Origin of the sequence: Aliiglaciecola lipolytica E3 (assembly GCF_000314975.1) — a bacterium.
Classification (GTDB): Bacteria; Pseudomonadota; Gammaproteobacteria; order Enterobacterales; family Alteromonadaceae; genus Aliiglaciecola; species Aliiglaciecola lipolytica.
In genome coordinates this window covers 1-56,702 of sequence record NZ_BAEN01000035.1, presented here as the reverse complement: position 1 = coordinate 56,702, position 56,702 = coordinate 1, and the positions used below count along the sequence as shown (strand labels likewise).

The following is a 56,702-nucleotide window of genomic DNA, read 5'->3' as shown; positions in this document are numbered from 1 at the left end:
GCTAGCGTTCCAGAAAAATCTAACTAACGGTTTTTATACTCTACTTAGTCTACCCGCAAGTGCCATGGGGTTTGCCTTATCAGTGCAAATTGCTGCCCTCAGTTGGTTATTGACCACACAATACGGATTAGATTTACATGATGTTGGCTTCGTATGGGCTGCGGGACCTATTGCAGGCATATTAGGTCAAGTCATTATTGGTGCGATTAGCGATAACATTTGGTTTTGGGGGGGGCGCAGGAGACCATTTATAATTATCGGTGGTGTGTTAGCTGCTCTAAGTCTACTGGCATTGCCGAACATTGGTATTATTTCTTCAGCGCTAAATGTAGAAGCTATTTTAGGAATTGCCGTTCTCATTGCGTTGACTTTAGACCTTTCAATTAACATTAGTTTTAATCCCACTCGTTCAGTTATAGCAGATGTCACCCCCAAAGGTCATGAACGCACGAAGGGCTACACTTGGATGCAGACGGTCTCTGGTTCGTTCGGCGTTCTGGCCTATGTAATAGGAACCTTCTGGAACAACTATGCGCTGATATACATTGGTGTCGGGCTAGTGTTGGTTATGTCGATTATCCCACCTCTATTTATCACTGAATCACCGACATTGGAACATTCAGATCCCTCAACTCCCAATCAAAAATTAGGCTTTTGGAATGGTTGTAAAATAATTGAACCCCTTTGGGGATTTATTCTGTATTCGGTATACGCCTTTATCATTAAAATGGCAGGAATTGATGTTGAGCACTATTGGGTTGAAGCAATTTGTTTGATCGTTACCCTTGGATTAATTATCAAAACATTAATCGTCAAAGAGCATCAAAATCCCGATGGTACGAGTGAGCAAGGCTTTAAAAAAGTGTTAGCGGCGCACGCTTTTACTTGGCTGGGTGTGCAATCAATGTTTATTTATATAATAGGTTTTATTAAGCAAAATCTTCCTGAATTAAGCGACAACCAAACAGGACAAGTGATCAGCGCGGGCTTTTTGATATTAAGCGTCGTTTCGGCGATTTTACCTGCTTTATTACTTGAACCGCTGGCTAAAAAGTTAGGGCGGGTGAAAGTCCATACCTATTGCATTGCGTCCATGGCATTAGCGTATTTTGTATTGTCTCAAATGGGTGATAACAAGTTCAGCATTTATGTCATGATGGCATTTTTAGGTATTGGTTGGGCATCTACAATCAGTTTGCCTTTTGCGATTATGTCGCAAAAAGTGAATGCCGCTAAAATGGGCTTATTTATGGGCTTATTTAATCTATCGGTGGTACTGCCACAACTTGTCTCAAGTTTAGGCATTGGTAAGTATATTAATCAGGTAGATAACAAAGATATGTTGTTTGTGGTTTGCGGGGTTTGCCTGTTAATCTCTGCCGTTGCTTGGTGTTTCATTAAAGAGGATTTGCATCAAACCCTTGACTTAAAATAACCCTAGCCCTCTTTTACTCAAGTAAAATCGGAGATTGAGGCGGCATTGGAAAGTTGCTTTTAGAGTGCTCTAACTGTTTTTCGTAGAGAGATTGAAACGGAATATCACGACTGTTTAAGTTATTAATAATCATGAAATCGTCCGCCCTATCCTCTGAACTACTGTTAATTTTTAATTGCAGATTATTTTTGCCATAAACTCCCACGACAAATGAAGAGGGGTAGTATTTATACATGTTACTTCTGCTAGTGGCTGCGGTGTTAAATAGTTCATTCGAAGCATAAGGAAAGCGATCAATGACTTCTGGTGATTCGATATTCCAAAGAGTATTTCTTACTCCAGAATGCGGCATTACATCAGAATCCCCACCTGAATGAACATAAAACCCTCGCATTTTTTCAAATAAATTTTCGTATGGAAAAAGGCCATGAAAATCAATAAATGGACCGGTGCGATCGAAGTCATTAAATGCGCTGTCTACGATGTTTAAATCACTAAAAACACAACCGGATGTCCAAGCTCTAATAGAAACAGGGTGAGCATAACGCCCTTCAAACTTAATGTCCGTAGTCAAAATATTATAAGCACTAGAATAAGTTAACCCCGCATGTCCTCCACTTCCCTTAAGTTGCAAGTTCTGAACATCAATGAAAGCGCTATTGGAGACTATTATATTTTGCGTGAAATTATCCAAAACAACATTATTAATCCAACTATCCGCAATCCAAATACCCCAAATAGCTACCCACCCATAATCCTGCTCTGTAACAGTGCGAATAATAGAGGATTCGTCTACGGCATCGATTGGAAAAGGTTGATGGTGAACATATTGACCTTGCCAAGCACTTTCAAATGTCAGATTTTCTACACCAACATTTGATATGCCCTCAAACTTTAAGATTGTTGGCGAGTATCGGCTTAAATGATCAAAACGCAGCGGTTGATACAGTTCAATATTACTGTCATCAATTACCCTTCTAACCTTAGTTATATACTCAACATTCTTTCCATACTGCCCAAAGGTTTTAATTTCTTCATCTGAATAATCAAACGGATGGGTCAATAACTTAACAAGATCGATATTGTCTTTGCTGGGGTTTTCTGTATCAATTAACGGATCGGTTAATCGAATTCTAATATTTTGGTTTGGACGTATATTTGATGTATCGTTTACGGATATTATTCTACTCCCTCGAGGATAATCCAAATTATCGAAAGTAGTTAAAACAAAATCGTTAGCTTCCCCTTCAATAGCCAGTGCAGCAATACTTCGCAAATCCGTTGTACTTTCCCCTAATAATCCTAACTCTTGGCCATTGCTTGGATTTTTTAGATAAATAACTGAAGCATTCTTTCCATCCTTTATTTCACCTTTTAAAATAATATTGGATGAACTAATTTTGATTGTGCCTTCTTTCGCCCCCCCACTAATTTGGTACTTTCCTTCTGGAATGAAAACTATGCCTCCACCATTATTGCTAGCACTATCTATAGCTTGTTGAATTGCATGATGATCATCTTCATTATCATCTGGAATAGCACCAAATTCGAGAATATTATAAACGTCCCACTCAGCACTATCATTTTGATTATCCCTTAAGAAAAATCCAGCATGAGAAAAGTCAGGTAAATTACTATTAATTGCACCTTCGCTTTTATATTGCTCCCAAAGTTCATCTGCAGAATTTGCATAGACATAACATGATTGAAAAATACCTAAGAAAACACAGAATATTAAATGACAATTCCTGAGTATAAACATTTATCAAAACTCTCTACGAATTACATTTGATAAAGTACTTTCTAATCCCTGATCATCATAAGTTGTTATTGCAAAATAGTAGATACCTTTCGTAAGGTCGATAACCTTAAAATCTAGGGTGTAAGGGTCAGATATAGTTGCTTTAAGTTTAAGGTCGTCTTTTGATGAACCAACATAAATTTTATAGCCAGCTATTTCATTTGATGAGAGCGGTTCACCACCAATTCTATTTGTTGGAGCAACCCATTTTAAGGTGGTTGTAAACTTTTGAGTTTCGGGCTTCAGGTCAGAGCTATCCCCGCTGCTGCTGCCACCACAACTGACTAGGCAAAAAGTCAAAAAAATTATAGCGACGTTTACTTTTGGACGTTCCATACCGACTAAATATCCTTATAAACTATTCATTTATTAACAATTTACTTATGTAATTCACTCAATACTATTCAGACGAGTTTTCCACTGCTCTTTCGCTTCATGTATGTGAAGGTCAACGTCACCTGATTCACCCGCTAACGCTTCAGCTAATTGTTGAATTTGATCATCTCTTAGTTCAATTAATTTATCCGAGCGTTCAAACAAATCATAGGCTTCTGGGTAGTCTAGTTTTAATTGCTCAATATCTTTAAATGATAGGTAATGTTGCTGAAATTTTTCCACAAACAACTGACGACTAGCTAAAAACCCCATAAATCTTAGGCCGTTTTCACCTGATAACAAATTAATCTCTGATTCGGGCAAATTAGCTGCGTGGGCAATCTCTAACGCTTTTTGTTGAAGTTCTTTGGCCAATTCAACATCATTGTTTTCTACCGCCTGTTGCATTCCCAGTTTAAATTCATCGTTATTGAGAATATCGGTATAAGAATATTGGGGGATAGAATCTGGCTGGCCTTGAATTGAACCGTCGGTACCGGACAATTCATAAGAAGGTTGATTAAACACAAATAATGCTGCAATCACGCCAATAATTAATGCTACGACTAATAAAGTTTTGTTGCTCATAAAAGTTTGCGCTAAACCTGAAGTTTGAATGCTAACAAGCAGCAATCCGACCTATTGCTAGATCGGGCCGGCGTCAATGCAAAAACACACATCCTAATTTAAGGATGTGTGACATTAACATTAGGAGTTTGTCGGTTCTGTATTCTCGACGCGACTTTTGAGCTTTTGACCTGGTCTAAAGGTCACTACTCTGCGCGCTTTAATCGGAATATCCTCTCCAGTTTTAGGGTTTCGCCCAGGACGCTCATTTTTTTCGCGTAAATCGAAGTTTCCGAAACCGGACAACTTAACTTGCTCACCGGCTTCCAATGCTTCTCTTACTTCTTCAAAAAATGACTCTACAAGATCTTTAGCATCCCGTTTATTAATTCCCAATTTTTCAAATAAATGTTCTGCCATTTCGGCTTTAGTTAACGCCATACAGTCAATCCCTCAATGATGCCCCGAACTTTTCTGCTAACTGGGACAGAATGTCTTCAACTACCGCTTGAATCTCGTTTTCTTCAAGCGTTCTTGTTTGGTCCTGTAAAGTAAGAGAGATTGCCAAGCTTTTATAACCGGCCTCTATTCCCTTTCCTCTATATACATCGAATAAGTTTAGGCCAACTAATTGATTTCCGCCAAATTTTTCAATGTAAGATAATATTTCGCCTACAACTTTATCTTCCTCTACAACGATAGCAATGTCACGTCTATTAGCAGGAAATTTTGAAATTTCTTGAGCAATAGGCAATTTTTTGCGACCAATAGCATTAAAATCTAGTTCAAAAACGAATGTTTTGCCGTTTAACCCTAACACTTTTGCAAATTTAGGATGAACAGCACCCACAAAACCAACCAATTCTTGACCACGATAAATTTGTGCACATTGTCCAGGATGAAGTGCTGAATGTTGCGCCGCCTTGAAACTAAATTCCGAGTAGTTGGACGTCGTTTGTAATAACGCCTCTACATCAGCTTTTATATCATAGAAGTCAACGCTTCGATCTTCCATCGTCCAATGTTCATTATTGCGATTTCCACAAATAACCCCGCCGATAACCATTTCTTGGCGAACGCCGGTTTTTTCAGCCGAGTCAGGTACAAAGCGCAATCCAGTTTCGAATAATCTAACACGACTTTGTTGGCGCTTTTGATTATAAGATACTGATTGCAAAAGCCCGGTCCACAAACTCACACGCATAACAGACATATCAGCAGATATAGGATGCGGCAATTGCATACCTAACATGTCCGGGAACAATGCACTTTGTGCTTTAGGATCCACAAACGAGTAAGTTATCGCTTCTTGGTAATCACGTTCTACCATTGTTTGTTTTAGTCTGTCTAAAGTCAGGTTTTGTTCCTGATGAACAGACATTTTTAGTTTAGCGGTTGGCGCTATGGTTGGAATACTGTTGTATCCGTAGACTCTTGCAACTTCTTCAATTAAATCTTCTTCAATACTGATATCAAAACGGTAGGCCGGAACGTCCACCGTCCAAGCATTGCCTGAAAAACTTACTTTCAACCCCAATCGCGTAAGGATATCGGTCACTTTCGCTTCGTCTACATGGATACCGAGTAATCGAGTTAAGCGCGTTGCTCTAAGTTCGATACTCTTTTCTTTCGGTAAGTGTTCCTGACTAACAGACTCGGTAATTGGTCCTGCCTCGCCGCCCACGATATCCAATAAAAGCTGTGTTGCACGTTCCATAGCAACGCGTTGCAATTGAGGGTCAACGCCACGTTCATAGCGATGTGATGCATCAGTATGCAGGCCATATTGACGTGCTTTACCCATAATCGCATCAGGAGCAAAAAATGCGCTTTCTAAGAAGATATTCTTAGACGACGCCGTCACTCCAGATTCTAACCCACCAAAAATTCCTGCCATAGCCAATGCCCTACGCTGATCTGCAATAACTAAGGTATTAGATTTCAGCGCGATTTCATTACCGTCTAATAAGGTAAGTGGCTCTTCCGCATTTGCAAATCTTACGACAATGTCACCATCGAGCTTATCGTTGTCAAAAGCATGCATTGGATGGCCAAGCTCAAGTAAAACATAGTTAGTGACATCAACAACAGGGTCAATGCTTCTAATACCGCTTCGTCTTAACTTTTCTTGCATCCACAATGGCGATTCAGCATCAATATTGATGTTTTTTAATACCCGCCCTAGATAGCGTGGGCACCCCTCAGGAGCAACCAACTGAATATCGCGGATATCTTCAATTTCTGTGTTCACGCTCTCAATTTGAGGTGCTGTAACTTCAACTTGATTTAACACGCCAACTTCACGAGCTAAACCTCGAATACCCAGGCAATCCGCACGGTTTGGCGTCAGATCGACTTCAATGCTGACGTCATCCAAAGTGAGATATTCTCGGATATCCACCCCAACAGGCGCATCCAACGGAAGTTCAATAATACCGTCGTGATCTTCACTAATTCCTAACTCAGAAAAACTACATAGCATGCCAAAAGAAGGCTCACCACGTAATTTCGCTTTTTTAATTTTAAAGTCACCAGGTAATACAGCGCCTACCGTTGCGACGGCAACTTTAATACCTTTTCGACAATTAGGTGCTCCACAAACAATATCAATTAGTTCATCTTGGCCGATATTAATTTTGGTGACTCTTAACTTATCTGCATTTGGATGCTGACCACATTCAACAACTTCACCTACGACAACGCCAGAAAATTCACCAGCCACTGGGTCGAGGCCATCAACTTCAAGACCTGCCATACTAAGTTGTTCGGATAATTGTTGCGTAGAAATGTCTGGATTAACCCACTCTCTCAACCACTTTTCACTGAATTTCATCTTTTCGAGTACCCTTATTTAAACTGCTTGAGGAAACGAAGATCGTTTTCGAAAAAAGCACGGAGATCGTTTACGCCATAGCGCAACATGGTAAGTCTTTCTACCCCCATACCAAACGCGAAACCAGTATATTCTTCTGGATCAATATTAACCGCTCTAAGTACATTTGGATGCACCATTCCACAACCTAACACTTCCAACCATTTACCATTTTGTCCCATAACATCAACTTCTGCTGAGGGTTCTGTAAACGGAAAATATGAAGGACGAAAACGGACCTGTAAATCAGCTTCGAAAAAGTTATTTAAGAAATCATGTAACACGCCTTTGAGTTCCGCAAAGCTAACATTCTTGTCGACCATTAAGCCTTCTACTTGATGGAACATAGGTGTGTGAGTCTGGTCGTAATCGTTACGATATACACGTCCAGGGGAGATGATACGTAGTGGCGGCTTTTCAACTTCCATGGTGCGAATTTGTACACCTGAAGTTTGCGTACGTAACATCACATCAGGATTAAAATAGAAAGTATCATGATCGGCACGCGCAGGGTGATTCGCAGGAATGTTCAATGCATCAAAATTATGAAACCCATCCTCTACTTCCGGGCCGGATTTAACGGTAAATCCTAATTCACCAAAGAAGCTTTCAATACGACGAATCGTGCGACTTACAGGATGTAATCCACCTAGATTCTCGGTACGTCCGGGCAAAGTTACATCGATGGTTTCACCGGCTAATTTGGCATTTAGTTCGGCATCTCGCAAATGTTCGCCACGAGCGGAAATAAGACCTTGAATTTTTTGCTTAGCCAAGTTTATTTTTTGTCCCGCAATTGGGCGTTCTTCGGCGGATAATTTGCCAAGTCCTTTGAGCAAATCGGTCATGTGGCCTTTTTTACCCATAAACTCAACGCGCACAGCATCCAGCGTGGTTGCATCTTGTGCTTCGTTTATTTTAAGTTGTGCCTGTTCAATTATGGCGTCGAGATCCATAGCTTCCTCGAATTGGAATATTACTTAATTAAATTTACGGTTTCATTTTGCAAACCGACAAATCCACTATAAAAAAAGAACCGGCAATTCTACACGAAATCAGCCCCTTATAGCTAGAGCCTGACCAATATTGCTGACTAATTTTTGATAAAAAACTGAAATTATAGGTTGTTAACCTAATCGAGGATTGGAATAAATAATCATGGGCTGTTTACATTAAAGACACTTGGGGTAAAAGAACTAGGTTTGTATTCCTTTACCCCATAATAAGAGGAAAATTATGAAAGGACGTTATACACCAAAAATGCCATTAGATAAGCTAACGCGCCATATCCTGCAACTAAGCCCCACGCTATCTTGTGACTGCCAGTTTCGGCCCTGATAGTCGCTACAGTTGCTACACATTGTAAGGCTATAACGTAAAACACCAACAACCCCATACCTGCACCAAAAGCTAAACCATCATGTTGAATATTTTCAGCCAATCCAGCAATGTTTTCATCCGCTCCTTGAATGCCAAATAGCGTACCTAGTGTACCCACAAACACTTCACGTGCTAAGAAAGACATAAGAATTGCAACACCATAACGCCAATCAATCCCAAGTGGAGCAAATACGGGTTCGATATAATGGCCAATGAATCCCAAGTATGAATTCTCCAAGCCACCTTCGTGTACTGGGAAATAACCTAAAAACCAGATCACCACAGCGACCATAAAAATAACTGGAGCAGCGCGTTTTATAAAATATTTAGCACTATTTAACACCCGATACATTAAGGGTTTCCAGTGTGGTAAACGATAACTAGGCAATTCTAATATAAAAGGCATCTCGCTTTTATCATTCTGGGCAAACTGGGTTTTATTCATAACCAAACTTACGATCAGTGCCGTGACAATCCCCATCATGTACAAACAGAAAAAGACCATCCCTTGCAGATTAACCAAACCACCAAGGTATTGCTGATGAGGAATAAATACCGCAATCAACAACGCGTAAACCGGCAAACGTGCTGAGCACGACATTAACGGAATAGTCATCATAGTAATCAAGCGTTTACGTGGTGACTCAATGGTACGTGCTGCCATAATGGCAGGAATAGCACAGGCGTGGCCTGATAAATATGGAATAAAGCTTCTACCTGATAAGCCAAAAAAACTGAGCGGCTTGTGACAAATTAGTGCCGCGCGGGCCAAATATCCACTATCTTCTAACAGCCCAATAATAAAAGTGAGTACCATGATTTGCGGTACGAACACTAAAAAAGAGCCTACGCCACCAAAAATGGCATCATTTAAAAAGTCGTTAAATATGCCTTCTGGCAAAATACTCGTGACCGCTCCTGCCATCAATCCTATGCCACTTTCTACGGCATCCATCAGTGGTGCAGCCCAGGTGAAGATACTTTGAAACAATAGGAACATTATGGTCATGAAAGCAAGGCCACCTAACCAATTATGTAATAAGAATTGGTCGATGCGATTTTGTTGCTTTAACACCACATTGGCATTCATGCCAAAGTGGTTCGCTAGTTGACGACTGCGATTGATTACATCGTCATGACTCTCGGAAACCCGGGAAGGAATACAATCCTGATTATTTTTAACTAAATCAGGTAGGGCTTGTTGGAACTCAGAGATTCCAATCAAGGTTTTTGCCGATAATGCAAAAACCGGTGACCCCAACTCTTCAGATAAACCTTTTACATCAATTTCATGACCAAAACGCAACGCGTCGTCGATCATATTAATTGCAAACACAAAACCTTTATTATGTTTTTTCGCTAGCGCTTGAACTTGCAATCCAAACACTAAGCTTCGCTCGAGTCTTGATGCATCGAGCACACAAACAATTAATCCCGTTTCATCGCTATCTAGCGCTTGGTAAATTGCATCAATAGCAACTTGCTCATCTTGAGAAAAACTATGCAGTGAATACGTGCCGGGGAAATCAACAATGGTTAACTCTTTCATACTTCCAGATTTGAGTTCTACTGTAACTCCCGGAAAATTTGCAACTTTTTGTTGAAGACCAGTCAATTGATTAAACAATAAGCTTTTGCCACTGTTCGGTCTTCCGATTAAAACGACTTTCTGCTGAGCACGACTACTATTAACTGAAACAGTTGATGACACTACGCTTACCTGTTTATTGAAAAATTAGAAGAGAATTCAAAATAAATATCTGATTTTGAGAAAAATATAATTTACATTTTTATTTTTATGTTCTGGGCGATTTCTTTATCAATCGACAAGATTGCACCGCCCAATTCAACGACTTTTGGACCATTGAAGGGACATTGTTTTATACATCTGATTGATTCGCCCCCACAAAATCCCATTTCTTTTAGTCGATTGCTCATCGCATCGGAAAGCCCACTTTGTAATCCGACTATTTCAGCGACTTTTTTAGTAGGAAGTTCCCACACTGTATCGTGTAACATTGATCATCAACCATAAATGAGAATTGTTTTCATTTATTATCTATAAGTCGATGACAAAAGGCAAGGTTTGAATACCGCTGATTAGCATTTTTCATCGATATTTGCTTTACATGCATTGGCAACCAATCTACACACTTGTTAACAGGCTTAAACGAAAAAAGGCGAACCATCCTGGTTCGCCTTTTCCCGAAAGAACTTAAACTTAATTGTTAAAAATTAAGCCAATGCGCCTTTTGCTGCATCAACCAATGCAGTAAACGCGCTTTTGTCATGCACAGCGATGTCAGCAAGGATCTTACGATCGATTTCGACAGACGCTTTCTTCAAACCGTTAATGAAACGGCTGTAAGACATGCCATTTTGACGTGCCGCAGCATTAATACGTGCAATCCATAATTGACGGAATTGACGCTTGCGCTGACGACGGTCACGGTATGCATATTGACCTGCTTTTGTTACTGCTTGAACAGCAACGCGATAAACTCGACTACGAGCTCCGTAATAACCTTTGGCTTGTTTTAGTACCTTCTTGTGACGGGCACGGGCAACTACACCACGTTTTACTCTTGCCATTTTTTAGTCTCCTGTGCTTTAAACGTAAGGTAACATGCGTTGAATCAACGCAGTGTCAGCTGTATGGGCTAATTTCTTGCCACGCAAGTGACGTTTACGCTTAGAGCTCTTCTTGGTCAAAATGTGACGCAAGTGAGACTGCTTGCTCTTGAAACGGCCTGAAGCGGTTTTTCTAAAACGCTTGGCAGCTCCACGGTTGGTTTTCATTTTAGGCATTGCTAAAACTCCGCATTGTTAAGACCACATTAGAGGACACGATATTCATGACTACTCTAGGGTCATTGTTTCAACTTAGCAGCAAGGTGAACTTAGGTGCAGATCCGATTTTACGGTCCTTAGTTACTTGTAGACCTTAACTACTTCTTAATTGGGGCGAGCACCATGATCATTTGACGACCTTCAACCCGATTAGGGAAAGATTCGCAATTAGCAATGTCTTCTAAATCCGCGCGCACGCGTTTTAGTTGTTCAATGCCGATCTCTTGGTGGGCCATTTCACGTCCGCGAAAACGAATCGTTACCTTAGCCTTATCACCACCTTCTAGAAAGCGACGCAGGTTGCGCAGTTTTACCTGGTAGTCGCCTTCATCAGTGCCAGGGCGAAATTTAATCTCCTTGACCTGAATTTGCTTTTGTTTTTTCTTCTGCTCTTTTTGAGCTTTACTCTTTTCGAAAAGGAACTTTCCGTAATCCATTACTTTACATACAGGCGGCTCAGCGTTCGGACTAATCTCTACTAAATCCAAACTAGCTTGGTCGGCAAGAGTTTGAGCCTCGCTTAGAGACACTATCCCTAACTGTTCACCTTCTTTACCAATTAAGCGAACTTCCGTCGCCGTGATTTCTTCATTGATGTTGGCTTTGTCGCCTTGAGCCTTATTATTAGCGCCTTTAATATGTCGTTCCTCCACGAAATTAATCTAATTGCTTAGATGTGACCTGTTGATTAATTAAATCTATAAACCCGTCTATTGAGAATTTACCTAGGTCATCACCCTTGCGAGAGCGCACTGCTACTTCATTTGCTTCCATTTCTTTGTCACCTACGACAAGTAAAAATGGAACACGCCTAAGAGTGTGCTCGCGGATTTTAAAGCCTATCTTCTCATTTCTCAAGTCCGACTTTGATCTAAATCCATTTTGTTGTAATTTTTTTGCTACATTTGCAGCATATTCACCTTGTTTATCGGTAATATTCATCACGACAACTTGAATGGGTGCTAACCAAGTTGGATATAAACCAGCATATTCTTCAGTCAATATACCAATGAAACGTTCAAGTGACCCTAAAGTCGCTCGGTGAATCATGGCAGGCACTTTACGCTCACCATCTTCAGCCACATAAGTTGCACCTAAACGACCCGGCATTGAGAAGTCAAGTTGCACAGTACCACATTGCCAAGCGCGATCTAAACAATCATGTAAAGTAAATTCAATTTTAGGACCGTAAAACGCCCCCTCACCCGGCAAATATTGAAAATCAATATTTTTTGAATTTAATGCATCCGCAAGTTTTTGCTCAGCTTTATCCCACACTTCGTCAGAACCAACACGTTTTTCAGGACGTGTAGACAACTTCACTACAATTTTTTCAAATCCAAAGACTTGATAAACTTCGTATATCATTTCGATACAACTTGCGACTTCGTCTTGTATTTGCTCGTCAGTACAAAAAATGTGTGCGTCGTCTTGGGTAAATCCTCTCACTCGCATTAATCCATGTAACGCACCTGAGGGTTCATTACGATGGCAACAACCAAATTCCGCCATACGCAGTGGCAAATCACGATATGATTTTAGGCCTTGATTGAATATTTGAACATGACCAGGGCAGTTCATCGGCTTGATAGCGTATTCACGCTTTTCTGATTCAGTGGTAAACATGTTTTCAGCATATTTTTCCCAATGACCCGATTTTTCCCACAAACTGCGATCCATCATTAACGGACCTTTCACCTCACCAAACCCATACTCGCGTTGTTTAATGCGAATATATTTTTCCAACTCAGTGTAGATACTCCAGCCATCATTATGCCAAAACACCATGCCAGGCGCTTCTTCTTGCCAATGAAATAAATCTAACGCTTTACCGATTTTACGGTGATCACGTTTTTCAGCTTCTTCTAAACGGTTTAAATAAGCTTTAAGTTGCTTTTTATCTGCCCACGCGGTGCCATAAATTCGCTGCAACATTTTGTTGTCGCTATTGCCGCGCCAGTACGCGCCGGCGACTTTCATAATTTTAAAGTGTTGGCAGAAACGCATGTTAGGCACGTGAGGCCCACGACACATATCTACATATTCTTCATGGTGGTATAAGCCTGGTTTATCGTCTTTACTGATATTTTCATCAAGAATTTCAATTTTGTAGGTCTCACCACGTTCAGCAAATGCATCTCGAGCTTCTTGCCAACTGACTTTTTTCTTGATTACGTCATAATTGGTCTTAGCCAATTCCAACATTCTTTTTTCCAGTTTCAGCAGATCATCTTCATTTAATGAATGCTCCATGTCGATGTCATAATAAAAACCATTGTCTATTGTTGGACCGATGGCCATTTTCACATCTGGATATAACTGTTTAATAGCGTGACCGATTAAATGTGCACAAGAATGACGGATAATTTCTAACCCTTCTTCATCTCTGGCAGTGATAATTTGCAGTTTCGCATCTTCAGTAATCAGATCGACTGCATCAACCAATTCACCGTTTATTTTCCCAGCGATGGTCGCTTTTGCTAAACCAGGGCCAATATCATTGGCGACATCGAGTACCGAAACGGCGTTTTCAAATTGGCGTTGACTGCCATCAGGAAGAGTAATTGTTAGCATTGGATAATCCTTAACACAGTGGTGACACCTACCAAGCGCCACGTGTGAATTATAATGTTGTATTTCGGTAGCAAATTTGCACACAATAAAAAACACCCATATTGGGTGTTCGTGCAACCTATACCAAAATATGTATAAGTTTTAGATAATTTTTAATCAGCCCTGTTACGATCAGGGAGAAGTCCACATGATACCTAATATATTACCGCTGATGCAATCAATACAGTCTCTTAATCTGTGGTTAAGGTCTTTATTTTGTTGCTTATTCATATTTTGTACGTTTACCGTAAATAGCCAACCAACAGAAGATGAATGGCAATTGGTTAAGCACAAAGAAAATATATCGATTTATAGCCAACCAAGTGATTCCGGCTACATTTGGATTAGAGCTTCAATGGAAGTTAACGGCACTCCTACAGATATGGTTGATTTGTTAAACAACACGGCAATCGCCAGCCATTGGATTGATAATTGTAAGAAAGTTGAAGTGCTCGACATGCCCTCTGAGGATCAACGTGTTGTAAGAACAACGTTTAACGCTCCATGGCCTATCGAAAATAGAGATATGGTGACAATTTCTACTACAAATATTCACCACGACGCTCAAACTATCATTATCCTCATTCGCGACTATTCTAGCTTCTATCCACCCCAAAAAGGTATTGTGAGAATGCAAAATGTTAAGGGTAAATGGCACATCAAGGCAATTTCGAAGGAGGCTATGTCGATAGAATATTCAGGTTATGGTGAGCCTTCCGGTAATTTACCAATTTGGTTAGCAAATAAACTAATTACTTCTTCTATATTTAAAACGTTTCATAATTTGCGTGAGACCTTGGGCTCATCCAGTTCCTAAAATTACTTTAAGTTATAAAATTTGTTTTTTAATAATGAAAAATACCTTCAATTATTGAGCTGTGTTCCATACTCAGTTTTTACCCCAAAAATGACTCAGACTATGTGGCATTCAATTAGTGATCAAATCAGTCAACAAATCAATCAGGAGTTTATATGTGACGATATCCGTGAAATCACAACCGGAGATTCGCACAGTGCCTATCGAATTACCGACGGGCACAAACGCTTTTTTGTAAAACTAAACAACGATGACAAGCTTGCTAACTTCAACGCAGAGGCCGAGGGTTTGATGCATTTGGCTCAGGTAAATATATTCAAAATTCCAAAAGTTATTTGTTGTGGCGTTCAAGAAAATAAAAGTTATTTAGTTCTTGAGTACCTTAGGTTAACCCCGGGTGACGAATCGACATGGTTTGATTTCGGTAAAAAGTTGGCAACAATGCACAAAGATCACACGCAGAACATGTACGGTTGGCAAGAAGATAATTTTATTGGATTGACACCACAGTACAACAAATGGTCAAAAAAGTGGTCTCAGTTTTTCGCGGAACAACGTATCGGGTTTATGCTGCAACTTTTAGCCGATCAAGGTAATAAACTCGCAGATATTGACAAGGTAGTAATGACAGTAGAAAAATTATTGCACGGATACTCCCCTACGCCTTCAATGCTGCACGGTGATCTCTGGATTGGCAACACAGGGTTTCATCAAGGTTCTGCCGCTATATTTGATCCTGCATTTTACTATGGAGATAGAGAAACAGATATCGCTATGACTGAACTATTCAATAAGTTTCCTGGAACATTTTACCAGGGCTACGACTCTATTTGGCCTTTAGATGAGCACTTTAGCTACCGTAAAACCGTTTATCAGCTGTACCATATTCTAAATCATGCTTTGTTATTTAAAGGGAATTATCTGCAAACCGCAAAATCAATACTTAACAATATGCAAAATTGAATATCCAACCGCGCTTGTACCTAAAATATTTCCCAGTTAGTCTTTAGGGTTATGTAAATAATTAATTTGAATACCATGAAAAATGAAGTTGTTTTTATTACTGGCAGCGCTAAACGCATAGGGGCTTACACCGCCCGACATTTACATAGCTTAGGCTATAGAATTGTGTTGCACTGCCATCATTCAGTAGACCAAGTCACGACTCTCGCCGAACAATTAAATGCAATCAGAAAAAACTCGGTAAAATGGGTGCAAGGTGATCTGTGCAATCCTGAACAGCTAAAAAACCTTGCCGAGTCAGCCATTAATGCATTCGATCGCATTGACGTGCTTATCAATAATGCCTCTGCATTTTACGCTACACCTGTGAGTAATTTTAATCAACAGGATTGGCAGGCACTTATGGGAAGTAATGCTCAAGCCCCTTTGTATTTAATTCAATTGTTGCAAAAACAACTTAAGGAAAATCAGGGTGTTGTTATCAATATGGTAGATATTCATGCACAACGTCCGTTGTCAGGCCATACTATATATTGCATGGCAAAAGCCGCGCTAGTGACGCTAACCCAGTCTATGGCACAAGAGTTAGCCCCCCTAGTTCGCGTAAATGGAGTCGCTCCAGGTGCCATTTTGTGGCCTGACAATGCCCTGCCTGAAAACGAGAAAAATGCGATACTCAAACAAATTCCGCTAGGTCGATTGGGTTGTGAAAAAGATATTTCAGAAGCGATCGCATTTTTAATATCGGCTCCTTATATTACGGGGCAAATACTTGCTGTTGATGGAGGTCGCAGTATCGCAAATCCAAGTGTCGCATAGGAGAAACTATGAGTGATAGAATAAATGAAACTAATCAAACCATTGAATGCCCAGAATGCGGTCATCATTTACACGTATCTCTAGATTGTAGCAACGGAGATCAAGACTTTTTTGAAGAATGCCCCAACTGTTGTCATGAGTTTCATATTAATCTGCATCTAGATGAGGAACATCGTAAGCTGGTTATTAAAGTGAACTCCGATAATGAGCAATATTATTAGTGTCAAAAAGCCAATAAATTTTTAGTTCGTAATGAAAATAGCGTTCAAGTCCAAGGGGGCAATTACTTGTCAGTAAATCAGATGATGCTGTTGTTCGGCAGCCTCGTATTCATTTGCAGTTGTAGCCAAACAGCCTTACAGGAAAATTTTCTCGCATACCAGCAACAATTAACTAATGAACTCGATTTTGCCATTGAGTTAAGCTCGGAAAACATCCATTTAACCTACCCTGCGGCAAAAGTTTTGAAGCTCGAATTATCCGAGACTACCATCAACCTTCGTGAGTTATTTGCTTTGCAGGATTGCTATGTCGCTACGCTAATAGCGCAAAGAAACACGGCTTTAGGTAAAGTACAACTCCCGTCAGTTAGATTTGCTTATGAAGTAAAGTTAATAGGTGGATTACAAGAATGTCTGCAAAACGTTGATATTGAGCAACAGCAATTGATTTCACAATGGCTACAGCAAAAACAAAACAACTTACCTTTGGTGTGGGCTGACATGTTGCAAAACAGCCAAGAAATAAAACGCACCTTTAGTGGAAATACCCAATTATTTAATCACGTTAGTGATGAAAAGTTACAGGTCTATCAGCAACATTTAGATTATTTTATTCAACTGAATTCATCCGATGTTATTAATGTAAGTTCAAAACTGGGTGATCTGGAAGCGAATCTCAATGCGCTGCGCAAAATGCCGTTATCTTCTCAATTGTGGCGGACCCAAAACCAAATAGAAATATGGCTAACAAATATCAACACGCAATTAAACACTGTATTTAATGAACTAGAATGTAATACCGAGCAATCACGTCAACAAATAAACCGCCTTAAAGCCATTTATCAGCTTCATTTTATCAATGGCATTAAACCGATTACAGAAGATGTAAACGATGCAATTGAACACTTAATGCCAAGTTTCAAAACGCTCCAAGAAACCCACGTGCTAGCAAATGCATTTCGACATTTTTTATTACAACGAGAAACAGAACACTTAAACTATAAAAAAGCAGTCAAACGTCATGATTTCTTATGGCAAACTTTATTCAAAAAGTGTGAATTAAACTCGCCATAAAGCAATTACTGTATATAATAACAGTAATGTATACACCTAAAATTCGATACTCAAAACGCACTTGTTTTGTGTACAAAAACACCACCTTAATCGGCAAAATGCAATTTCAAAAAGATCCCAAAGTGAATATTTGGCGAATTGTTTATTTGAGTGCAGATTTGCCTATCAATAGTTCTGACCGTCCTTGCGATATTCATGAAAAGCTTTGTGATAATGGATTAACTTGGCGATGGGGAAAAATTTACCACTGTTATAGTTATTTACCTCATGTTCACTATTAATAGGTGCTAGTTAGTACTTAACGTTTGTGTAAAATCTTCAAATGCAATTGAAAAAAAGACGAAATGAAACAGCTAACGTCACATCAAAAAACAAAATTCAACTTATATTTCAAGTAGATAGAAAATGGCACTAAAATCGCTATGGGTTATATTAGTAGTAAACACCAGATATTTTACGAGCACTAATCGTAAATGCAAATCACACTGTAGCGAGGCTAAATTATGACTTTACAATCTAAACTAAAAGTACTTTTGACCATGATGATGACATTAATCATGCTATCAGGATGTGCAACAATTGAAGGCGCGGGAGAAGACATAGAAAGTGCTGGAGATGCAATACAAGATGCAGCGAACGACGCTGAAAACTAAAAAATAAAGGCTCAACATTTAAATAATGTTGAGCCTTTATATCGATACCTAACTAACCTTTAGAAATAGGTTTCGTTTATCTTGTTGTAAACGTTGATTAAGCCCAACTGCATTTCATCAATAAACTCATGAAGTTTATCCTGAATAAGCAGCTGCGGATTGGCTTCCATTAATTGCTTTTCGACCGTTGCAATCATTTCCACACAGCCTTCATAATTAGGCAATTCACGTAAACAATAATCAACTTGTTTTAGGGTGTGCAGAAACGCTCGTGGAAATCGCTCTTCCAGAAGTAGAAACTTCAACACGTCTGGACGTCGGATTTTTAATCTAACTTCACGTCGGTACATTTGATAGGCAGTCAGAGATTTTAATACACTCATCCATTGCAAATTTTCTAACGCTGATTGCTCTGTTTCCATATCCTGAACCAGCGAAGCTGAGCGCACATCTATTATCCGCGTAGTCATGTCAGCTCGCTCTAAATTGCGTCCGATGCGCAAAAACTGATACGCTTCATCGCGGGTCATCGTGCACTCTAATATACCCGTAATCTTTTGATTAGACTCAATAATTTCACTTAAGTACTCATAACGAGAACGTCGAGATAACGCTTTTTGACGATTGCTGTGAGCGAAAAGATATAATTCATTGATCTGTTCCCAAGCTTCTCTAGGGATGATTTCACGAATCGTTCTTGCGTTTTCACGAGCGGCACTAAGCGAACTGACAATAGAGCCTAAGTTTTTGCTGTCTGCCACCATGAAACTAAGCACATTTCTTTCATTGGCTTCTTGATATTTTGCGTAATACTCTTCTCGATTAGACACGATATCCACAATAGGCTCCCAACCAAGCACAATGCTTTTGGGCAAATCCAAGAGTAGATTGAAATTGACGTTGAGCAACCTTGCCGTATTTTCTGCCCGTTCAAGATAACGCCCCATCCAACATAAATTACTGGCTACACGTGACAACATATTAATTGCCCTCCATATCAACAATCCATGTATCTTTACTACCACCACCTTGTGATGAATTAACCACCGTAGACCCTTTAACCATGGCAACGCGGGTTAATCCCCCCATAGTGACTTTAATATCTTGTCCGCTCAATATAAACGGCCGCAGATCTAGATGTCGTCCTTCTGCCTTGTTGTCAATCAAAGTCGGCGCGGTAGACAATAATAACATGGGTTGCGCTACGTAATTTCGCGGGTCTTTTTTGATTAATTGGCGAAATTTTTGGTGCTCTCTTTTCGATGCATGAGGGCCTATCAACATGCCGTATCCACCGGATTCATTGGCAGGCTTTACAACCATTTGTTCGATATTTTCCAGTACATAATCACGTTCTTCTGGATTGACACATCGGTAGGTCGGCACATTCGGCAGTAATGCTTCTTCTTTCAGATAATATTTAATAATATCAGGAACATAACTATAAACGACTTTATCGTCTGCGACACCAGAGCCTGGTGCATTAGCTAGTCCGACATTGCCAGCTTTCCAAGCTCGCATAATGCCTGGAATACCGAGTGTAGAATCTGGATGAAAAACTTCCGGATCGATATACCAATCATCAATTCGACGGTAAATAACATCGACGCGGCTCAATCCATTAATGGTGCGCATATATACACAATCGTCTTCTTTGACGACTAGATCATCACCAGTGACCAATTCAGCCCCCATTTGCTGCGCTAAATAGGCATGCTCAAAATAGGCGGAATTATAAATTCCAGGCGTTAGCACCACGATTTCGGGTTCTTTAACATCTCTAGGAGACAAACTAGCCAACATGTCGTAAAGATCAGATGGATAATTATCAATAGGTAAAATATTGTACTTTTCAAACATCTCTGGAAAGACACGTTTCATGACTTGTCTATTCTCAAGCATATAAGAAACGCCAGACGGCACTCGCAGATTATCTTCTAGAACGTAAACAGTCCCTTTATGGTCACGGACCAAATCCGAACCACAAATATGTGCCCAAATTCCCTGTGGTGGTTTAACACCAACACATTCTTTCAAAAAGTTTTTAGATTTTTTCAATAAGTTAGCTGGAAAAACGCCATCTTTAATGATGTTTTGATCATTATAGAGATCGTCAATAAACATATTAAGGGCTTTGACTCGTTGTTTAAGACCTAACTCAATTTGCTGCCATTCTTTGAGTTCAATCAAACGTGGAATAATATCGAAAGGCCAAGCTCGGTCAATTGATCCTTCTTCATCATTGTAGATTCTAAAGGTAATTCCCATCACCTGAATCGCAGAATCCGAAGCAGCTTTATATTCTTTTAGCTCGTTATCAGACAACCCTTTGAGGTAGTCACACAAATCTTTCGCATACCCTCTGGGCTTTGAACGACCTTGTATTAACTCATCATAGAATTGACCTATTGCATAGTTTCCCCATCTTATCGCCATAGATCCCCCTGACATATTTATGTAATATTAGTATACGCAGATAGTTACTTTTTGACATAGGCTTAGTTTAAAAAGTGATTGTTTTTAAATTGAGCACAGTTCAAAATACCCGTCCCTTTCTTAGGAAAATCCAAGTTAGTTTACTAACTATATGTTTTAAACTAGAAAATTCAAAGAGAATTAAATTGACTTATTGCTTAGCCATTGCCTTGAATAAAGGATTAGTATTTGCTTCAGACTCGCGTACCAACGCTGGAGTTGACTACGTTGCGACTTATAGCAAAATGAAAAGCTTTGTTTTTCCCGACAATAGAACCATTGTTTTATTGACCTCTGGAAGTTTAGCAACGTCTCAAGCAGTAATAAACGCGATAAAACGAGATCTGACCAACCCCAATGCGGAATTTGATATTAGCAAGGGAAATTATCTTCATGAAGTAGCACAATATATTGGAGATTTAAGTCAGCAAGAACAGAAGCGCCACGCAGACGCAATGGAAAAAACGAGATCAAATAACGAATCTAGTTTCTTGTTGGGTGGTCAAATTAAGGGGCAAAAAGGGAAAATATTCTTGATATATCCGCAAGGAAATTATATCTCGGCATCCGACGAAACCCCCTATTTGCAAATTGGTGAAAACAAATATGGTAAACCAATTCTAGATAGAATAATCACTCCTTCTACTTCGTTAGAGGACGCAGCTCGTTGCGCAATAGTGTCGTTAGATTCAACCATTCGAAGTAATATATCTGTTGGACCACCTATCGAACTGGCTATCCATCGAGCGGATCAAATTGAAGAGCCATATCACAACGTGCTTACTACCAATAGTAATATGTATCGATCTGTGCAAAAACAATGGAATGAAGGATTAAAGCGGGCATTTGACAACCTGCCTAGATTTGATTGGGAAAAATAGCCCGAATATCGGGCTATTTTAAGCGATCGCTTCGGAAAGTGTTGTCATTTCTGCATCCAATACCACCTCATGTACGAAGCGTAATTTATCCAGTGCAGAAATAGAAATAACAAACGGATACGCATCATCCAAGCCCATACTTCGGTTCAAGGCATTCAAAACTTTGGTTAATTGACACCAATCATTAAATAAATGCGTAAACGAAGTAGCCGTATACATTTGGTCAATAAAACTGTCAGTATTTGGAATTGGGTTAGCGATTTTATTACCCGAAATAGAAAAGTCGTAATCATTAGCGGTTTCTAATGTATCTAACATGTGTAAATAGTGCGCCCAGGTTTCCGCCCAGTCTTCCCAAGGGTGCATGCTTGCATAAGCACTTATCCACACGTTCTGCCAGTTTTCACTAGGCCCGTTATCATAATAGGTTTTCATTGACTTAACGTAATCTAGACGTTCATCACCAAACAGTCTGCGACACTCATCAATTTTATCCGTTCCTGAAATCAACCTATCCCAATAGTAATGGCCTGATTCATGTCGGAAGTGACCTAATAAAGTGCGATACCTTTCGTTCATCTTTTGACGCATATCAACGCGAGCACTGTCATCCGCTTCATTCAAATTGATCGTAATCAAACCGTTTGCATGCCCTGTAGTCACAAAGCTTTTTACCGTCAACTCTTTGCCAAACGAATCTTGAGTTTTATCTTTCAAAAATGCAAAACCTAAGCCGTTATCTGGGTCTTCTTCGCGGCCCACTATGGGTAAGTTGAGTTTTAACAAAGTATATAACAAGCGTCTTTTTGCACGCTCCATTTTAGACCAAAGCGCTCTATTTTCGGGGTCTTTCAGATCAGGTATAGTTTCATTCAAACGGCATGAAATACAGTACTCATGCTCATCATCAAGCGATACCATCCAGTTACATACATTGTGCACTGAATAATTTTTGCACTTTTTATAAAGCAAACCGTTGCTTGACGCCTGTAAATTACCATACTGATTCGTGGTAAATGCGCTTAGTTGTTTATCTTCGGGAATAAAACCTAGCATTAACCCGCACGATACACATTGTACGTTGGCAAAATGCAAAGTGTTTCCACATTGGCATGTAAATGTTTTCAAGAAAGTGTCCTAGATATAACTTCAAACTAAACTGAATATTCAACTTTAGTACAATATCGATAGCGGCATATTAGACATCGCATTGCTAATAATAGCAATCCCAACAGGTTTTAGCCTCGATACCGTAGAAATTATTTTAGACCATAAAAACAATCATTTTACTGCGTCAAAATCCTTTTAAATCAATACAGTAAGCGAAAATCCAATGATAAATACTGATTTAGTGAATTCGTTTTCAATATCCTAAAAACAACTAATTTTAACGTTAACACTATGATACTTAGAGCGTTATTAAATTATATTTAATGTAATTGAGATATCGGTATATTAGGTTGAAAAGCATTAGCTTCAAAAAGACTAGAATTAGCTTCTACCAAGGCCTTTTCACAGTGTTTATAAAAAGCGACTTTTGTTGCATAACCGTCGGCACAATTTACCGCACGTTGAAGCTTTTGTTGGATTTTACGCAAAAATATTGAGGCGTTCTCAGTTTGACCAATGGCAGAATATGAATTAGCCAACATTATGGTAATAGCCGTCATTTTAGTGGTTAACTGTGGCGACTCCAAACGACTATCAAAAATGATTTCGGTCGTTTCAAGTGCCGTTCCTAAATACGATATTACACTTTGATACTCACCACATTGTATTAATTGCTCCGCATAATCTGTCATCTCCTGAACTTTTTGAAAAGCTTCGCGGGGATGTTCTTGCACCCAAGATTGATGACTAGGACATACAAATTGAAAACATTTCATTTTAGGCTCCTTGTATACGCAGATCACTTGCGTTGCTGAAAATTGATAGGAATATTTTGTGATTTGTTGGCAGAAGAACGTTCGTTTTTTACATTCTCTGGCAAAAAATACCTATGCAGAGACTCAATTTGGTTGACCTTTTTTTGATATTGGTTTGTATCCAACATTTCAAATAAGATCGGTTTTAAGCGCTGTATCATTCGAAAGCAATATCCTCGCCGACTTACTGAAATTAAGTTATCGCACATCACGTGAATCAAAGTATCAACGATACGCAGGTGCGCTCTTTTCGTCTCTATTGCTTCACTCATTGCCTGGGCTCTTTGTAAGCCTAAATGAACGTATGAGTTGATTAAACCAAATTCAATTTCTTGGCATGGCTGTTTCAACAATAACTCTAGTGACGCAAAGCGATATGAATACATAAGACAAAAACCTAATTGATAATCATTATCATTAACATTAAAGAAATATGCATGCCCCGTCAACGTTAAATCGATGTTAATTTGAAGTTTTTCTAAGGCTATAATTTAAACAATTGAATTTTAAACGTTTTTAGCAGAACACATTGTCGGAATTTGTTAAGCCTAGACGGCATTGATAGAACAAGATTGAAAAATATTACACAGGAATCACAATGCAATATTGAATCAGGGATTTAAAAAAGGTTTTTATTTTTTGGCTCTATAAGAAAATGGTGCGTCCGAGTAGACTCGAACTACCGACCCCTACCATGTCAAGAGAACGCACATAGTAATCTGAAATATCCCTTTGTAACCCAACGTTAAATCATTTCACCTAAAACCCTTTATTTTATTGACCTAAATGCCTATTATTTGTATGTGGTCGCTGACTGGTGTTATCTGTCGTTGGTGGTCACACCAAAATATTGTGCGACACCCGTGCGACATTAAAAATAGGAAACGTGCGACATGGCAACTTTAAAGGCAAAGTTAACTGATTCATTGTTGAAGAATATAGATCCTGAAATAAGGCGGATTAGCGATACTGAGGTGAAAGGGTTTCACCTCAGGTTGGGGAAACCTAAGCCCGATGGTACCCGTTCGGGTGCTTACTATCTTTACTACAGAATCGGGGGCCGTGAAGGATTTGAGCGCAATTATAAGATAGCTAGCCTTGATGAAAAAAACATTACACCAGCTAGAGCCCGAGACGATGCGAAAATTTTACAAGGACGTATAAAAACAGGTGTTGACGTTTTCGCAGAACGTGAAGCCAGAGAGAAAGAATCAGCAGCACAAAAAAAGCTCGCTGACATGGCTGAATTAGAGCAAGCAAAGCAAGATTCTGAAACCGTCGAGTATCTATTATTAGAGTTCACAGAGCGGTATCTAAAACGCGAGCGTAAACGTCCTGAGAGCGCAATCAGCATATTCAACAATGATGTTATTCCACAGATAGGCAAAGTCCCTCTATCGAGCGTTACTAGCCGTTTAATTCTCAATGACTGCATCGATTTAATTGTAGATAGAGGCCACAAGCCACACGCACGTAAAACCCTAGCCCTAATCAAACAAGCATTTCAGTTTGGCGTTGATAGAGGCTTGATAGAAATTAACCCTATAGCTAATACTTCGGTGACATCAAACACCGGCAAAGAGATTGCCCGCGATCGCTATTTAGACGATGACGAGTTGAAGCAACTATTTATAGACTTGCCAAAAGTCGGGATCTCAAGGCAAGTTCAGTTAGTAATAGAATTGCTCTGCTTGACTGGATGCAGAGTTCAGGAGTTGACCCTTGCCGAATGGTCGCATATCGACTTTGAAAAACGTATGTGGTACTTCCCGCCTGAGAACACCAAGAGCCGCCGCGGTGAAGAAAAGCCGCACTATGTGCCAACCAATGACGAAATCATTAAACGACTTAAAGAGCTATCAATTCAGTTTGATTTTTTAGGCAGCAAGTATATTTTCCCTTCGGTAACGAATAGAACCGGCTTACCTGGCACACAGCCCATTGATAAGCGCAGCGTTGCCCGGGCTATCAAACGCCATATTAGGCCTGATGACGTTGACGAACCTAAAGGCAGGTTTATCAATGTTGCTGCATTCACGCCGCACGACTTTAGAAGAACGCTGCAGACGCACCTATCAAAAATGAAGGTCGACACCATTGTCACTGAAAAATTACTCAACCATGAGCTAGCAGGAATGATGAGAGTGTATAACCAGCACGATTACATGGAAGAACGCAGGGAAGCGTTAGAGTTATGGGCTAACAAAATTAAGGAATTGACCGCATGACCAATTTAGATAAAGCTAGGAAGTATGAAGATAAATGGAATTCTAAATCAATCTCTGGCGGCCTTGTCGACTCATTTAAATTTACAGACCAGCAAACGATAAACTTAAGTAAAATAGTAAAATTTGATTGCGCTGACCGCTTGATTAAGCAAACTGAAAAAATTATTGAAGCTAAATTAGCTAATGACGATATTCCAAGAATCAATAGAGCAAGCGAGACCAAAAAGTCATTAGAATTAGTCAATGGTCATTTATTGAACGCTATGAAGTATTTGAATGAACTAGATCCATTATCCGCAGAAGCTTTGCCCGTGCATATTTTTCTTGCTGAAAAAAATGAACACGGATATGCAGATCAACAATTATTAAATGAATCACCGCTGCGGAATTTAACTGTTTTAATTGCTGGTATTGAAAAATCCATGAGCACACTAACAGAATATGCGAGAAAAGATGAAATTAGCTTCTTGATTGTAGAGGTCGCAAAAATATTTCGTTCGCATGGACTGAAAGCTGCCTATACACCAGAAAGTAAATTCCATAGTTTTTTAATCGAATGCCTAGCTTCGATAGGTATTGAGAAAAAAAACATATCTGACAAAATTAAAGAGTTATTAGACCAAGGGTAAAGTTGCTGAAAAGAATAACTTTACCCGTTATTTATCCCCCCACACACAAACTAATATATTTCCAGCGATTAACGCTAACCACTAATTACTGGAGATATACCGATGTCATACTTAACCACTATCGAACTAGCAGCACAGCTTAAAATTTCAGAAGTCACGCTTAGACAGTCAAGAGTTACCGGCAAGTTATTGGGAGCGAAAGCGCCCAGATATTTAAAGCTAGGGAGGCAGGTACGATACTTGAGCTCTGATATTGAGCAATGGATTAATGAAACCAATCAAGAGGAGGCAGCGTAATGAAAAAAGCCGCCACCCAAACGAGTAACGACCTTAGACCTGAGAATCAAAAGGTTAAACTAAATTTAATCCCATATAAAGAAGAAATTTGCCTTGTTGAATTTTTGAATCGAGGTAGCGCAGGAATGTTTCAAAAAGAAGCAGACTGGGCCTATGGTGAATCGTGCTTACACACGATGGTAAGTAACTTTCGCCAGCACGGAATTATGTTTGACAGAAAACCCAATCCGATCACCCACAGGCACGGAGGCAAAGCAACCTATACCCGCTATAGGTTGCTAGATGATGCATCAATCGAGCGAGCAATATTCCGGGTTAATAAGTTGCGCTCTCAGCGTGGTTTAGAGCCGTTAAGAGGATTACCTCCCTACTCCATTTATAGCCAAGCAGCTTAGCCCTTCGGGGCTATTTGGGGGACTTGATGGCTAAACCTCAACCATTTGCAGGCATACCAAACAGAGTGATAGATCATCCAGATTTCAACAAACTGTCTGGTAATGAAATACGCTTACTTCTTTGGTTTGCGTATCAATATAAAGGTAAAAACAACGGTAAATTGTGTGCTGTATGGTCTCAAGTAAAACATAGAGGTTTCAAATCTCAAACAACGCTTAGTAATGCAATAAAAGGTTTAAGGCAAAAAGGGTTTATTGAGTTAGCTAAGGGAAACGCACTTACTCAGAGTGGACGAACACCAAATTACTATGCTGTTACATGGGAAAAGGTAGATGAGATACGAGGTTTTGAAATGGATTTAAAGCCTACCAGAACAGCATTGAGGACGTTTATAGATGTTATCGACAATCCCAAACCTTAAATTTTCCATGCTCCAGTTTCTGGAGTGTAAAGGCTTTTTGTACTCCAGTTTCTGGAGGATGCGAAACTTTTATGCTCCAGTTTCTGGAGGATGCAGGGAAAACCAAATATAGGAAAAACAATGACTTATAGATTTCACAATCACTCTCGCATACTCCAGTTTCTGGAGACCTTAATAGTAAGCCATACATACAGGTTTAAAGAGTGTTTTAATTCATTCAAAAAACCATTAAATAGAGGCTTTCAAGGAACGAGCGCGAAAAACAAAGTTCACAATACAGTGAACAAAAGTACACAAGATGGTGAACTTAAGAAGAATAGTCAGAAACGACTAGGTTTTAGTCAAATACGACTATTGCCAAAAGATTGCTACTTGCCAAGCTTCTTCCAACAAGCATCTTTAACCCATTCAGAGAAAGGCTGTTCTTTTCTATCAGCATCGATCTTTTCAACTAAATCATTTTCAAACCGAATATTTTTCTTGGTCGATGTTGTTCGCTTATCGGTCCTTGGAGAATTAATTTTATTTTCTTCTTGCATTGTGGTGCGCACCCATACTATATTTAACTTACTGGTGCGCACCAATATACAACAAGATGACGATCTTGCATAACTTTAAATTGGAGAACCAAATGAATAATTTAGACAAAGCCAGTATTAAATTAGGTAAAGCACATAGCATTTTAATGATGATGTCTTCCCACTATCAAACAGGCGATCAAGAATTGCTAAACGGTGATATGGATTTAATTGCCTGTACCGTTGGAGATTTAGTAGATGATGCTAAAAAGCTAATTGCTGACGTTGATCACATAAGCGAATGTGTACCTTCAACGCTAACTGATTCATTAACCCAAACCAGCGGAATGTAAAAGGAGCAATACCAATGATAAGACGTCAAAGAATTTACACTAATAATACACTGAACTTCCAAGATACAGCGGAAAAGAACGTAGCCAAGAGCTTAGCCATACTAAGTATGATGAAAACCACAGTCTTAAGAGAGCTGGATAATAGCAATACTAAAGACGACTTTAAAAAGGCGATGTGGGCGGTATCAGACTTGTTGCATGATATTAAACTCGCTGGTGATGCTTTGACCGAAGAAAAGCCAGTTTTTGCTGATACTTTGGAAGAGTACCAAGCTCGGGTAAAAGCAGCTCAAGAACAAGAATTGAGTAACTAAAATCAGAAAGCAGTCAATCAGCCGGATTAATTTCCGGCTTTTTTATGCCCTAAAAACAACGCTATACCCCAAGCCACAACCACACACAAAACCCTTTAAAATCATAACCTTAAGTGGTTTACAGACCTTTTCAAATGGGTTATATTGAATTTGCTCACTACTTTTAACAGTTTTGGGCAACTTTCTAGTTTTAAACGTGGATAGCTCTAAAAGCCAAGATTCCATTAGTATAGACCTGCGAGACGTAGGCGAGTACAGATTGAAAGGGGTTTCTGAATATCTTTTTCCCTTTCTGTCTTATTCCCTAGTCAGTTGCCCGATTTTTTATCAATTGGAATACTAGACTATGAAAAAACTACTAGAACTACGCTCCACTAAAGCTGAACTGCACAAGCAGATGAAAGCAATCGTTACAACTGCAGAAACAGAAAAGCGCTCATTAACTAATAATGAGTCAACCAAGTTTGCAGAACTGCAAAAGCAAATTACCGACCTAAATCAAAAAATTGAATGTGAAGAAGTTTTGGCAGACAACGAACGTTCACTTATCACGGGCGAAACGCCAGAAAGTAAAATCGACAAGCCAAGCAATGAAGAACTAAGAGCTTTTGTTCAAACAGGTGATCAACGAAGCCTAAGTGCTGGTACGAACGCTGACGGTGGTTACACTGTTATTCCGGCCATTGATAAAGACATTACAAAGGTTTTAAAAGAAACTTCAGTTTTTCGCCAAAACGCAACGACTAAAACCACCTCTACTGAAAAGTATGAAAAGTTGGTTAGTGTTGGCGGCACAAGTGCTACATGGGCCGATGAAGGCGACACACGCAACGAAACCAATACCAGCCAATTAGAGAAAGTTCAAATTGCGGTACATTCTTTATACGCCTACCCAAAGACTACACAGGGACTTCTAGATTGGTCTGACTTCGATGTCTCGGGCTGGTTAAGTTCAGAGGTAGCAGACGAAACCGGACTGAAAGAAGAAGCAGCCTTTTGGACCGGAGACGGCAGCAAAAAGCCTAAAGGTCTTTTAAGTTACACGCGCGATTCCGCAAATGACGCTAGCCGAACTTTTGGCGAATTACAGGAAATTGAGTCCTCTACAACCGGAGTGATTGACGGAGACGATTTAATTACCTTATCTCACACATTAAGAACCGCTTATCGAATGGCAGCAAAATTCTATATGAATGATGCAATGTTAGAGAAGGTTCGCAAGCTAAAAGACAATGATGACAATTACCTTTTTAGAGCTGGAATCGCAGAGGGAGCACCAGACACCCTACTAGGCAAACCCATCGTTATCGCTGAAGAAATGTCAGACGACTTAATAGGCTATGGCGACTTAGCCCGAGCTTATTACGTTATTGACCACACTAGCGGCACACGAATGATTCGCGACAATATTACATTGCCAGGCTGGGTTAGGATGCTAACAACTCGATATGTTGGTGGTGGATTGGTTGACTCAAACGCAATCAAATTCTTAGTACCAAAAGCAGCATAAATAATTAGGGGCGTTTCAAGCCCCTTTTTTATCGAGGTTTATATGAATCAAATTGAAATCAGAGCAGCAGCAGACCTAAGCCTTAAGGGTAAAAAAATTATTGGGAGGCCTGTTGTTTACAACTCCCCCTCTCAAGACTTAGGTGGTTTTGTTGAAGTCATTAAAGCAGGCGCTTTCGGTAACAGCTTAACCAACGATATTCGCGCTTTAGTCGAACATGACCATAAATTAATACTTGGCAGAACGGCCGCAGGAACCATGGAAATCAAAGAAGATGATCAGGGTTTGCTTGTTGAGATTGACCCGCCAAACATACAAGCAGCCAGAGACTTAATGACGAGTATCGAGCGCAAAGATATTAGCGGCATGAGTTTTGGCTTTACCGTCAATCCTGAGGGCGCACAGTGGGACTTTGAACAAACGCCAGCCCTTAGAACAGTGACAAGCGCTAACTTGTTAGAAGTTACAATAACGGGAATGCCAGCATACCAAGCAACAAATGTTGAGGTGGCCATGCGCTCACTTCAAGAAAAGCAAAAATCAAATGACATTGACTTGATGCTTGCTAGATTGGAGATGATGAGATTATGAACTTACTAAAAATGTTTAAGCGCAGCGAGCCGGTAACCGATACCTACGAATTGCTTAAATCACTGGGCATAGGCTCACCCACTGCCAGCGGAAAACACGTTAACAGTGAAGTGGCCCAAACCCTACCCGCAGTATATTGCGCAGTTTCAACCATTGCCGAATCGGTGGCAAGCTTACCAATCCACGTTTACAGACGAACCGATGAAGGTAAACAGCGACAAGGTAGACACCACGTTGAACGCTTATTGAATCAGGCGCCAAACGCTTACCAAACTGCTTATGACTTTAAAATGGGTTTGCTAAGATCCGTTTTACTTCGCGGCAACGGATACGCTTACATCACATTCGATGGTACGGGCAAGCCTAGCGCATTACATTTACTGCATCCCGAATCAATACAAGTGGAGTTACTTTCTACTGGGCGACTTGGTTACAAACACACGAACGCTAAAGGTAAGCAATTCAAGTATCTACAGGATGAAATATTGCATATTCGCTACCACTCAGATGATGGAATATTAGGTAAAAGCCCTATTCAAGTTTGCCGAGAAAGCATAGGTCTAGGATTGGCTCAGCAAGAGCATGGAGCCAGCCAGTTTAAGAATGGTATGCGAGTTTCAGGCGTATTAGAAACGGACGGGAAACTCACTGATGATCAATTTAAAGCACTATCTGAAATGTTCGATAAGTACAAAGGCTCAGCAAACAGTAATAAACCATTATTACTGGAAGGTGGCTTAAAGTGGAATCAAATCGGCTTAGCAAACAACGATGCGCAATGGCTAGAATCTAGATTGTTTACCATCTCTGATGTAGCCCGAATGTTTAAGATAAGTCCTATTTTCTTAATGGACTACACCAACAGTACATACAGCAACTTTAGTGAGGCAAGTCGAGCATTCCTTACTCAGACGCTTAGGCCATGGCTCAGCAATATACAAGAAGGTTTAGCAAGCCGCCTCATTAGTGATAGTAACAGAGCTAACACCATCATCGAGTTTGAAACTAAAGACCTGCTAAGAGCCACAGCAGAAGACAGGTTCAGCGTGTATGACATAGCCATTAGAAACGGAGTAATGAATCCAAATGAATGCAGAGCAGCAGAGAACATGCCACCGAGAGAAGGTGGTGAACAATACAGCCAAAGTTGGATGCAGCAAGACCAGGCACAAACAGAATCAACAGAACAAGAGACGGATTAGGTATCACTTCGGTGCATAGGGTACGGGGGTATTTTAAGGACTAGAGTCCTAGTTTACCAGTACCGCCGCCCAGTTTTATTTACACACCGTCAGTTGAAAATTTGAGACATAAACATGTAGGAATGGGACATGACACAATCAAAAACAGCAATTGAGAAGTTACTCGAAGGTACACACAGAAAAGACAGAGAATCGCCCAAGCTCAGTGTTGAAGGGGCTTATAGCTTTCCCCACTGCCCGAAACACCTTAAAGGTGAACATCGTAAAATATGGGGTGAAGTGAACAAGGCAATGACTCAATACAAGCTTATTACATTGGCTGATAAGCCACTTTTAGAACAATATTGCTTTCTTTTGGCAAAGCTTAGAGGTGATTCTGACGGCTTCACAGCGTCTTTACACGCCCAATTAAGAGGATTGGCATCAGACTTATGTTTAACGCCTGAGAGTCGAGCTAAAGCGAAATTAGAGCAAAAAGACCCAGACCAATTAATGATCGACAAGTATGGACTTTAATCAATTCATTATATCCTCCATAATGAAGTTTCATTGAACGAATACAAATAAAATGGAATTGATATGGATGTGAGTGAAAATATAAAAGGCGCAATAGAGTGCGATGAAGTATTAACCATTAAATATAATGGTGGCAGTAAGCCAGGTTCGGTGCGCCAAGTTCTTCCGTTACAAATACTTGAAGATGGAAAGGTACGAGCTAAATGTCTTGTAACAAACAGAGCAAAAGTATTCCTAATCGATAAAATTGAAATTGTTGATCATGAATTACGTAACAGCGAGCAATCTTGGGAAAATACGAAGGTAAAATTTTACTCAAATATTGAAGAAGTTTACTTTGAGTTTAAAAATAAATTGGAGGCTCTAGGTTGGCATGTTGTTTATGAAAATGAATTGGAAAACGGTAATGCGCTGCATGTTTATGATAGATTTAAAAATGGGAATTTAAAAAAATCTCCCGCTGGGACGTTAAGTTTCTCAGAATATGTGATTGAGTACGACAATGAAACTGGCAAACCTTATTTAACAAGTAAAAAACGTAAAATTCCTTACAGTTTTAATGCACCAAATGGAGATGGAACAAGACTCTCTTCACTGGCTAAATGTGTAGATAGATTTATAGCAGGAGCTATAGAAGAAGCACCAAATAATAAATAGAATAACCAAAGTTCATCCAGTTAATTTGGTCGTTTATCATTTTATGGTCAGAATAGTTTGTATATTATCCTTAATAGAAAACAAATCATTATGAATCATGAAGAAGCTAAGAAATTTGTAAATAGCAATGAATATTCCGGCCGCTATTTAAGTATGGTGAATTAAGCCAAAGAGACTGTTAAATTGAAGAACTATAGCCCCGACCCAGAAATAATATTTTCATCACTTGAAATCCAAAAGTTTATCAAATCGTGCAAAAATGCGATTGAAGGACTAAAAGCTAATCCATCTGACAAAAGAAAGCTTTTGCTTATGCAATTTTCTTTAAGGGTTTTGTACAACACTAGCGCTTCTATTCAATTATCAACTGCAAATCATAATGGTGCGGTGGCTTGTCTCATGCGGCCCACTTTCGAATTATTATGCAGAGGGCTTTGGTTAAATCTATGCGCCACAGACTATCAGATAGATTATTTTATTAGAAAGGATAAGTTGACAGCAAAAAAACAATTCGGCGAAACAGGCAAAGCTAAAGAGATGAATTTAGGTAGATTAGCCAAGGAAGTTGACAACCGAATGGGCCAATATGGTTTTCCAAATAAACTATTTGATATTTTTGAACAAAACAAAACAGTTTTTAATAGTTTAACTCATGGAGGTTTGGTGTTGTTGAACAACACTTTTGATGGGCAATATGTAACTAATTCATTCAGCAAAGAAGACGTATTGCGCCAATGTTATTTTCAATTATTAATGTCCGCTTCCTCTACAAGCTCGCTATTGAACGCTTTCAAAAATTTTGATGAAGCAGAAAAAATCATTTTTAAATTCAATCCAATTCACGACACCTTACGCGAAACGATAGAACTCCAGGAAACTTTTACCTCTAATTAACTGCACTAGCACTTAAACTCATACATAAATATATTACTATATACAGAAAAAAAACAAGTGCGACATCAGTGCGACACACAAAGCTTAACAAATGATTAGGTTAGTACTTACTATGGCTGAATGCCTTTTAAAATGGTGCGTCCGAGTAGACTCGAACTACCGACCCCTACCATGTCAAGGTAGTGCTCTAACCAACTGAGCTACGGACGCACTGTAAATGGATGCTTAACACGAATGTCTCAAGCGGCGCGTATAATAACGATGGATTTGTGTATCTTCAAGGAGTTTTTCAGCTTTGTTAGCACATGTGCGCGATTTTTCGTCATAAGGCCTTAAAATGCAATGGGTTTAACCTTATTTGCCACATTATTATCGTTGATAAGTTCAGCAAACGCCTCCCCTAGCCTATCGCTTTGCCTAATGACTGATTGCCAATATTCAATTCGTTGCTGTGCTGGCATGGTTTCAAAGTCTTTTCTATCAGGAATTTTTTGATAGGGCAACGAAGCAATAAATTCAGCAGATGGAACGGCCATTAACACCTTATCGTAACTGCTTTTGTGAGGTAGTCGCCGCTTCAAGGATTTATCAAACCACCCCGGTATCGGCTTTGGATAAAAATGCGGATAAAATACCAACCCATTTTGCGGACCTAAAGTGAGATCAAAATGATAATCGATGATGCCACCATCACGGTACATTCCTTTCGGAGCGCCGTTAATGTTTGACATGCCTTCGATAATTAACGGTATTGAGCCGGATGCCATCAAGGCTTGAGGCAAGTTGTGCTTAGATAAAGGCACAAAATGTGTCGGCATCTTGTTGGGATCGGTTATTTGTAATTCACTGCTAGGCGATGCAAAAACATAACGCTCATAAAATCGCTGGAGAAAGCGCCGCTGCACTGCGTTTGCCCCTGCACTAGCTAACAATCCAGTTAATTGTAGAGGTTTAGCCTCAAAACGTGTCAATCCTTTACAGCGCGCAACAATAAAGTGGGCTTTAATGATGGGGTGGTTAATGATTTCATCAACACCACTGTCCCCTAATACATAATTTAAAAGCTCCAAACCTGATAGCGTGATTTCTTTTGCTGTGGGTTTATCGCTGTACACTGTATTTGAATAGCGCTGCGCAAGTCGATTAATCGCCGCTAGCGGATCGTTTTGCGCAAAACAAGCAAAACGAAATGCTCCTGCAGATGACCCTATTATGTGTAGTGGCGATTTACGCTCGGCAAAAAACTCTGAAAAAACGTATTTGTCTAACCCTGCTAAAACGAACCATTTGGGTCCACCAGACGCGCCCAACATGAAATCAAATATGTGTTGTTTAATACCATGTTGTTGAATTTCCTTTAGCGCGGTAGGACCCGCATATAAATCAAGTACTTGCACTTACTTCCATATCCTAAAATAGAGCTTATTGTAATGTAACAATCATCCATTCATTTGCAAGAGACAAAACGGATTTTAAACTATTATCGTTTTCAATAGTTATCTACAGATTATTGGTTATCTTCAAACAAAGCGCATACTGCGCCCGCAGGATCTTGAATAATAACGTAACGGCTTACCCCGCCATAATGCTTTATTGCAGACAATAATTTACCGCCTTGAGCATGGGTATTCTCGATAGATTGGTCGAGATCCGCAACTTTAAAATACAATAACCACTGTGCCGGTAAACCTGCATTTTCACCTTTAGCATGGCAAATTCCCACCACGTCTTGATTATTTTCAGGTAACTGCATTGTGAAATCATCGTAATCCCCCATATTCACAGGATTCGGTTTCCAGCCTACAACTTGTTGATAAAAATCTTTCACTTCACTCGCGTTATTAACGGTCAAATCAGTCCAAACCACTGAGCCCACTGGAGATGTTGACATAATTATTGTCCTTTTAGGTTTTTAATGAAAATGGTTTAAAATATTGTCTTGGTGGTTTTCTACCCAACCCTATTTATGGTATTGTTTTCAGTTAGTTAACTAAGATATAAAGTTTCCTCAACAAGGTTATCCACAGAAACAGTGGATAACCTTAAGATTCAAATCTTATACACTAATACTTGACTTACAGCTTAGCTAAAGCAAAATAAAAGGCCAATTTAAAAGGAATACCAATGGCCAAACAGACGTTAGCTGCACTGCCTGACAAATTTACTATTCATAGCCTCCCTGTTCACGCTGAAATCCCTTCTCAGGTCCTAAATGCTACTTTGTATTTTATTGGTAAAACCCATGACGAGCTTTCTATAGTTGTGCCTCAAGCAGTGCAACTAGACTCTGAAGAGTCTGACGATAATTGGCGCGTGTTGGAAGTGTTGGGTCCACTAGATTTATCCATGGTGGGAATCATGGCACAAATTGGTAATGTTCTGGCCGCAGCTAAAATTAGTATATTTATTGTATCCACGTTTGAAACTGATTATTTTTTAGTGAAACAAAAAGATATTGACTCTGCTGCAATCGCATTGGAAAAAGATGGTTATAAAGTCATTTTATAATGCAGTTGTTTAGTGGATTAGTAGACGATCAAAAACCGCCTGAATACAAACGAAAAATAGATGTGTTAAGTCCGGTAAGTGGCGCAGTTGATATACTCGATTCAGCTGGTAACAAATTATTCCAACAGCGACTATTTGGTGAGGGGGCAAAGATAACCCCGGTTGGTTACCAAATAGTTGCACCTTTTGACGCTATTGTGTTGGAATTGAATGAAACAGCACATCGAATTCGTTTAAAAGATAAGCATGGTTTAAAAATACAGATCCACTGTGGCTGGGATGGACATAAACTCAATGGCGAAGGATTCAAACGTAAAGTAAAAGTTGGTCAGAAAATAAAACAAGGACAGGTCATATTGGATTTTGATCTACGTAAATTAAAACTTGCTTTGGACGACACCACTTTTTATGTCACCCTTCTTAATAGTGATAAAGTAAAAGGATTAATCGTTAACCGAAGAAAAGTAACTGCCTGCGAAGATATTATTTTTTCGGTATTATTTTAACGCCCATTTTCGATATTTTTAAACTGCTAACAAACAGTTTATTTTCAATAATTAACAACAAGAACCTTTTTATGACGCAAATATTTGGTATTAAAAATTGTGACACCATTAAAAAAGCCAAAAAGTGGTTAGATGAGAATCAAGTTGAGTATACCTTCCATGACTATCGTGTGGATGGACTAGATCGCAATTGGCTCGAAAAAACAGAATCGCAATTAGGTTGGGAAAAATTACTAAATCAGCGCGGTACAACGTTCAGGCAATTATCTGATGAACAAAAGCACAATTTAGATCGTGAAAGCGCTATTGAATTAATGTTGTCGGCACCTGCAATGATTAAACGTCCTGTATTGATTCACAATGAGCAATATTTTTTAGGCTTCAAGCCTGCTGATTATGAGGTGATTTTTAACTCATGATGAATCCTATTTCACTCACCAAAGAACTCATCAATCGTAAGTCAGTCACCCCGGAAGATGCTGGATGCCAAAAATTGATGGCTGACATTTTAGCTCCGCTTGGTTTCGACATAGAATCCATGGTTTTTGATGACACTACCAATATGTGGGCGAGAAAAGGTAATCAAGGTCCGGTATTTTGCTTTGCTGGGCATACTGATGTAGTACCTTCTGGACCTGCTGAAAAGTGGCAAACGCCACCGTTTGAGGCGACACAAGTTGGTGAATATTTGCATGGCCGAGGTGCTGCGGATATGAAAGGCAGCTTAGCTGCAATGCTAGTTGCAACTCATCGTTTTGTTAGTGCCCATCCAACTCATAAAGGCAGCATAGCATTTTTAATAACGAGCGACGAAGAAGGTCCGTTTATCAACGGTACAACAAAAGTTATCGACACACTCGAAGCACGTAATGAAAAAATGGACTGGTGTTTGGTTGGCGAACCTTCTAGTACTAATCTAGTGGGAGATGTAGTTAAAAATGGTCGTCGTGGTTCGTTAACGGGTGATCTAATTGTTAAGGGGGTTCAAGGTCATGTGGCCTACCCTCATTTAGCCAGAAACCCAATTCATGTAGCGTCTCCTGCGCTTGCTGAATTAGCCAAAACGCATTGGGATGATGGTAATCGATATTTCCCTCCTACCAGTTTCCAGATTTCTAATATAAATGGTGGTACGGGCGCAGGCAACGTTATACCTGGTGAATTGAAAGTGTGTTTTAACTTTCGTTTTTCCACTGAAGTGACTGATAAACAACTCATCGAAAGAGTGTACGAGATTTTGGACCGCCACGGACTGGAATATGACATTAAGTGGACCTTTAACGGACAACCGTTTTTAACTGAGCAAGGTGCATTGGTAGAAGCAACACAGCAAGCGATTAAATCCGTAACCGGCATCGAAACCGAACTTTCAACCGCTGGAGGAACGTCAGATGGCAGATTTATCGCTCCCACTGGTGCACAGGTTATTGAACTTGGGCCAGTAAATGCCACGATACATAAAATCGACGAGCGTGTTAAATCAGCGGATTTAGAGACGCTAACTGACATTTATCATGATATTTTGTGCCGATTACTTACATGATTGATGCACAAAACTGGATGGGCTTAAGTGATTCACACATTCACAATATTTGCCCACAGCATGGCTTAGTTAAAGACGCCAAAGAAGCGTTTGAATCCATGCAACAAGCTGCGCAAAAAGACAATATCGATATACAACTAGCTAGCAGTTTTCGCAGCTTTGACCGGCAATTAAATATCTGGCAAAAAAAATGGTCCGGGGATTTACCGATCAACGACTTTGATAGTCAACCATTGGATACGAGTCAATTTACTGCATTAGAAAAAATTCATGCGATCATGTTGTGGTCTGCGTTACCAGGCGCTAGTCGTCATCATTGGGGCACAGATTTAGATGTATTCGATAAACGAGCCATTGAAAATAGTGGTCAACCGTTACAATTAATAAGCTCAGAATATGATATCTCAGGACCCTGCTATAATTTACATTGTTGGCTTGACGAAAACGCAGACAAATTTGATTTCTATCGGCCATACAAAAACTATACAGGTGGCGTTGCGCCAGAGGCTTGGCATTTAAGTTATGCTCCCATTTCCAAGCGAATTATTGAACATTTAGATCTAGACATTCTTGCAACACAATTAGCCGCTACTGAAATAGGGGGAAAAGCCGCTATTTTAGAGCACCTCAACGAACTTTTTGAGCGCTACACATTAAACGGCATGAGATAATGAATATTTGGCTTATCGTAAGTTTATTAATCGCTATTGGTTTGGTTGTAGGCAACATTTTATTGCTGAAAATGAGCGCCAAAATGAAATTTGAAAAAACCGAATCAAAACCTGGAGATAAAATCATTGCTTCCGATTCGACAGATGACCAGTCAGATAACGAACAACGGCAAGATGCGAACAAACCTTAGATGGAGTAAATAACCTTTGCGTATTACCATACTTGCAAATCGCGATTTAGCCAGCAATTTGGCAATAAACCTATTATTGCAACAATTGCCTCAGCACAAATACCGCATATTTCTGTCAGCCAAAGTGGGTAACTTAGATAACTTGCCGGAACCACTTAAAATATTAAAATTCGCAGAACAAACGCTGTTTAATCAAATCGTTTATCCACTATTAGAAACCAGCACGAATACTAATTCACTGAGTGATGTTTCTCGCTTTAAATCTTTTGCTGAGCTACATCGTTCAGGTATAACCGTCAGTGATATTCCAGATATCAACAGTCCACTAGGTCAGCAAACCATTGCCGCACAAAAACCTGAACTTGTTGTCTCTATTCGTTTCGGGCAAATTCTTAAAGACCCTGTGATTGGTATACCAGAGTTTGGCATCATAAACTTACATTCCGGAACGTTACCCGATTATCGAGGGGTAATGGCAACGTTTTGGGCGATGTTACGTAAAGAGCAGAAAATAGGTACGACTTTACATTACATAGATTCGGCTAAAATCGATGCCGGCCAGATCATTGCAACCACCAGCGTAGATGTAGATTACCAAAGGTCGTATTTGTCTAATGTATTGGCTTTATACCCACAAGGCATTAACTCAATGGTTGAGGCAGTGAATTACATTGCCAACGGCGAACCAGTGACAACCCAAAGTATGGATCTCCGCGCGGGCAACTATTTCAGTTTTCCCAATTCTGACAATTTAAATCAATTTTTTGAACAGGGAAATCAATTAGTCAATTTTGACGAAATTCCGTTAATAGTTGCGAAATATATGTCAACTGAAACACGCTAAAACATTAATCAAATCTCAGAACATACATCTGATTAGTTAAAAAATTACCATCCACTCCCTGTAAATAAATTTGTTTAATGTCATCGATTCCTTGCAAATAGGTGGTTTGTAAATATGGTTTCATGTGCTGTGAAAACGTCCCCCACGCTTCTGAATAGCGCTGCATAAACCCTTTTCCTCCCCACTCTTTTATGCGTTTATTAACTTGAGTTGGAGCAAAGAAAAATTCACCATTGAGTTCTCCAGCAAACGATTGGGCCTGGGAGTCAACATCAGTCACACCGATATAAATCATCTTTTCTAAATTGTTCGCAAAATGAGACTGAAGCTCAAGTAAAAGTGGCTTATTCCCAGAAAAATCTAACACGATACTGTTTGCGGATTTATCTAAAGACGCAAAATCTTGATAGCCAACTACTTGGTCATAACATCCAATTTGATTTGTAAATGACCTATTTTTATTTGATGTTAAGCCTACCACCTGATAATTCAAACCACTTCTCTGTGCATGCTGCCTTAATAGAAAAGCGGTGCCGTAGGCGGTTTTACTAGATGCACTGGTTAATATGATTGTGTTAACTGATTTGGTGGCAATTTCACGCACGAAATCATCAAGCACGAAAGATGTCATGAATAAAGGACGAAAATTTAATTGCCAATCTTGTTTAGCTGAGTCATACGCTGGATCTGCATTACAACGCACATATTGATCGTACACACTGGAGATGCTGTGTCGTTGCTCATTGATATCATAAAAATCGTGGGGAGTGACCTTTCCAGCAGAAATGACTAAATGGGTAGCAAAAGGTAGATATCCAAATACCTTTTCACCAATGCTTATCAATGGATGGTTAGAATACTCAACCGTCGCAAAGCCCCAAATTGGCATAATCCCAAAACCCTCTTCAGCAGGGAAGAATCCCCAATATCCCATTTTTTCGCCAAACAATGCATAGGTAATGTTATTTGCAGAGAAGCCAAATGATTCAATTTTTAAGACAACTTGGTCTGAGGCAAGTAAATCTGTATCTATAGTGTCATTGCTTACTTTTAGCTGCCTCAGATCTGTTTTAGATGTTTGAATTTGCTGGCGATTGAACAACGACATTGGTTTAACCTCTTATGCTTTAACAATTTCGAAACACCAGTTTAGCGATTCAATTGAGGTTGTCTTATCATCATTTTGAATAGACTCAAATAAAACCGTTGGATGACTAAAATAGCTGAATTTGGGTTACCAGGTTTCCAAGTCAGCGAAAGATTGATTTACTAGTGGTACAAACCAATTTTCAAATAGTTTCACTTTTTGCCATTCAAAATGTTGTGCGGGTGCAACTAAAAATATCGAATATGGACTTGCATGACTAAACTCTAGCAATGAAAGTAATGATCCATTTTTAAGGTATTCAGCAACCAAACTTTTATTTACCAACGTAAAACCACGACCTGCTATAGCATTTTCCACAAGTACGACTGAATTGTTCGCTCGTATAGAAGCCTGTAATCCGAAAATATCGACATTAAATCTTTTATTTATTTCGCCATATACTGAAACAACATCAGGTGTTGTGTCTTCCATCCAGGGTAATTGAAATACCACTTGTGGATCATTCACTTGATCAGGGTGGATAATCTGTGGGCTAGCCACCAATATAAGAGAATCACTAACCAACTTTTTCTCCGCTAGCCCAGCGTAACCACCTGAGCCTTTACGAATCGCTAAATCGATATCTCCTCGACTAAAGTCCACCAGCTCATTGCTTGGGGCCAATTGCACCATTAGTTCAGGATGCAATTTTTGGAATTCAGGTAGTCGTGGCATAAGCCACAAGGAGGTAAACGAATGGAGAGTAGAAATTCGTAAAATATTCGGATTACTATCACCTGAGATGGTTTTTAATCCCGCTTTAAATTGTTGAAATCCTTGTTGAACATAGGGAAGCAGTAGCTCCCCTGTATAGGTTAATTTAGTTTGACGATTAGATCGTTCAAATAACGTTTGCCCTAAAAACCCTTCTAATAACTTTATTTGTTGACTTACCGCTGCTTGCGTTACAAATAATTGTTCCGCTGCCAACTTAAAACTGCTTAACTCCGCTGCAACTTTAAAAAAATGCAACGATTTAAGAGGAGGTAAATTATCTCGCATATTCCCGCTCCACATAGTTAAGTTTTACTTAACCACGGTTTAATTTAAATCGTTTGTTCGATTCGCACCTCAGGTCTAATCTACACATGAAACGTCACCAAACACTAAGGAAACAATCATGTTGAAATTAGCTACTTACAGCTTACTATTACTAAGTTTAAACTTAAATGCAACCACCTCAGAAAACGTTGAAATAAAATATTCGAATCAAGGTTACCCTTACAAGCTGTTAATAAATCGTGCTGACACGATAAAGATTTTATTTACCGAAGACACTCAAAGTGTGAATTGTGCTGTGGAATTCAAAAGGGGAAAAATTTCTGAAAAGTCAGTCTATGTTGAGGTGGATACGAAAGACTTTGAAAGCCAGCCGTTAGCAAGCTGCTTACCTCGCAAGCAAGCTAAGCTTTGGTTAAAACAAACTTTTTGAATGAAGTTCGAAGCGGTTTTCAAACGAAGATGAGTAGACAAAAAACGATGCAGGTCAATTTGAAGAAATTATATATAAATGTCTAAGTGTTTTCTGCCTTGCTCATCTACTGATGGCAATTCAGGATCAACAGGCTCTTTTTCTTTAGATTGCTGCTTAGCTTTATTGTCTGCTTTTTCTTTTTTTTCCTTTTCGGCGTTATCAGAAGAGGATTTTTTATGATATTTTTCCCTAGCATCACGCTCTTCAGCACTTAAATCGCTTTCTTCTTCATTTAGCGCACGTAGTTTCGCTTCCTTTTCTATTTTTTTTACCTTGAGTTCTTCTTTCTCTATAGCAACTTTACCTTCCCTGGGTAAAACTGAAAAAATCAAATCGCTCGTCATGGGATTTCCTCACTATATAGTCAATACCCTATGTAGGTTCAAGTTACGCTCAAATTGCAATACGCAACTGAAATCATTCTTAACTATCGTATTGGTTTTGACTTACTTTAGCCTTTTTCGTTCATTTATTGCACAAAATTGATAATCTGGTGTGCCCTAATGCTTTTTAGTTTTAACTAATACAATCTTAAATTATTGTTTTCGGTGTTTATACTTGCATTATCTTTACTGTTTGGATAATGTTCTGCGCATCAAATCGAGAAACCCAAGCGAACAAGAAAACATATGATACTTTTTGTAAGTAAACGTTTTACAAATACAAGCCGCACTACTGGGCACCATCATATAGCATAACCTTTCAGGTTCGTGCTGGAAGGTTATTTGTCCTTCCAGTGGTAAAGAATTTTTCTAAACCCCCGGAAGGAAACTTCTGGGGGTTTTTCGTTGTATTGGCAACGAATTAAAAATTAACTATCTATTGAGGCAACAACATGAGCGAGAGTAAACGGCTACGTATAGCGGTTCAAAAGAAGGGACGATTGAGTGACGAAAGTATCGGGTTACTCAAAGCAATTGGCATTAAATTACAAATCCGTGATCGCCTACTCATTGCCCATTCAACCAACCAACCTATCGATTTGTTGCTGGTTCGAGATGACGATATCCCAGGCTTAGTTATGGATGGCGTCGTTGATTTAGGGTTTATCGGAGAAAACGAGCTAGAAGAGAAAATGTTGGAACGCCAGCAATCTGGTAAAGCTCATGACTTTAAAACCTTACGAAGATTAGATTATGGCGGTTGCCAGCTGTCCATTGCTGTTCCTACCGAGTTTGAATACAAAGGACTCGAATCAATCAATGGATTGAAAGTCGCAACGACTTACCCGTTTCTTTTAGAGCGCTTCTTTAAAAAGAATAATATTAATGCACAAGCAGTAATGTTAACCGGTTCTGTTGAAGTCGCACCGCGTGCCGGAGTGGCAGACGCTATTTGTGATTTAGTTTCTACTGGCGCGACATTAGAAGCCAATGGGTTACGTGAAGAAGCAGTTATTTTTAAGTCCAAAGCAGTGTTAATTCAACGTGGCGAAGCGTTATCCGATGAAAAACAAGCGCTGATCAACCGCTTATTGCCACGAGTTGACGGTGTCATGCAGGCCAAAGAAAGCAAATACATTATGTTGCACGCGCCTAAAGCCTATTTAGAACAAGTCAAAAGCTTATTACCTGGAGCGGAAAACCCGACCGTTCTGCCGTTAGCAAACAACGAAGATACAGTTGCCATTCACGTCGTTAGCTCAGAAACGCTATTCTGGGAGACGATGGAAAAACTCAAGTCATTAGGATGTAGCTCTATCTTGGTCATGCCTATTGAAAAAATGATGGGCTAATAGCATGACAACGCCAATTCAAAACTGGGCTGATTTAACCTTTGACCAACAGCAACAGGTATTGAGCCGCCCTGCTCAGGCCGACAACGAAAAACTCAGTAAAATTGTGAGCGATATTCTGCTACAGGTAAAGCACAGAGGTGATGATGCTATTCGTGAACTGACTAAGAAATTTGATGGTATCAGGCTGGCTAAATTACGCTTAGACGATGAGCAAATAATTAACGCCAAAAACGAAATTTCTGAAAACGTGAAAAGTGCGATTGATTTAGCTTATAGCAATATTAAAACGTTTCACCAAGCCCAACTACCAAAAGATGTACGAATTGAAACTCAACCGGGGGTAATCTGCGAACTCAAGCATGCTGCTATTGATTCGGTTGGATTATATATTCCCGGTGGCAGTGCGCCACTCCCTTCAACCGTTTTAATGTTGGGAGCAACAGCACAAGTGGCAGGTTGTCAACGCAAAGTGTTGTGTACACCACCGGATGCCAAAGGCAATATTGCAGCGGAAATTCGCTATGCAGCACAACTTTGTGGCATCGATGAAATTTACTTAATTGGCGGTGCGCAAGCTGTTGCTGCTATGGCATTTGGTACCCAATCGATTGTCAAAGTAGATAAAATATTCGGCCCTGGTAATAGCTTCGTCACGGAAGCAAAACAACAGGTTAGTACTCGTGCAGACGGTGCTGCTATTGATATGCCAGCAGGTCCCTCAGAAGTATTAGTGATTGCAGATGAATTGGCAGATCCGGCGTTTGTAGCATCAGATCTGCTTTCACAAGCGGAGCACGGTGCAGATTCTCAAGCCATATTAGTAAGTAGCAGCAAAGTGCTAATAACCGCTGTTCAACAGCAAGTTGCAGCACAGTTACAAAAATTGAGCCGTCAGGAAATAGCGCAAAAAGCGATGCAACACGGACGCTACATATTAACTTCAGACATAGCGGAATCGGTGCAAGTGAGTAATCAGTATGCTCCCGAACATTTGATCGTACAAACAGAAAATGCTCGGGATTTATTACCTGAATTAAAACACGCTGGATCCATATTTTTAGGCAAATGGTCCCCAGAATCTGCTGGTGACTATGCCAGTGGTACTAACCACGTTTTACCTACTTACGGATATTCTCGGAATTATTCTAGTTTAGGATTAGCAGATTTTATGCGTCGTTTTACCGTGCAAGAATTGAGTTACCAAGGATTATCAAATATTGGCAACGCGATTATGGATTTAGCCGATGCTGAAGGTTTAGATGCGCACAAACGGGCTGTATCCATTCGCTTAAATGGAGTGCAATCATGAGTTCATTGGTTAATAAATTACTGTGTGAGAATGTCAAAAACCTGAAACCTTATGAATCAGCTCGTAGATTGTTTGCGGCCGGCTCTGGGGAAACCCAACAGACTTGGTTAAACGCTAACGAGTCTCCCTTCACCAATCCTTACAATATGGATGATGGTCGCTTTAATCGCTATCCCGATTGCCAGCCATCTGGCGTAATTAACGCCTATGCCGCTTATTCGGGGGTAACCGCACAAAATACACTGGTTAGCCGAGGTGCTGATGAAGGGATAGAGTTGTTAATTAGAGCTTTTTGCACACCGGGAGAAGATGCAGTATTAATATGCCCACCTACTTATGGCATGTATGCAATTAGCGCTGAAACATGTGATGTCAAGGTGGAAAAAGCGCCGCTTAAAGCTGACTTTAGCTTGGATGTAGAAAACATTTGTACCTTTAAAGACAAAGTTAAATTAGTCTTTATATGTTCACCTAACAACCCAACCGGTACATCCGTCCCCCCCGACCAACTGCAAGCTGTGATTGAACATTTTTCTGACTCAGCATTAGTCGTGGTCGATGAAGCCTATATTGAATTTAACTGGCAATGCACATGGGCGAACAAACTCAATCAATACCCCAACCTAGTCATTTTACGTACTCTATCAAAAGCCTTTGCACTTGCAGGAATAAGATGTGGCTTTACCCTCGCCGCCCCTGAAGTCATTCAGGCCTTACTGAAAGTCATCGCACCTTACCCAATTCCTGAGCCTGTTGCGCAAGTTGCAAGGCAAGCTTTGGAATCAAAAGGTATCAGTAAAATGCTGCAACAAGTGGGCGATTTAAACAAACAACGAAATACGCTTAAAGAGCAATTAGCGTCAATTTCGTCTGTTGAATTAGTCGGAGATGATAAAGCTAATTTTATTCTATTTCGTTGTGCCCAAAAAAACGAGTTAATGCAATATTTAGTCGATAATCACATTCTAATCCGTGATCAATCTAAACAAGTAAATCTGCAAAATTGCCTACGGATTACCGTTGGAACAGCTGACCAAAATCAACAGCTAATGGATTTAATCTTTTCATTTTTTAAACAACAGGAATCGGCACAATGAGCGCCCTACCGATTTTATTTATAGACAGAGACGGCACATTAGTCGAAGAGCCACCGATTGATAAACAACTCGATCGACTCGACAAATTAGTATTTGAACCTAACGTAATCCCCGTGCTGCTTAAACTACAGCAAGCAGGTTACCATTTGGTAATGGTATCGAACCAAGATGGATTGGGCACAGATTCATTCCCACAGGCTGACTTCGACGCGCCCCACAATATGATGATGGATATTTTCGCATCTCAAGGGGTAAAATTTGATGATGTATTAATTTGTCCGCATTTTGATGAACAACAATGTAGCTGCCGAAAACCTAAACTCGGTTTGGTAAAGGATTATTTGCAACAAGGTAAAGTAGATTTTAGTCGCTCATTAGTAATAGGTGATAGACAAACAGATGTAGGCTTAGCTGATAACATGGGCTTAAAGTCACATTTGTACAATCGTGACACTCACGATTGGCTAGCCATTCAAAAAAGCATTTTGAGTGCCAATAGAACCGCAAGCGTGACTAGAAATACCTCGGAAACACAAATTGACGTCTTTGTTGATTTGGATTCTACGGCTAAATCTAGTATCGAAACGGGATTAGGTTTTTTTGACCACATGCTCGATCAAATCGCAACGCATGGTGGTTTCGAGTTGCGCTTGTCAGTCAATGGTGACTTACATATCGATGACCATCATAGCGTCGAAGATACCGCCTTAGCACTGGGTGAAGCGATTAAGAAGGCATTAGGTAATAAGCGAGGAATTGGACGTTTCGGCTTTGCATTGCCGATGGATGAATGTCGTGCAGAATGCATAATGGATATTTCTAATCGCCCACATTTAAAGTTTGAAGCTGAATTTAGTCGTGATGCAGTAGGTGAAATGGCCACTGAAATGGTTCCCCACTTCTTTTATTCCATCGCACAGGCAATGGGTCTATCTTTGCACCTATCCACCACGGAAGGTAATGCGCACCATCAAGTTGAAAGTTTGTTTAAAGTGTTTGGTCGCGCTTTGCGCCAGGCAATTACGAAACAAGGCGATACACTACCGAGTAGCAAAGGAGCTTTGTAAGTATGTCAGTGACTAACGCTTTGCAAAAAACGGTGATCATCAATACCGGTTGTGCAAATATCTCATCGGTTAAATTTGCTCTGCAACGCCTTACCCAAAATGTGACTGTTTCGGATGACCCAGACGTTATTTATGCTGCCGACAAGCTTATTTTACCTGGAGTTGGCAGTGCCAATGCTGCAATGCAAAGTATTCTAAGCAAGCAGCTTTCAGGCTGTATTCAATCTCTTACTCAACCCGTCCTAGGAGTATGTTTGGGTATGCAGTTGATGGTTACAGATTCTCAGGAAAAGGCACATAAAAGTAACGCTATCGACACGGCTTGTTTAAACTTGATCCCCGGTAAAGTGAAACGCATGGAAGTGGGAAATTTACGTTTACCGCACATGGGATGGAATACTGTGGATCCAGTCGAGCAAAACTCGATTTTTAAAGGCATCCCCAGTGGCACATACTTTTACTTTGTGCATAGTTTTGCCGTCGATGTGTATGCTCACACGCTGGCAACTAGTCAATATGAAATGCCGTTTTCAGCAGCTATCCACAAAGACAATTTTTATGGTGTGCAATTTCATCCGGAGCGTTCTGGAGATGCCGGCGCTACGCTAATGGAGAACTTTTTAAAGCTATGATTATTCCAGCAATCGATTTAATAGACGGCGCTGTAGTACGTTTGTATCAAGGCGACTACGAACAAAAAACCCAATATAAATTAGACCCTGTGGATGTGGTGAACAACTATGCAGATCAAGGTGCTAACTGGTTACATATTGTAGATTTAACGGGTGCAAAAGACACAGATAAACGCCAACTTGGTTTAATCAAAAAAATGGTTGATACCCAACGTATGCAGTTTCAAGCTGGCGGTGGTATTCGTTCTGAAGCAGATGTTGCTCAGTTATTGGATATTGGCGTCAAACGCATCGTTATTGGCTCGTTGGCAGTGAAACAACCGGATATTGTTAAACAATGGGTCACTAAGTACGGACCAGAAGCTATTGTATTAGCGCTAGATGTGAATATTGATGCCAGCGGCAATAAGTTTATTGCAACCCATGGCTGGCAAGAAAGCTCAGGCGTTGCCTTAGAATCTTTGCTAGATGATTTTCTAGACGTGGGAGCAAAACATGTATTGTGTACCGATATTAGTCGTGATGGCACGTTACAAGGCGCAAACCACCAGCTATATACAGAAATGAAACAGCGTTTTCCACAAGTCATCTGGCAAGCTTCTGGAGGCATAGGCTCGTTAGCTGATATTGAAGCCTTAAAACCCAGTAAAGTCGATGGAGTGATATTAGGACGTGCTCTGTTGGAAGGTAAGTTTACACTCAAGGAGGCGATCCAATGTTGGCAAGGAGAATAATCCCCTGTTTGGACGTGCGTGAAGGCAAGGTTGTAAAAGGGGTTAAATTTCGCAACCACGAAATCATTGGCGATATAGTCCCATTAGCGGAACAATATGCTCAGCAAGGTGCTGACGAATTAGTCTTTTATGATATTACAGCATCAAGTGATCAACGTGTGGTTGATAAAAGTTGGGTTAGTCGAATTGCCCAAGTAATCGATATTCCCTTTTGTGTCGCTGGAGGCATAAAGTCGGTACAAGATGCCGGGAGAATATTGGAAATGGGTGCCGATAAAATATCAGTGAACTCCCCTGCTCTGGCAGATCCTGAACTCATAACCCGATTACACGATACCTTTGGGCAACAGTGCGTTGTTGTTGGCATCGACAGCTATTTTAATGAGCAAAGCCAACAGTATGAGGTATATCAATTTACCGGAGACGAAAAACGCACCCAAAATACCGGTCGATTGACTGCTGACTGGGTATTAGAAGTCCAGCAACGTGGTGCAGGTGAAATTGTGCTTAATTGTATGAATCAGGATGGCGTGCGCCAAGGTTATGATATTGCGCAGTTAAGTCAAATCAGAGCAGTTTGCAATGTGCCATTAATTGCCTCTGGTGGTGCCGGTGAAAAACACCACTTCTATGATGTTTATAAACAAGCAGATGTTGATGGGGCATTGGCAGCATCCGTTTTTCACAAAGGTATAATCCCGATCCCAGAATTAAAAGACTTTTTACGCGCTCAAGGGATCATCATTCGAGATGAGTTTGTGCAAACAACTGCGTAAACATAAATTTTTCTGAATATATTGAGAATTTAATGATTATCAATCTACAAACAATTGACCAGCTGAGCTGGGAAAAAATGCAAGGTCTACTCCCCTGTATTGTGCAAAATGCAAAGAGTGGCAAAGTATTGATGCAAGGCTATATGGATAAAGACGCAATGGCTGCCACCTTAAATACAGGCCATGTTACCTTTTTCAGTCGCTCGAAACAGCGGCTTTGGACGAAGGGCGAAACCTCTGGTCATACACTTGACTTAGTGGAGTTAACTGCTGATTGTGATAACGATTCTATTTTAGCACTAGTCAATCCTAACGGACCTACTTGTCATTTGGGAACAGAATCATGTTGGGCAGATAGCAAAAGTGCGGACTTTACCTTTGTTGCCGAATTAGAAGCAATATTGGCAGCGCGAAAAAAGGCAGATCCTGAATCAAGCTATACCGCCAGTTTATATGCTAAAGGAATTAAACGGATCGCTCAAAAAGTCGGTGAAGAAGGGGTTGAAACCGCTTTAGCAGCTGCTGTTAGCGATCTTGACGAACTTAAAAATGAATCGGCAGATTTGTTATACCATCTAATTGTGCTACTGCACGCCTCTGATCTCTCATTAAGTGACGTCATTGACGTTTTAAAATCTCGTCACAACAAGTAAGCAAGACAAAGCCGCTAATTTATTAGCGGCGCTCCTTCAGTAACATAAATAAATGAACTTCTTGCTAGAATGATGATCTTACTTTTCTATCCTTGCGTTTCGTAAAGTTAACGGAGAACTTATCGTGCAATCCACTAGATCTAGTATTATTTACAGCGTGGCTTTTATTATTGGTAGTGCCATTTTAGGCTATTTTCTGCAAAGTTCAGTTGAACGATTTCGTTCTTATGAACGCACAATAACCGTAAAAGGATTATCAGAACATGAAGTGCCAGCTGACACAGCTATTTGGCCTATCCAATTTAGTGTTATTAGCAATGATCTTTCCGATCTATACAAACAACTTGAAACACAACAGGAAATCGTCAAACAATTCTTGATTGAAAATAATTTTACCGAACAAGAAATCAGTGCTTCAACACCCACCATTAATGATAAAAAAGCGCAAAACTACGGAAGCTTTAATCCCAATGACACGCGCTTTACTGCAAATCAAACTTTCACAGTCTATAGTGAAAAAATAAACACCGTTTTAGACGCACAAAAAAGATTATTAGAGCTTGGCAAAAAAGGCTTGGTTTTGAACGGGAATAACTATCAAAATCAAACCCAGTTTTTGTATTCAGGCCTAAACGAAATTAAACCTCAAATGATTGAAGATGCGACTCAAAAAGCACGAGAAGTCGCTGAGAAATTTGCCGCCGATAGCAATAGCCAACTTGGTAAAATAAAACAAGCACGACAAGGTCAATTTAGTATCACCGATAGAGACAGCAATACCCCTTACATAAAACAAGTTAGAGTAGTATCAACCATAGAATATTATCTAATCGACTAAGGATTTTTGATGCGCACAATTGGTTTGATAGGCGGAATGAGTTGGGAATCAACAGTAAGCTACTATCAAAAAATTAACCAAGAAGTTAAACAGCAATTGGGTGGATTACATTCCGCAAAAATCATCTTACATAGCGTCGATTTTGCACAGATTGAGAGATTACAACATCAAGGACAGTGGCTTGAATTAGCAGAGATTCTTTGCGGAGCCGCTCAAGGACTAGAACGAGCTGGCGCTGACTGTATTGTCATTTGTACCAATACTATGCATAAAGTCGCCGACAGAATTCAAAATACCACTCAACTTCCGTTAATTCATATTGCCGATGCCACGGCGAAAGTATTACTTGCCGATAATATCAATAAAGTCGGATTATTAGGCACCCGTTTCACCATGGAACAAGACTTCTACACCGGTAGATTGGTTGATAAATTTGCTATCGAGGTGATCACACCGCCAGAACAAGATAGAGAACTCGTCCATCAAATAATTTATAACGAACTTTGTTTAGGTCAAATCAATCCCACCTCCCGCGCCGCTTATTTAAATATCATTCAGAACTTGTACGAGCAAGGTGCCCAAGGGGTTATTTTGGGCTGTACGGAAATTGCCATGCTAGTAGGACCAGAAGACACCACGGTACCACTTTATAACACGACTGAAATCCATGCCTTATCAGCAGTGCAATTTGCATTACAAGATTAAAAAGTTTTCGACATAAAACATTACAAATCTAAGTTGTCATCCGGTTTGATTAACTATCAAAATAGAAACTCAACTTAGTATTAATCATTGATTTTGTAGGGCAAATTGCATGAAACAAAAAACCATCAGGCTATTAAAAGAAAATTGGGGATTCCTACTCTTCTTACTATTAATGTTTGCATCGAGAAGCAGTTTGGCAGATTGGTATCACGTCCCTTCAGGATCAATGTTACCCACCATCGAAGTGGGTGATCGAATATTAGTTAACAAAATGGCGTATCGTTTGGAAATTCCGTTTACCGATATTCCGTTGATTCAGACTGGCGCACCCGTACGCGGTGATATTGTGGTATTTAATTCTAAAGCAGCCAATGAAAGGTTGATAAAGCGTATCGTCGGCATACCCGGTGATCAGATTTCCATGATCAATAACCAGCTCATTGTTAATGGCGAAATCATTCAATACGAAATTGAACAAGAGCACTATATTTATAACGAAAATTTATTAGGAAAACATCATTCAGTGCAATTTGTTCCCGCTAATCAGGTGAAAGACAGTTTTGCCAATATTGTCATTCCTCAAGGTTTTTATTTCGTGTTAGGTGACAATCGTAATAATAGTCGAGATTCGCGTTTTCTTGGCTTAGTCAGTGAAGACGAATTACAAGGTAAAGCGACAAAAGTAATCGCTTCGTTTGATCCAGATAATTATTATTTACCCAAAAAAGATAGAAATTTTGTAACTTTAAATTGAATAAAAATCAATTAGTTATAAATTATTTTAAATTTTTTTGATTTTTTTCTATTGAAAAAAGTTTGGCTTACCACATATTTAAATTGTCGGCGCCGAAAGGGTCGACAAAAAATATCGCCGCCGAATAATCGGGGCACAATTTGAAATTTATAACATATTGCTTAATAGCGAGGATATGACTATGCGTAACATCGACTTATCACCACTTTATCGTTCTTTTATTGGTTTTGATCACTTAGCATCTATGATTGATGCTGCTTCACAAAGTGAAAAACAAACAACCTACCCTCCATACAATATCGAATTGTTGGCTGAAGACAAATATCGAATAACTATGGCTGTGGCAGGATTTTCCCAAGACAACATTACTATTGAGACTCAAGAAAATACGTTAAAAGTCTCTGGTACGCTTGAAGGTAAAGAAAACGAACGCAAGTTCCTTCACAAAGGTATTTCTGAGCGAAACTTCGAAAGAAAATTCCAGCTTGGTGACCATGTGAAAGTATTAACCGCAGATATGCAAAATGGTCTGCTACATATAGAACTTGAGCGTGTTATACCTGAAGCGAAAAAACCGAGAAAAATTGAAATCGGTAGTAGCTTAATCGAAAATAAATCTTCTTAACAGATAATTTCGAAATAAAGAACGGCGTCAAATGACGCCGTTTTTTTGTGATTTTACTAACGCCTAATATAAGTTCGCTAAATTCAGTATCGACGTTGTGAGCAGCGCTGCAAAGGTCATCAGCATTCCCCAAACACGTTGCCAACTGGCCCCCACATGGTGGCGAAGTCCGTAAGCATGAATCAATCGACCTAACAACAATAGCGTACCAACTGCATGCAAAACGAGATGATTTGCTTGATTAATTTCCGCAACCAGTAACAAAACAAGTGTTAAGGGCACATACTCGGCAAAGTTGCCATGAGCTCTTATTAAACCTAAGAAGTGACTATCGCCATCATCGCCCAAACTCACTTTACGGCCACGTCTTTGTTTAATGACTAAAATAGAGAGATATAAAAATGTTACCCCAAGAAGACCTGCGTAGAACGCCGTGATAGGTGTGCTCATGTTCCTTCCTAAAATAAAAAGCCCACATTGTAGTGGGCTCTAAGTTTAACTGATTTCAGTTTAGATTCCAGTGGCGATTAATTAGCCTAACTTTTCAGCTAATTGTTCTCTAACTGTTTCAACGGCTTGAGTACCATCGATCTTAATATACTCACAGTTGCCAGAGTCAGCTTCAGACGTATAATAATCTACTAGAGGCTTAGTCTGTTCATGATAAACACTCAAACGCTTACGTACGGTTTGTTCTTCATCGTCAGGTCTAATGACTAGATCTTCACCGGTAACGTCATCTTTACCTTCATTTTTAGGAGGATTATAGGTCACATGATACACACGACCTGAACCTGGATGAACGCGACGTCCAGCCATTCTCTCAACTATGACATCATCAGCAACGTCAAATTCTATACAGAAATCAACTTTAATACCGGCCTTTTTCATTGCATCAGCTTGAGGGATGGTGCGCGGAAAACCGTCGAGTAAGAAACCATTTTCACAATCTGGTTGTGTTATTCTTTCCTTGACCAACCCGATGATTAAATCATCAGAAACCAATTTTCCTTCATCCATGACTTTTTTTGCTGCAAGCCCAAGCTCGGTTCCTGCTTTGATCGCTGCTCTGAGCATATCGCCAGTTGAGATTTGTGGAATCCCAAACTTACCCATTAAAAATTGGGCTTGAGTGCCTTTGCCGGCACCAGGCGCGCCAAGAAGAATAATGCGCATGCCTTGTCCTCATATAGTTAAAATTCAATCCAAGCGCAACTTTACACATTCATTTGCAGGTATACAAGAACATCAAAGCACACTCCCCCTAAAGTCTTATAAAAACTAAATATAATTCCCTTTCAAAAGAGTTAATTCATGAAAATCGTCTATTTTTCAATCTTTAGCTTCAATTAATTTAAGCCAATGAGGGAGTATACCCAATTGCGAAAAAGCTAATTTAATACACACTAGAATGGGCACTGCTAGTAATATCCCCAGAATTCCCCACAGCCATCCAAACATCAATAACCACAAGATAATGACCAGGGGGTTTACTTGCATATTACGACCTAACACTGCGGGCGTTATAAATTGCGACTCGATAATGTTTAAAATTAAAAATACGCCGCTTGGCATCAAAGCGATTAATTCGAAACCAAATTGAACCGTGCCAGCAAGACACAATATGATAAGACTAATAAGAGAACCAACATAAGGCACAAAGTTAAGTAGAGCGACAATAGATCCCCATAACAATGCATCTTGAACACCAAGCAGATGTAGAATAGCCGCCGTGGATAAACCCAATGCAGAATTGATAATACTGATTGTCACAATATATTGAGACAAAGTTTGTTGAATTTTAGTTACCAGAAATACCGTTCGCTTTTTATCTTTGACGATTGGGAAATCTTGAATGAAAACATTAAACAAAGAAGGTCCAAAGATAAGTAAAAACAAAATCAAGATTAAACTAGCCAGCAATTGACCAATGAATGTGGGTGTCGCTCCTAGAACAGACAGGAGCATTTCAATACCACCTTGCTTAATGTGTTCTTTTACGGCGCTTTGCTCTGGATTTTGAACAGGTTCTGGTTCTTCATCATCAAACCAACCAAAGAAACTAAAGCCGCTCTTTTCCTCTTGCTTGGCCGCCTCAACCTGTTTTTTAGCAAGCGCTTCTTGTTGCGAATAAGCTTCGCTCATACTGTCAATTTGCTCACTCAGCTCAACTGATAATTTGGGTATCAACTGTGCCCACTTTTGAGCAGGTTCAGCCAATTGAGCCCCCAGAAAAGTAAATGGAGCAACTAACATGGTTAGCAAAAGAACAGCGGAAATACTGCGCGGTATATGTACTTTTTTAAGCAATGCAACCAGCGGACTAAGTAGCAATGCCGTTAGTGCGGTAAAGACGATTGGGATAACTAATGATTGTGCAAAATACAGAGTATAGAAAATCGCAAAGACCAGAAGCCACTGCAAAGATTTAGCGGCGGTATTCACTTTTAGTTCTGTATTTACCTCTTTGCTCTTGAGTGTATTATTAGTATTCTTTTCCACATTTCAACCTTAGTTGATATTCATGACGGTCTAGGATAAGGGCGCTTGCATGATTTTACCACCTAAACTAAAAACCTCTTGGTAATCACGCTTTTGAAGGTGAATTAACGATCTTCCCCAGCTTCAAATACAAAAAAATCC

67 protein-coding genes, 1 tRNA gene and 1 other annotated feature (1 of these 69 running past the window's edge) are annotated in these 56,702 nt (G+C 39.8%); of the genes, 42 read left to right on the top strand and 26 right to left on the bottom strand.

The features are described from left to right. A protein-coding gene (locus GLIP_RS07435; RefSeq protein WP_008843987.1) for an MFS transporter crosses the window boundary here: on the top strand, window positions 1-1,435 show its 3' portion. 2 nt of this gene lie to the left of the window's left edge; only the last 1,435 of its 1,437 coding nucleotides appear in the window; only part of the start codon is in view: it crosses the left edge, with 1 base visible at window position 1; the stop codon is at window positions 1,433-1,435. Between the two features lie 13 nt (window positions 1,436-1,448). On the opposite strand, the gene GLIP_RS07430 is transcribed toward GLIP_RS07435, so the two are convergent. From GLIP_RS07430 to thrS, 12 genes are all read right to left on the bottom strand, one after another. Beyond that, window positions 1,449-3,197, bottom strand: coding sequence for a glycosyl hydrolase family 28-related protein (locus GLIP_RS07430; protein WP_008843986.1), 1,749 nt, complete (start codon window positions 3,195-3,197; stop codon window positions 1,449-1,451). A gap of 3 nt (window positions 3,198-3,200) precedes the next feature. Then, complete coding sequence (locus tag GLIP_RS07425) at window positions 3,201-3,572, bottom strand: hypothetical protein (RefSeq protein WP_008843985.1); 372 nt, start codon at window positions 3,570-3,572, stop codon at window positions 3,201-3,203. A 54-nt stretch (window positions 3,573-3,626) separates the two neighbouring features. After that, complete coding sequence (locus GLIP_RS07420; protein WP_153886294.1) at window positions 3,627-4,199, bottom strand: hypothetical protein; 573 nt, start codon at window positions 4,197-4,199, stop codon at window positions 3,627-3,629. Window positions 4,200-4,319: 120 nt separating this feature from the next. Further along, the gene (gene ihfA / locus GLIP_RS07415) at window positions 4,320-4,619 is read right to left on the bottom strand and encodes an integration host factor subunit alpha (RefSeq protein WP_008843983.1); all 300 of its coding nucleotides are present in this window, start codon (window positions 4,617-4,619) and stop codon (window positions 4,320-4,322) included. Window positions 4,620-4,623: 4 nt separating this feature from the next. Then, window positions 4,624-7,011: a phenylalanine--tRNA ligase subunit beta gene (gene pheT, locus GLIP_RS07410; RefSeq protein WP_008843982.1), complete on the bottom strand. Its 2,388-nt coding sequence runs from the start codon at window positions 7,009-7,011 to the stop codon at window positions 4,624-4,626. 14 nt (window positions 7,012-7,025) lie between these two features. Next, entirely contained in the window at window positions 7,026-8,006 is a 981-nt protein-coding gene (pheS, locus tag GLIP_RS07405) for a phenylalanine--tRNA ligase subunit alpha (RefSeq protein WP_008843981.1), read from the bottom strand. 278 nt (window positions 8,007-8,284) lie between these two features. Next, complete coding sequence (gene feoB, locus GLIP_RS07400; protein WP_008843980.1) at window positions 8,285-10,141, bottom strand: ferrous iron transporter B; 1,857 nt, start codon at window positions 10,139-10,141, stop codon at window positions 8,285-8,287. A 71-nt stretch (window positions 10,142-10,212) separates the two neighbouring features. Beyond that, entirely contained in the window at window positions 10,213-10,449 is a 237-nt protein-coding gene (locus tag GLIP_RS07395; RefSeq protein WP_008843979.1) for a FeoA family protein, read from the bottom strand. A gap of 216 nt (window positions 10,450-10,665) precedes the next feature. Further along, window positions 10,666-11,022 (bottom strand): 50S ribosomal protein L20, encoded by a 357-nt coding sequence (rplT, locus tag GLIP_RS07390; protein WP_008843978.1) that lies wholly within the window; start codon window positions 11,020-11,022, stop codon window positions 10,666-10,668. A gap of 18 nt (window positions 11,023-11,040) precedes the next feature. After that, window positions 11,041-11,238, bottom strand: coding sequence for a 50S ribosomal protein L35 (gene rpmI / locus GLIP_RS07385; RefSeq protein WP_008843977.1), 198 nt, complete (start codon window positions 11,236-11,238; stop codon window positions 11,041-11,043). 140 nt (window positions 11,239-11,378) lie between these two features. Then, complete coding sequence (gene infC, locus GLIP_RS07380) at window positions 11,379-11,933, bottom strand: translation initiation factor IF-3 (protein WP_008843976.1); 555 nt, start codon at window positions 11,931-11,933, stop codon at window positions 11,379-11,381. Window positions 11,934-11,937: 4 nt separating this feature from the next. Further along, complete coding sequence (gene thrS, locus GLIP_RS07375) at window positions 11,938-13,854, bottom strand: threonine--tRNA ligase (RefSeq protein ID WP_008843975.1); 1,917 nt, start codon at window positions 13,852-13,854, stop codon at window positions 11,938-11,940. A 187-nt stretch (window positions 13,855-14,041) separates the two neighbouring features. On the opposite strand from thrS, the gene GLIP_RS07370 reads away from it, so the two are divergent. The 6 genes from GLIP_RS07370 to GLIP_RS21665 all read left to right on the top strand — a co-directional run bounded on the left by GLIP_RS07370 (window position 14,042) and on the right by GLIP_RS21665 (window position 18,440). Beyond that, window positions 14,042-14,710 carry an START domain-containing protein gene (locus tag GLIP_RS07370; RefSeq protein ID WP_008843974.1) on the top strand — a complete coding sequence of 223 codons (669 nt, stop codon included), beginning with the start codon at window positions 14,042-14,044 and terminating at the stop codon, window positions 14,708-14,710. A 102-nt stretch (window positions 14,711-14,812) separates the two neighbouring features. Further along, the gene (locus GLIP_RS07365; RefSeq protein ID WP_008843973.1) at window positions 14,813-15,673 is read left to right on the top strand and encodes a fructosamine kinase family protein; all 861 of its coding nucleotides are present in this window, start codon (window positions 14,813-14,815) and stop codon (window positions 15,671-15,673) included. 75 nt (window positions 15,674-15,748) lie between these two features. Then, the gene (locus GLIP_RS07360) at window positions 15,749-16,492 is read left to right on the top strand and encodes a pteridine reductase (RefSeq protein WP_008843972.1); all 744 of its coding nucleotides are present in this window, start codon (window positions 15,749-15,751) and stop codon (window positions 16,490-16,492) included. Between the two features lie 8 nt (window positions 16,493-16,500). Beyond that, on the top strand, window positions 16,501-16,713 hold the full coding sequence (locus tag GLIP_RS07355; RefSeq protein ID WP_040522295.1) for a CPXCG motif-containing cysteine-rich protein: 213 nt from the start codon (window positions 16,501-16,503) through the stop codon (window positions 16,711-16,713). Window positions 16,714-16,779: 66 nt separating this feature from the next. Then, window positions 16,780-17,787, top strand: a complete 1,008-nt coding sequence (locus tag GLIP_RS07350) for a DUF3080 family protein (protein ID WP_008843971.1) — start codon at window positions 16,780-16,782, stop codon at window positions 17,785-17,787. Between the two features lie 539 nt (window positions 17,788-18,326). Next, the gene (locus GLIP_RS21665; RefSeq protein WP_407638140.1) at window positions 18,327-18,440 is read left to right on the top strand and encodes an entericidin A/B family lipoprotein; all 114 of its coding nucleotides are present in this window, start codon (window positions 18,327-18,329) and stop codon (window positions 18,438-18,440) included. A gap of 59 nt (window positions 18,441-18,499) precedes the next feature. Here the strand turns inward: GLIP_RS21665 and GLIP_RS07340 are convergent, their stop codons facing one another. Together GLIP_RS07340 and GLIP_RS07335 are read right to left on the bottom strand one after the other, a co-directional pair. Further along, a complete protein-coding gene (locus GLIP_RS07340; protein WP_008843968.1) occupies window positions 18,500-19,420 on the bottom strand; it encodes an alpha-E domain-containing protein in 921 nt (306 codons plus the stop codon). Between the two features lies 1 nt (window position 19,421). Then, window positions 19,422-20,876, bottom strand: coding sequence for a circularly permuted type 2 ATP-grasp protein (locus GLIP_RS07335; protein ID WP_008843967.1), 1,455 nt, complete (start codon window positions 20,874-20,876; stop codon window positions 19,422-19,424). A 185-nt stretch (window positions 20,877-21,061) separates the two neighbouring features. Between GLIP_RS07335 and GLIP_RS07330 the strand changes: the two genes are divergently transcribed. Next, window positions 21,062-21,796, top strand: coding sequence for a 20S proteasome A and B subunits (locus GLIP_RS07330; RefSeq protein ID WP_008843966.1), 735 nt, complete (start codon window positions 21,062-21,064; stop codon window positions 21,794-21,796). An 18-nt stretch (window positions 21,797-21,814) separates the two neighbouring features. Here the strand turns inward: GLIP_RS07330 and GLIP_RS07325 are convergent, their stop codons facing one another. From GLIP_RS07325 to GLIP_RS07315, 3 genes are all read right to left on the bottom strand, one after another. Continuing rightward, window positions 21,815-22,924 (bottom strand): zinc-binding metallopeptidase family protein, encoded by a 1,110-nt coding sequence (locus GLIP_RS07325; protein WP_040522291.1) that lies wholly within the window; start codon window positions 22,922-22,924, stop codon window positions 21,815-21,817. Window positions 22,925-23,226: 302 nt separating this feature from the next. After that, complete coding sequence (locus GLIP_RS07320; protein ID WP_008843964.1) at window positions 23,227-23,682, bottom strand: hypothetical protein; 456 nt, start codon at window positions 23,680-23,682, stop codon at window positions 23,227-23,229. Between the two features lie 23 nt (window positions 23,683-23,705). Beyond that, entirely contained in the window at window positions 23,706-24,107 is a 402-nt protein-coding gene (locus GLIP_RS07315) for a hypothetical protein (RefSeq protein ID WP_008843963.1), read from the bottom strand. Between the two features lie 507 nt (window positions 24,108-24,614). On the opposite strand from GLIP_RS07315, the gene GLIP_RS07310 reads away from it, so the two are divergent. The 14 genes from GLIP_RS07310 to GLIP_RS07245 all read left to right on the top strand — a co-directional run bounded on the left by GLIP_RS07310 (window position 24,615) and on the right by GLIP_RS07245 (window position 34,247). Continuing rightward, on the top strand, window positions 24,615-25,949 hold the full coding sequence (locus tag GLIP_RS07310; protein ID WP_008843962.1) for a tyrosine-type recombinase/integrase: 1,335 nt from the start codon (window positions 24,615-24,617) through the stop codon (window positions 25,947-25,949). Next, complete coding sequence (locus GLIP_RS07305) at window positions 25,946-26,578, top strand: hypothetical protein (protein WP_008843961.1); 633 nt, start codon at window positions 25,946-25,948, stop codon at window positions 26,576-26,578. Before GLIP_RS07310 ends, GLIP_RS07305 begins: the two co-directional genes overlap by 4 nt. A gap of 102 nt (window positions 26,579-26,680) precedes the next feature. Next, window positions 26,681-26,875: a helix-turn-helix transcriptional regulator gene (locus GLIP_RS07300; RefSeq protein ID WP_008843960.1), complete on the top strand. Its 195-nt coding sequence runs from the start codon at window positions 26,681-26,683 to the stop codon at window positions 26,873-26,875. Continuing rightward, the gene (locus GLIP_RS07295; RefSeq protein WP_008843959.1) at window positions 26,875-27,270 is read left to right on the top strand and encodes a hypothetical protein; all 396 of its coding nucleotides are present in this window, start codon (window positions 26,875-26,877) and stop codon (window positions 27,268-27,270) included. The genes GLIP_RS07300 and GLIP_RS07295 overlap by 1 nt, the downstream gene beginning before the upstream one ends. A gap of 26 nt (window positions 27,271-27,296) precedes the next feature. Further along, window positions 27,297-27,692 (top strand): hypothetical protein, encoded by a 396-nt coding sequence (locus GLIP_RS07290; RefSeq protein WP_008843958.1) that lies wholly within the window; start codon window positions 27,297-27,299, stop codon window positions 27,690-27,692. A gap of 279 nt (window positions 27,693-27,971) precedes the next feature. Further along, window positions 27,972-28,304, top strand: coding sequence for a hypothetical protein (locus GLIP_RS21890; RefSeq protein WP_153886293.1), 333 nt, complete (start codon window positions 27,972-27,974; stop codon window positions 28,302-28,304). A gap of 19 nt (window positions 28,305-28,323) precedes the next feature. Then, window positions 28,324-28,563, top strand: a complete 240-nt coding sequence (locus GLIP_RS07285) for a hypothetical protein (RefSeq protein WP_008843956.1) — start codon at window positions 28,324-28,326, stop codon at window positions 28,561-28,563. Window positions 28,564-28,577: 14 nt separating this feature from the next. Then, the gene (locus GLIP_RS07280) at window positions 28,578-28,877 is read left to right on the top strand and encodes a hypothetical protein (RefSeq protein ID WP_008843955.1); all 300 of its coding nucleotides are present in this window, start codon (window positions 28,578-28,580) and stop codon (window positions 28,875-28,877) included. Window positions 28,878-29,223: 346 nt separating this feature from the next. Next, window positions 29,224-30,387: a phage major capsid protein gene (locus tag GLIP_RS07270; protein WP_008843953.1), complete on the top strand. Its 1,164-nt coding sequence runs from the start codon at window positions 29,224-29,226 to the stop codon at window positions 30,385-30,387. A gap of 42 nt (window positions 30,388-30,429) precedes the next feature. Then, complete coding sequence (locus tag GLIP_RS07265) at window positions 30,430-30,978, top strand: HK97 family phage prohead protease (RefSeq protein ID WP_008843952.1); 549 nt, start codon at window positions 30,430-30,432, stop codon at window positions 30,976-30,978. Next, on the top strand, window positions 30,975-32,180 hold the full coding sequence (locus tag GLIP_RS07260; RefSeq protein WP_008843951.1) for a phage portal protein: 1,206 nt from the start codon (window positions 30,975-30,977) through the stop codon (window positions 32,178-32,180). Before GLIP_RS07265 ends, GLIP_RS07260 begins: the two co-directional genes overlap by 4 nt. Before the next feature lie 129 nt (window positions 32,181-32,309). Continuing rightward, window positions 32,310-32,696, top strand: coding sequence for a hypothetical protein (locus GLIP_RS07255; RefSeq protein WP_008843950.1), 387 nt, complete (start codon window positions 32,310-32,312; stop codon window positions 32,694-32,696). Between the two features lie 63 nt (window positions 32,697-32,759). Beyond that, complete coding sequence (locus GLIP_RS07250; protein WP_008843949.1) at window positions 32,760-33,353, top strand: hypothetical protein; 594 nt, start codon at window positions 32,760-32,762, stop codon at window positions 33,351-33,353. Window positions 33,354-33,536: 183 nt separating this feature from the next. Continuing rightward, window positions 33,537-34,247, top strand: a complete 711-nt coding sequence (locus GLIP_RS07245) for a DUF6988 family protein (protein WP_040522286.1) — start codon at window positions 33,537-33,539, stop codon at window positions 34,245-34,247. Between the two features lie 133 nt (window positions 34,248-34,380). Here the strand turns inward: GLIP_RS07245 and GLIP_RS07240 are convergent. The 3 genes from GLIP_RS07240 to GLIP_RS07230 form a co-directional block, all read right to left on the bottom strand. Continuing rightward, window positions 34,381-34,457, bottom strand: a tRNA-Val gene (locus GLIP_RS07240). A gap of 122 nt (window positions 34,458-34,579) precedes the next feature. Continuing rightward, on the bottom strand, window positions 34,580-35,644 hold the full coding sequence (locus tag GLIP_RS07235) for a patatin-like phospholipase family protein (protein ID WP_008843946.1): 1,065 nt from the start codon (window positions 35,642-35,644) through the stop codon (window positions 34,580-34,582). 110 nt (window positions 35,645-35,754) lie between these two features. After that, entirely contained in the window at window positions 35,755-36,138 is a 384-nt protein-coding gene (locus GLIP_RS07230; RefSeq protein ID WP_008843945.1) for a VOC family protein, read from the bottom strand. 233 nt (window positions 36,139-36,371) lie between these two features. Between GLIP_RS07230 and GLIP_RS07225 the strand changes: the two genes are divergently transcribed. From GLIP_RS07225 to GLIP_RS07195, 7 genes are all read left to right on the top strand, one after another. Then, window positions 36,372-36,755 carry an ACT domain-containing protein gene (locus GLIP_RS07225; protein WP_008843944.1) on the top strand — a complete coding sequence of 128 codons (384 nt, stop codon included), beginning with the start codon at window positions 36,372-36,374 and terminating at the stop codon, window positions 36,753-36,755. Next, the gene (locus GLIP_RS07220) at window positions 36,755-37,261 is read left to right on the top strand and encodes a PTS sugar transporter subunit IIA (protein ID WP_008843943.1); all 507 of its coding nucleotides are present in this window, start codon (window positions 36,755-36,757) and stop codon (window positions 37,259-37,261) included. Before GLIP_RS07225 ends, GLIP_RS07220 begins: the two co-directional genes overlap by 1 nt. Window positions 37,262-37,332: 71 nt before the next feature. Next, on the top strand, window positions 37,333-37,680 hold the full coding sequence (locus tag GLIP_RS07215) for an ArsC family reductase (protein ID WP_008843942.1): 348 nt from the start codon (window positions 37,333-37,335) through the stop codon (window positions 37,678-37,680). Then, the gene (dapE, locus tag GLIP_RS07210; RefSeq protein ID WP_008843941.1) at window positions 37,677-38,804 is read left to right on the top strand and encodes a succinyl-diaminopimelate desuccinylase; all 1,128 of its coding nucleotides are present in this window, start codon (window positions 37,677-37,679) and stop codon (window positions 38,802-38,804) included. The genes GLIP_RS07215 and dapE overlap by 4 nt, the downstream gene beginning before the upstream one ends. Next, window positions 38,786-39,475: a M15 family metallopeptidase gene (locus GLIP_RS07205; protein ID WP_153886292.1), complete on the top strand. Its 690-nt coding sequence runs from the start codon at window positions 38,786-38,788 to the stop codon at window positions 39,473-39,475. The genes dapE and GLIP_RS07205 overlap by 19 nt, the downstream gene beginning before the upstream one ends. Beyond that, window positions 39,475-39,666 carry a DUF2897 family protein gene (locus GLIP_RS07200; protein ID WP_008843939.1) on the top strand — a complete coding sequence of 64 codons (192 nt, stop codon included), beginning with the start codon at window positions 39,475-39,477 and terminating at the stop codon, window positions 39,664-39,666. The genes GLIP_RS07205 and GLIP_RS07200 overlap by 1 nt, the downstream gene beginning before the upstream one ends. 16 nt (window positions 39,667-39,682) lie before the next feature. After that, window positions 39,683-40,510, top strand: coding sequence for a formyl transferase (locus tag GLIP_RS07195; protein ID WP_008843938.1), 828 nt, complete (start codon window positions 39,683-39,685; stop codon window positions 40,508-40,510). Window positions 40,511-40,514: 4 nt separating this feature from the next. Here GLIP_RS07195 and GLIP_RS07190 read toward each other — a convergent pair whose 3' ends face one another. Next, window positions 40,515-41,618, bottom strand: coding sequence for a DUF2855 family protein (locus tag GLIP_RS07190; protein WP_008843937.1), 1,104 nt, complete (start codon window positions 41,616-41,618; stop codon window positions 40,515-40,517). A gap of 126 nt (window positions 41,619-41,744) precedes the next feature. Further along, on the bottom strand, window positions 41,745-42,659 hold the full coding sequence (locus tag GLIP_RS07185) for a LysR substrate-binding domain-containing protein (protein ID WP_008843936.1): 915 nt from the start codon (window positions 42,657-42,659) through the stop codon (window positions 41,745-41,747). Between the two features lie 118 nt (window positions 42,660-42,777). Here GLIP_RS07185 and GLIP_RS07180 point away from each other — a divergent pair, with 118 nt between their 5' ends. Then, the gene (locus GLIP_RS07180) at window positions 42,778-43,089 is read left to right on the top strand and encodes a hypothetical protein (protein WP_008843935.1); all 312 of its coding nucleotides are present in this window, start codon (window positions 42,778-42,780) and stop codon (window positions 43,087-43,089) included. A gap of 68 nt (window positions 43,090-43,157) precedes the next feature. Here the strand turns inward: GLIP_RS07180 and GLIP_RS22090 are convergent, their stop codons facing one another. Further along, window positions 43,158-43,475 carry a hypothetical protein gene (locus tag GLIP_RS22090; protein ID WP_008843934.1) on the bottom strand — a complete coding sequence of 106 codons (318 nt, stop codon included), beginning with the start codon at window positions 43,473-43,475 and terminating at the stop codon, window positions 43,158-43,160. 329 nt (window positions 43,476-43,804) lie between these two features. After that, window positions 43,805-43,918 (top strand) — a sequence feature (His leader region). Window positions 43,919-43,966: 48 nt separating this feature from the next. Here GLIP_RS22090 and hisG point away from each other — a divergent pair. The 12 genes from hisG (at window position 43,967) to GLIP_RS07115 (ending at window position 54,059) form a co-directional block, all read left to right on the top strand. Then, entirely contained in the window at window positions 43,967-44,866 is a 900-nt protein-coding gene (gene hisG / locus GLIP_RS07170; RefSeq protein ID WP_008843933.1) for an ATP phosphoribosyltransferase, read from the top strand. 16 nt (window positions 44,867-44,882) lie between these two features. Next, complete coding sequence (hisD, locus tag GLIP_RS07165) at window positions 44,883-46,178, top strand: histidinol dehydrogenase (RefSeq protein ID WP_040522350.1); 1,296 nt, start codon at window positions 44,883-44,885, stop codon at window positions 46,176-46,178. Next, on the top strand, window positions 46,175-47,275 hold the full coding sequence (gene hisC, locus GLIP_RS07160; protein ID WP_008843931.1) for a histidinol-phosphate transaminase: 1,101 nt from the start codon (window positions 46,175-46,177) through the stop codon (window positions 47,273-47,275). Before hisD ends, hisC begins: the two co-directional genes overlap by 4 nt. Continuing rightward, entirely contained in the window at window positions 47,272-48,342 is a 1,071-nt protein-coding gene (gene hisB, locus GLIP_RS07155) for a bifunctional histidinol-phosphatase/imidazoleglycerol-phosphate dehydratase HisB (RefSeq protein ID WP_008843930.1), read from the top strand. The genes hisC and hisB overlap by 4 nt, the downstream gene beginning before the upstream one ends. Window positions 48,343-48,344: 2 nt before the next feature. Next, window positions 48,345-48,974: an imidazole glycerol phosphate synthase subunit HisH gene (hisH, locus tag GLIP_RS07150; RefSeq protein WP_008843929.1), complete on the top strand. Its 630-nt coding sequence runs from the start codon at window positions 48,345-48,347 to the stop codon at window positions 48,972-48,974. Next, window positions 48,971-49,708 carry a 1-(5-phosphoribosyl)-5-[(5-phosphoribosylamino)methylideneamino]imidazole-4-carboxamide isomerase gene (hisA, locus tag GLIP_RS07145; protein ID WP_008843928.1) on the top strand — a complete coding sequence of 246 codons (738 nt, stop codon included), beginning with the start codon at window positions 48,971-48,973 and terminating at the stop codon, window positions 49,706-49,708. The genes hisH and hisA overlap by 4 nt, the downstream gene beginning before the upstream one ends. Beyond that, window positions 49,690-50,484, top strand: coding sequence for an imidazole glycerol phosphate synthase subunit HisF (gene hisF / locus GLIP_RS07140; protein WP_008843927.1), 795 nt, complete (start codon window positions 49,690-49,692; stop codon window positions 50,482-50,484). Before hisA ends, hisF begins: the two co-directional genes overlap by 19 nt. Window positions 50,485-50,516: 32 nt before the next feature. Continuing rightward, window positions 50,517-51,137, top strand: a complete 621-nt coding sequence (gene hisIE / locus GLIP_RS07135; protein ID WP_040522279.1) for a bifunctional phosphoribosyl-AMP cyclohydrolase/phosphoribosyl-ATP diphosphatase HisIE — start codon at window positions 50,517-50,519, stop codon at window positions 51,135-51,137. 124 nt (window positions 51,138-51,261) lie between these two features. Continuing rightward, window positions 51,262-51,975: an SIMPL domain-containing protein gene (locus tag GLIP_RS07130; protein WP_008843925.1), complete on the top strand. Its 714-nt coding sequence runs from the start codon at window positions 51,262-51,264 to the stop codon at window positions 51,973-51,975. A gap of 9 nt (window positions 51,976-51,984) precedes the next feature. Beyond that, window positions 51,985-52,680 carry an aspartate/glutamate racemase family protein gene (locus GLIP_RS07125; RefSeq protein ID WP_008843924.1) on the top strand — a complete coding sequence of 232 codons (696 nt, stop codon included), beginning with the start codon at window positions 51,985-51,987 and terminating at the stop codon, window positions 52,678-52,680. 109 nt (window positions 52,681-52,789) lie between these two features. Then, complete coding sequence (lepB, locus tag GLIP_RS07120) at window positions 52,790-53,434, top strand: signal peptidase I (protein WP_008843923.1); 645 nt, start codon at window positions 52,790-52,792, stop codon at window positions 53,432-53,434. A 181-nt stretch (window positions 53,435-53,615) separates the two neighbouring features. Next, on the top strand, window positions 53,616-54,059 hold the full coding sequence (locus tag GLIP_RS07115; protein WP_008843922.1) for an Hsp20 family protein: 444 nt from the start codon (window positions 53,616-53,618) through the stop codon (window positions 54,057-54,059). Between the two features lie 63 nt (window positions 54,060-54,122). Here the strand turns inward: GLIP_RS07115 and GLIP_RS07110 are convergent, their stop codons facing one another. The 3 genes from GLIP_RS07110 to GLIP_RS07100 all read right to left on the bottom strand — a co-directional run bounded on the left by GLIP_RS07110 (window position 54,123) and on the right by GLIP_RS07100 (window position 56,561). Beyond that, entirely contained in the window at window positions 54,123-54,509 is a 387-nt protein-coding gene (locus GLIP_RS07110) for an MAPEG family protein (RefSeq protein ID WP_008843921.1), read from the bottom strand. A gap of 81 nt (window positions 54,510-54,590) precedes the next feature. Then, window positions 54,591-55,235: an adenylate kinase gene (gene adk, locus GLIP_RS07105; RefSeq protein ID WP_008843920.1), complete on the bottom strand. Its 645-nt coding sequence runs from the start codon at window positions 55,233-55,235 to the stop codon at window positions 54,591-54,593. A gap of 156 nt (window positions 55,236-55,391) precedes the next feature. Continuing rightward, window positions 55,392-56,561, bottom strand: a complete 1,170-nt coding sequence (locus GLIP_RS07100) for an AI-2E family transporter (RefSeq protein WP_008843919.1) — start codon at window positions 56,559-56,561, stop codon at window positions 55,392-55,394. Between the last annotated feature and the right edge of the window lie 141 nt (window positions 56,562-56,702).

Excerpts from the sequence above, each read along its gene's own strand:
- GLIP_RS07430 (WP_008843986.1), bottom strand. The coding sequence starts at position 3,197 with ATGTTTATACTCAGGAATTGTCATTTAATATTCTGTGTTTTCTTAGGT.
- GLIP_RS07425 (WP_008843985.1), bottom strand. The coding sequence starts at position 3,572 with ATGGAACGTCCAAAAGTAAACGTCGCTATAATTTTTTTGACTTTTTGC.
- GLIP_RS07420 (WP_153886294.1), bottom strand. The coding sequence starts at position 4,199 with ATGAGCAACAAAACTTTATTAGTCGTAGCATTAATTATTGGCGTGATT.
- ihfA (WP_008843983.1), bottom strand. The coding sequence starts at position 4,619 with ATGGCGTTAACTAAAGCCGAAATGGCAGAACATTTATTTGAAAAATTG.
- pheT (WP_008843982.1), bottom strand. The coding sequence starts at position 7,011 with ATGAAATTCAGTGAAAAGTGGTTGAGAGAGTGGGTTAATCCAGACATT.
- pheS (WP_008843981.1), bottom strand. The coding sequence starts at position 8,006 with ATGGATCTCGACGCCATAATTGAACAGGCACAACTTAAAATAAACGAA.
- GLIP_RS07395 (WP_008843979.1), bottom strand. The coding sequence starts at position 10,449 with ATGTTACACGATACAGTGTGGGAACTTCCTACTAAAAAAGTCGCTGAA.
- rplT (WP_008843978.1), bottom strand. The coding sequence starts at position 11,022 with ATGGCAAGAGTAAAACGTGGTGTAGTTGCCCGTGCCCGTCACAAGAAG.
- rpmI (WP_008843977.1), bottom strand. The coding sequence starts at position 11,238 with ATGCCTAAAATGAAAACCAACCGTGGAGCTGCCAAGCGTTTTAGAAAA.
- thrS (WP_008843975.1), bottom strand. The coding sequence starts at position 13,854 with ATGCTAACAATTACTCTTCCTGATGGCAGTCAACGCCAATTTGAAAAC.
- GLIP_RS07370 (WP_008843974.1), top strand. The coding sequence starts at position 14,042 with ATGATACCTAATATATTACCGCTGATGCAATCAATACAGTCTCTTAAT.
- GLIP_RS07365 (WP_008843973.1), top strand. The coding sequence starts at position 14,813 with ATGTGGCATTCAATTAGTGATCAAATCAGTCAACAAATCAATCAGGAG.
- GLIP_RS07360 (WP_008843972.1), top strand. The coding sequence starts at position 15,749 with ATGAAAAATGAAGTTGTTTTTATTACTGGCAGCGCTAAACGCATAGGG.
- GLIP_RS07355 (WP_040522295.1), top strand. The coding sequence starts at position 16,501 with ATGAGTGATAGAATAAATGAAACTAATCAAACCATTGAATGCCCAGAA.
- GLIP_RS21665 (WP_407638140.1), top strand. The coding sequence starts at position 18,327 with ATGATGATGACATTAATCATGCTATCAGGATGTGCAACAATTGAAGGC.
- GLIP_RS07340 (WP_008843968.1), bottom strand. The coding sequence starts at position 19,420 with ATGTTGTCACGTGTAGCCAGTAATTTATGTTGGATGGGGCGTTATCTT.
- GLIP_RS07335 (WP_008843967.1), bottom strand. The coding sequence starts at position 20,876 with ATGGCGATAAGATGGGGAAACTATGCAATAGGTCAATTCTATGATGAG.
- GLIP_RS07320 (WP_008843964.1), bottom strand. The coding sequence starts at position 23,682 with ATGAAATGTTTTCAATTTGTATGTCCTAGTCATCAATCTTGGGTGCAA.
- GLIP_RS07315 (WP_008843963.1), bottom strand. The coding sequence starts at position 24,107 with ATGTATTCATATCGCTTTGCGTCACTAGAGTTATTGTTGAAACAGCCA.
- GLIP_RS07310 (WP_008843962.1), top strand. The coding sequence starts at position 24,615 with ATGGCAACTTTAAAGGCAAAGTTAACTGATTCATTGTTGAAGAATATA.
- GLIP_RS07305 (WP_008843961.1), top strand. The coding sequence starts at position 25,946 with ATGACCAATTTAGATAAAGCTAGGAAGTATGAAGATAAATGGAATTCT.
- GLIP_RS07300 (WP_008843960.1), top strand. The coding sequence starts at position 26,681 with ATGTCATACTTAACCACTATCGAACTAGCAGCACAGCTTAAAATTTCA.
- GLIP_RS07295 (WP_008843959.1), top strand. The coding sequence starts at position 26,875 with ATGAAAAAAGCCGCCACCCAAACGAGTAACGACCTTAGACCTGAGAAT.
- GLIP_RS07290 (WP_008843958.1), top strand. The coding sequence starts at position 27,297 with ATGGCTAAACCTCAACCATTTGCAGGCATACCAAACAGAGTGATAGAT.
- GLIP_RS07285 (WP_008843956.1), top strand. The coding sequence starts at position 28,324 with ATGAATAATTTAGACAAAGCCAGTATTAAATTAGGTAAAGCACATAGC.
- GLIP_RS07280 (WP_008843955.1), top strand. The coding sequence starts at position 28,578 with ATGATAAGACGTCAAAGAATTTACACTAATAATACACTGAACTTCCAA.
- GLIP_RS07270 (WP_008843953.1), top strand. The coding sequence starts at position 29,224 with ATGAAAAAACTACTAGAACTACGCTCCACTAAAGCTGAACTGCACAAG.
- GLIP_RS07265 (WP_008843952.1), top strand. The coding sequence starts at position 30,430 with ATGAATCAAATTGAAATCAGAGCAGCAGCAGACCTAAGCCTTAAGGGT.
- GLIP_RS07260 (WP_008843951.1), top strand. The coding sequence starts at position 30,975 with ATGAACTTACTAAAAATGTTTAAGCGCAGCGAGCCGGTAACCGATACC.
- GLIP_RS07255 (WP_008843950.1), top strand. The coding sequence starts at position 32,310 with ATGACACAATCAAAAACAGCAATTGAGAAGTTACTCGAAGGTACACAC.
- GLIP_RS07250 (WP_008843949.1), top strand. The coding sequence starts at position 32,760 with ATGGATGTGAGTGAAAATATAAAAGGCGCAATAGAGTGCGATGAAGTA.
- GLIP_RS07230 (WP_008843945.1), bottom strand. The coding sequence starts at position 36,138 with ATGTCAACATCTCCAGTGGGCTCAGTGGTTTGGACTGATTTGACCGTT.
- GLIP_RS07225 (WP_008843944.1), top strand. The coding sequence starts at position 36,372 with ATGGCCAAACAGACGTTAGCTGCACTGCCTGACAAATTTACTATTCAT.
- GLIP_RS07220 (WP_008843943.1), top strand. The coding sequence starts at position 36,755 with ATGCAGTTGTTTAGTGGATTAGTAGACGATCAAAAACCGCCTGAATAC.
- GLIP_RS07215 (WP_008843942.1), top strand. The coding sequence starts at position 37,333 with ATGACGCAAATATTTGGTATTAAAAATTGTGACACCATTAAAAAAGCC.
- dapE (WP_008843941.1), top strand. The coding sequence starts at position 37,677 with ATGATGAATCCTATTTCACTCACCAAAGAACTCATCAATCGTAAGTCA.
- GLIP_RS07200 (WP_008843939.1), top strand. The coding sequence starts at position 39,475 with ATGAATATTTGGCTTATCGTAAGTTTATTAATCGCTATTGGTTTGGTT.
- GLIP_RS07190 (WP_008843937.1), bottom strand. The coding sequence starts at position 41,618 with ATGTCGTTGTTCAATCGCCAGCAAATTCAAACATCTAAAACAGATCTG.
- GLIP_RS07185 (WP_008843936.1), bottom strand. The coding sequence starts at position 42,659 with ATGCGAGATAATTTACCTCCTCTTAAATCGTTGCATTTTTTTAAAGTT.
- GLIP_RS07180 (WP_008843935.1), top strand. The coding sequence starts at position 42,778 with ATGTTGAAATTAGCTACTTACAGCTTACTATTACTAAGTTTAAACTTA.
- GLIP_RS22090 (WP_008843934.1), bottom strand. The coding sequence starts at position 43,475 with ATGACGAGCGATTTGATTTTTTCAGTTTTACCCAGGGAAGGTAAAGTT.
- hisG (WP_008843933.1), top strand. The coding sequence starts at position 43,967 with ATGAGCGAGAGTAAACGGCTACGTATAGCGGTTCAAAAGAAGGGACGA.
- hisC (WP_008843931.1), top strand. The coding sequence starts at position 46,175 with ATGAGTTCATTGGTTAATAAATTACTGTGTGAGAATGTCAAAAACCTG.
- hisB (WP_008843930.1), top strand. The coding sequence starts at position 47,272 with ATGAGCGCCCTACCGATTTTATTTATAGACAGAGACGGCACATTAGTC.
- hisH (WP_008843929.1), top strand. The coding sequence starts at position 48,345 with ATGTCAGTGACTAACGCTTTGCAAAAAACGGTGATCATCAATACCGGT.
- hisA (WP_008843928.1), top strand. The coding sequence starts at position 48,971 with ATGATTATTCCAGCAATCGATTTAATAGACGGCGCTGTAGTACGTTTG.
- hisF (WP_008843927.1), top strand. The coding sequence starts at position 49,690 with ATGTTGGCAAGGAGAATAATCCCCTGTTTGGACGTGCGTGAAGGCAAG.
- hisIE (WP_040522279.1), top strand. The coding sequence starts at position 50,517 with ATGATTATCAATCTACAAACAATTGACCAGCTGAGCTGGGAAAAAATG.
- GLIP_RS07125 (WP_008843924.1), top strand. The coding sequence starts at position 51,985 with ATGCGCACAATTGGTTTGATAGGCGGAATGAGTTGGGAATCAACAGTA.
- lepB (WP_008843923.1), top strand. The coding sequence starts at position 52,790 with ATGAAACAAAAAACCATCAGGCTATTAAAAGAAAATTGGGGATTCCTA.
- GLIP_RS07115 (WP_008843922.1), top strand. The coding sequence starts at position 53,616 with ATGCGTAACATCGACTTATCACCACTTTATCGTTCTTTTATTGGTTTT.
- GLIP_RS07110 (WP_008843921.1), bottom strand. The coding sequence starts at position 54,509 with ATGAGCACACCTATCACGGCGTTCTACGCAGGTCTTCTTGGGGTAACA.
- adk (WP_008843920.1), bottom strand. The coding sequence starts at position 55,235 with ATGCGCATTATTCTTCTTGGCGCGCCTGGTGCCGGCAAAGGCACTCAA.